Raw genomic sequence first — 57,671 nt, forward strand, 5'->3', positions numbered from 1 at the left:
TGATTATGTGCAACTGCTATCACATCAGTATTAGTGTTTGGAGTCACAAGAAATTGAGCGCCAGCTTTAATAGCCGCATTTGCTATTTTCACATTGACTACCGAACCTGCTCCAATAATAATATCAGTACCAGAGTACAATTTTCTGGCTATGGCTATTTCTTCTAAAACCCCTGGCGAATTCGATGTGATTTCTATAACCTTAATACCACCATCTACTAAATCCTTAATGAGTTTGGGTATTTTTAATTGTTCTTTTGTTCTAACAATTGCGATTACCCGCTCTTTTTTAATAATGGCTACTATATCTTCTCTTTTCATCTTAATACGTGTTCGCTAATATTACCATCAATAATTGAGAGAATTTCTTTTTTTACTAATTGTATGTTGATCTCCTTGAAACATATACTTTAATGCAATTTGTGCAGTATAAAAATCTATCACTTTTTTATTATTCCATTTTAGTTCAATGGCATGTAAACAATTAACTAAAATAGCATTACTCATGCTAAAACGTTCTTTAGTTGGTGCTTATAAAGCAACAATTGATTCCGAACTGTTTAAATTCCTTGAGGAATTTATTTTGTAAGTATGATTATTGGGAGTTAATCTCAATATAATTTCTCCAAAAGTTTCAAAGCTCATTGTTTTTGTAGTGATTTAATGTAATTGTTTTGAGTTTCAAGGATGTGTTCTCTCATTGCTTGGTGGGACTTTTCATTATCCTTATTAATAATGGCTTCGAGTATCTTTTCATGATGATCTAGCATTATATTTTTTTTATCTATCATTCTACTTTCAATTGGCTTCGCAAAAACGGCTGTCTTAAATTTTGGTATTAAATTAAATATTGGGCTTATGAGTAAATCCAATACTTTATTATTAACAATCGAAAGAAGTATTTTGTGAAAATCATTATCTAATTCAGCTTCTCTTTTTTTATTATCTAAATTACATTTCCTCATTTTAATCATGTTAGCCTTTAAAAGTGCTATATGATTATGATTTCTAAAAATCGCAGCTTGAGAAGCTATTGCGGGTTCTATAATTAGTCTTGTATTTATGGTCTGTAAAATTATATTTTCATCAGAAGAAAGCTCAAAAAATAGATTTAAGTTTTCAGAAGTGTTTTTTATGCTCATTTCAGAGACATAAACACCACTCCCTCTTTTAACATCTACGATACCACGAGCACTCATTTTTTTTACCGCCTCTCGAATGGAGGTTCTACTCACATTGAATATTTCACAGAGTTCGTTTTCAGATGGTATTTTATTTCCTGGAAGATATTTGCCAGCCCTTATTGCTTCAGTTAATTCATTCTCTACTTGTTGAGTAAGTGATTTGTTTGAACCTAAAGGAGTAAACATAATTTAATCATTTAATTTATAAGACATCATACAAATTAAATAATTATTTTTATATTAAACAAAAAAGATTGAATCTTTAAAAAAAGTAGAGTAGTAAAAGATTAAATTGAGCTATTTGTCTATTAAAAAAAAATGGACAATGTATATAGCTATAAAATTAAATTAGCATTGGGAAAAAGATATCATTATCATTTCTCCAAATAGAATTTGTTCAATTGTGACCGATTTTTTGACCTCAGATAAATAAATCCCTTAAAGTTTAATTGAAAAAAAATTGTCAGAAATAATTATAATTATTTCTGACAATTTTAATAATTGATACAATATAAATTTACTTCCAGAAAATAGCATAAAGAGCCACTAAAACAATCATAACGGCAAAAGCTCCAATATTAAATAATGGACTCGTTTTAAATAATTCTTTTGTAATTGGAATTCCTTTTTCATCATCTTTTCCTTTATGTTGTATTAAACTAGTTACTACAATTACAACCATAGTCAATATAGCGGTGTAGCCCATTTGATCCATCCATGGTGAGTCAGTCCCTTTAAAAGCTAGAGCAATTGGAATGGAAGCTAATGCACCTATAATGGCTGCTTTATTAGTTGTTTTCTTCCAGAATAAACCTAGCATAAATACTGCTAAAATGCCAGGGCTTACAATTCCTGTATATTCTTGAATAAATTGAAAAGCTTGATCAATTCCTCCAAGTAAAGGAGCAGTAATAGCAGCTATTATAAGTGCTACCGCAGCAGATAATCTACCAACATTAACTGTTGCCTTATCACTAGCATTTTTATTGATGTATTGTTTGTAAATATCCATAGTAAAAATGGTTGATGTTGAATTCAACATTGAGGCTAAGGATGATACAATTGCAGCAGTTAAGGCTGCAAACGCAAGTCCTTTCATACCTGTTGGAAGAAATTGCAACAACCAAGGATATGCTTTATCAGCTTGTCCTAATGATGGTGTATTTTGAAGAGCTACATCACCTAATCCGGCCATTATTTCAGGGTCATTTACCATTACATAGGCAGCAATTCCGGGAACAACAACAATAACAGGAATTACTAGTTTTAAAATGGCAGCTAATAAAATACCTTTTTGCGATTCTTTTAACGATTTTGCAGCTAATGTTCTTTGTATGATATATTGATTGAAACCCCAATAGTATAAGTTTGCAACCCAAAGACCTCCAACTAATACACCAATTCCAGGTAAGTTTTTAAATTCAGGATTTGATTTGTCTAAAATCATAGCAAACCTGTCTGGTGCTGCTTCATAAACTGTTTTAATTCCTGCCAAAACGCCTTCTCCACTTGAAACCGTATTCAACGCTAAATAGGTTGTAACTAATCCTCCTAAAACCAAGAACACAACTTGTATAACATCTGTCCATGCTACTGCTGACAATCCTCCATAGAGAGAGTATGCTGCTGCAAATAGAGCTAATCCTATTACACCATAAACCATAGGTATTCCCATAATGGTTTCTAATGCTAGTGAACCTAAATATAATACAGAAGCAAGATTTACAAATACATATAGTCCAATCCAAAATACAGCTAATATAGTTTTTAGATTGGTCGAAAATCTTTTCTCTACAAATTCTGGAATTGTATAAAGGCCTTTTTCTATAAATATTGGTAAGAAATATTTACCGACAATTATTAAAGTTATTGCGGCCATCCATTCATAAGATGCGATGGCTAGACCTAAAGCAAATCCAGAACCTGACATTCCAATGAACTGTTCTGCCGAAATGTTAGCAGCAATTAATGATGCCCCAATGGCCCACCAAGGCAACGATTTGCTTGCTAGAAAATAATCTTCTGCATTTTTTTGGTGTCCTTCCTTATCTCTTGAAACCCATAAGCCGACTCCAAGAATAAGTATGGCGTAACATACAAATATTAGGTAGTCTAAAAATTCGAAATTACCATTCATAATAGTTGTTTTTAGTTAGTTAGTTAGTTAGTTAGTTAGTTAGTTATTAGTTTTACTATAATGTGTTGTGCTTAATTGTTTTAGGTTATCTGCAGCTTGTTCTGCGGTTATATCTCTTTGCGGATTCGCAAACATTTCATATCCAACCATAAATTTCTTCACTTCTGCTGATCGCAACAATGGGGGATAGAAAGACATGTGAAAATGCCATTCTGGGTGTTCCCCATCTGTTGGACTCTGATGAATTCCTGAAGAATACGGGAAAGAAGTCTCAAATAAGTTGTCATATTTTGTTGTTAGATTCTTAATGATTTCTGCGAAAGCTAGTTGTTCTTGACTGTTTAATTGACCAATATGTTGATATTGCTTTATAGGAACAATCATGGTTTCATAAGGCCAGACAGCCCAATATGGAACTAATGCCACGAAATGATTGTTTTTTAATATAATTCGTTCGTTTAACTCAATTTCTTGTTGAATATAATCAAATAATAGGCTTTTATTATTTTTGTCCCAATATTTTTTTTGTTGCGTTTGTTTTTTTAATACTACCTCCGGAATTGATCGTTGTGCCCAAATTTGCCCGTGTGGATGAGGATTACTACAACCCATAATGTCACCTTTGTTTTCAAATATCTGAACATGGTTAATATTGGGATTAGCTCCTAATTCTTGATATTCTTTTTTCCATAAACTTATAACATTGTTAATCTCTGAAACAGACATTAAAGGTAATGTTAGTGAATGGTTTGGTGAAAAACAAATAACTTTACATAATCCCGATTCAGTTGAAGCTTTTAATAACCCCTTATTAAAAGAACTCTCTTCTGTATCTTGTAATAATGCAGCAAAATCATTATTAAAGCTATATGTGCCTTGATAATCAGGATTTACATCTCCACTCGCTCTTTTGTTTGTAGGACATAAATAGCAGTTTTTATCATATTTTTCTTTTTTAATAGCTACAGATTTATCTGTTTTACCTTGCCACGGCCGTTTGGTTCTGTGTGGAGAAACCAATACCCATTCATCTGTTAAAATGTTATATCTTCTATGCGGTTGTGTATTTATAATGGATTCCATATTATATTTTTTTTACACCATCACTAATGGTAGTTATTATTGATGATAATTTGATATTATATTTTTCTTCATAAGTAGCTGATAAATTTTCAATAAATTCATCAACTTTATCTTCATGTACCAGATTTATAGTACAGCCTCCAAAACCTCCACCCATCATTCTGGACCCTAAAACATAGTCTAGGTCTTTAGTTTGTTCAACTAAAAAATCTAACTCTTTGCAGCTTACTTCATACAAGTGCTGTAAACCATGATGAGATTTATACAAACATTTTCCAAAACTTTTTAAGTCTGTATTTTTTAAATGTTTAACGGCTTTTAATGTTCTTTTGTTTTCCTGAGTTACATAGAGCGCTCTGTTGTATATTTTCTCAGGTAAAACGTTTTTAAATTCTTTTACTACTTTGGCAGGTATTTCTGTTAAAAATTGATAGTTTGGGTGCTTTCTCTGTATAGCTTCTAAGGCTGTGTCACACTCATCTCTTCTAACGTTGTATTCACTAGTTGCTAAGCTATGCGATACATTTGAATTTAATAAAACAACTTTATAAGGACTGAATTTGGCTTCAATTAAATCATAATCTAATGTTTCGCAATTTAAAAGAATTAGATGGTCTTTCTTGCCTTTTACAACAGCAAACTGATCCATAATTCCACATTTAGTGCCGACAAATGTGTGTTCTGCATCTCTCGATAATTTAATAATTTCAATATCAGTTAATCCAATATTGAATAGCTCATTGACACCTTTGGCAATACCACATTCTAATGCGGCTGAAGAACTTATTCCTGATCCTAAAGGCAAATTGCTTTCGATTATGCAATCAAACCCTTGAATGGAATTTGGTTTAAGTACATTGATATGAAATAAAACCCCTAGAATAAAATTTTGCCATTCTATATCGCTTCTCTCTAATTTTTCTAAATTTATAGTAAAACTACTTTTAAAATTACTAGAAAGAATCTCACAAGAGTTCGTGTTATTTTTCCTGAAACTTAATGTGATTTTTTTATCCATTGCTGCGGGTAATACATGGCCCCCGTTATAATCAATATGTTCTCCAATTAGGTTAATTCTACCTGGAGATTCGATTATTATTTCGCTTTTAAATGTGCTTTTGTCTAACATTGCTATATTATTTTTTTATGGTTTTCTATTCAAAATAGGAGATGTTAATTTTTTATTCAACTTCCTTATCAATGATGTAGGTTCAAACTAATTCTAAAACTTGTGTTCCCATTTTGTTGTTAAATTATCAGGAACAGAGGTTGTGGGTTCAATAGTTGTTTTTATTTTTTTTTTTTTTGCATTAGTTTTGAGATTCAAAAAACTTGCTTTTATTTCCATTTTTCTATCTTGATCAGCATTTGTTTGAGGTGTGATTTCATAATGATTTATCACAATATTCTACTAAGTTTTATTTCTTAGGTTTTGTTCCCAAGCCCAAGAGGAGCTTATCATGTCATCTAGCTTTTTATTTGCACTCCAATCTAATTTGTTCTTGGCAAGATCTGTTGAAGCATAGAGTTGAGGAACATCGCCATCTCTTCTTTTGGTAATTTCATAGTTGAGTTTAGAATTAGTAACAGTTTCAAACGTGTTTATTACATCTAAAACAGAATAACCAACACCAGTACCTAGGTTAAAAAACTCTAAGGTTGTTTCTTGCTCTTTTTTTAGCAATCGTTTTACAGCAATAACATGTGCTTTGGCTAAATCTACAACATGGATATAATCTCGTATTGGCGTTCCGTCCTTTGTTGGGTAATCGTTACCATATACCATTAGTTTTTCACGTATACCTGCAGCTGTCTGTGTAATATAAGGCATTAAATTATTTGGAATACCGTTGGGCAATTCTCCAATTTTTCCTGACTCATGTGCACCGATAGGATTAAAATATCTTAATGAAATTGCAGAGAAAGCCTTATTGGATTTTGTAAAATCATCTAGAATTTCTTCAGCAACTTTTTTCGTGTTCCCATAAGGAGAGAATGGACGTTGCGTTTTGTTTTTTTCAGTTATAGGTAAAATATCAGGTGTTCCATATACAGTTGCAGAAGAGGAAAATATAAAGTTGTTTATGCCATTAACACTTTGTGCTTCTAATGTATTTAATAATGAATATAAGTTGTTTTTATAATACTTAAGTGGTTGTTCTACAGATTCCCCTACAGCTTTGTGAGCCGCAAAATGTATTACACCACTAGCGTACTTATGCTCATTGAAAACCTTATTTGTTTCCAAAGAGTTTTTTAAATCTAATTTTATAAATTCTGGAGTTACGCCTGTTATTTTATTAATGCGCTCTAACGTTTTTTCAGTTGAATTGGATAAGTCGTCCAATATCACAACTTCAAAATCATTTTCAATTAATTCTATGACTGTGTGCGATCCTATATATCCACATCCACCGGTTACTATAATTTTACTTCTCATTATAATAGTATTTAGGGTGCTAATATAAAATTATATATTAAAAAAACAAACCAGTACCTACCAGTTTGTTTATTTGATAATTTTATAATACATTTGTTCTATGGGAATTGTGAAAATTAGAAAATCATCAGGCACGCCCAAGTACAAACAAATTGTTGCTTCAATTGAAGAATCAATTATGAGTGGTGCTTTAAAAAAAGGAGATAAACTTCCTTCTTTAAATCGCATAAAGGACAAGCATTCTCTGTCGAGAGATACTGTGCTTACTGCTTTTAATGAGTTGAAGGCCCGAGGAATAATTCAATCAATAGTTGGCAAAGGTTATTATGTAATGAGTGAAGACATTGCTGTGAACAAGAAAGTGTTTTTGCTCTTTGACGAGTTAAACTCCTTTAAAGAAGATTTATACAATTCTTTTTTAACTGGTATGGGTGAAAATGTTCAAGTTGATATATTTTTTCATCATTTTAACTATGATGTTTTTAGTAAATTGATTCATGATAATGCAGGAGATTATAGCCATTATGTTATTATGCCTGCAAATATTAAAGGGACAGACAACGTAATCAGTAGATTGCCAAAAGATAAAGTTTACATCTTAGACCAAATGCACCCAGAATTAAAGGAATATCCTTCGGTGCATCAGAATTTTAAAAAAGATATTTACCAAGGACTTCAAGAAGGGCTGTCGTTAATAAACAACTATAATAAAATCATATTATTATTTTCTAAAAAACACCAGCCAAAAGGTATTTTAGATGGTTTTAAATTGTTTTGTACATCTAACAATATTCAAAATGAAGTTATAGATACTTTAGTGAATAGAGAATTAGTAAAAGGTGAGATATATATTATTCCAGATGATAAAAGTTTAATCAAAGTTATTAAAAAAATAAAAGAAAATGGTTTAATTATAGCCAAAGACATTGGTATTATATCATATAATGATACTTTACTAAAAGAAATTGTAGCAGATGGTATTACAACAATATCAACTGATTTTAATTTTATGGGTAAGCACTTAGCACAAATGATTTTAAACAATGATTTTGGGCAATGTGAAAATCCAACAAGTTTAATTATAAGAAAATCCTTATAATATTTTATGCAAACTAATAAACATACAAGAAGGTAATTTTAAATACTTGGAATTGGAAAGTGCTAATGGAATACTAGTGTTAAAATATACTTAGATTAGAGCTGGAGATTAGACCAATTAGTGTTTGCTTCTATACAAGTTACCTTAGTCGTAGTTATATTTAACAACGAGAAAAAAAAGTTTCTATTTACTTTAAGTTGGTCCCTCTATTACGAATTAAAAGAAAAAAAAAGTTATATCAATTTTAAAAGCAATATAGAATTTCAAGCTGATGAGTATCATCTACCTACTAACAAAGTTGCCTTTAATGAAACTATGCCAATTTAATTTAAAAACAAAATATTTACTAAAGGTTACAAACTTGAAGAAAATCAAGTTGAATATCTATTAAAAATGAAATCAACTTCAGCTGAAAATGTTTACAAGTTTATAAATCAAAAGTTACTATTAGTAAAATTATAGAATCTATGACCGCAATTGCAGATAGTTTTATTAATAAAAAGGTGCTTCCATCGTTAAATCTGGTACTTAACATAAAGCTCAATGGACTATTTTTTAATGGACTTTAATTAAAAAAAAATAATTATTAAATTTAATTTCAATTAATAAACTATCAAATATTATCGTTCAATAGATTTGTAGTTTTGGAAAACTGGCACATGAGTTTTTATGCACCATTTCTGAGTTTTACTAAAGTAAAAAAAATCATAGTTAATCTTTGAGATTGAGTTTATTGTTATAATTCAATAATTGAAATAACTATTTTAGAAATAGTGAATTTTAGTTGTATATTAGAATTTAAATGTGATATTTATGCTTAAGAAGACCATCTACATATTTACAATATTGCTATATTTTTGTGGCCTTGAGATGTTGTCTCAACCTAAAAATATTATTCCTAAACAAAACCTGACTATTTCAGATGGGCTAGCTCATAATGGAGTAACCACAATTTTAGAAGATTCTAGGGGGTTTTTATGGATAGGCACTTATGATGGGTTAAACAGATATGATGGTTATGATCTTAAAGTATATAAAAACACGCTAGATAAAGACCTTTTAGTTAGTAATAGGATTAGAGATTTAGTTGAGGATAAAAATAATAATATTTGGATAGGTACAGATGAAGGAATTTCTATTTACAACTATTCAAAAGAAGAATGGCGTAATGTTTATACAAATAAAAATAATAATAAAGGTGAACGTGGGCCCATTGTAAGAAATATTATTATAAATGATAATTCTGATTTTATTCTTTGTGGTACCGAAGGTGATGGGGTTTTAGTATTTAAAAATGATCAATCTTTTATAGGACAATATATACCTAACCAAGTTGTATTTGGAAAAAACGTTTTGTTTTATAAATCGGTACAATTAGATAATAACAATTACATTTATTCTACTTCAGTTGGGGTGCTAACTTTTAATCTTCGAACTGGGCAATTTCAAAAAGTTTTGGATGCGGATATATCGCAAAGCACATCTATTATAAAAATCGATAAAAGCACCTTGCTTTTATCAATTTCAAACGGAATAGCTATTTGCAGTATAAGTAAAATTAATGATGTTTATTCATTCGAGTTAATCAATAAAGCTCTAGAGGCTTATCAATTTAATTCTTCATTAATTGATGCTTTAGGTAATTTATGGTTAGGAACCTATAATGATGGATTAATACATGTTGAAAACATTGGGATTCAAGATTTTAAATTGCCTCTTGAAATTATGAGATTTAAGCCAAAAACAGGAATCTTAAGATCTAGCTGTTTTACTAGCGTTGCAAGTGGTAATTGTTGGTATGGTACTTTCAATGATGGTTTGTTTAAGTTTGATATTAAAGAAAATCCGTTTAATAAATATAGCGTTGAAATGAATCTTGATTTTGGACTTCAAACCAATCATATCGGATATATTTCTGCTATAGATAGCAATCGGGTATATTTGGCTAATCGTAATTTTAGTTCTAATAATGGAGGGATTGACTTGTTTAATACAAAAACTAAATCATTCGAGAAACTTCCTTTTAATATTTCAAATATAGATATAGAAAATGTTGGAGCTGTTTATGCAGATTCGAGGAAAAATGTTTGGATTAAAATAATAGATAAAGGCCTTTTTAGGGTAAAGAAAGGGACAAAAAACCTTGAGAAAATATCTGCCAGTAATTTGTCAGGTTTTGATAAAATTATCCCAAGGTCTTTCACAGAAGATAATAATGGGAATATTTGGATAGGCTGCTTAAATGATATCTATAAAATTTCAATAGGGGAGAATAATGAGGTTAATTATATAGAGGCTTTGAACAATAATCCTTTTTTTAGGGATAATAACCTGTCTCTAGTTAGATATGTTTATAAAGACCCTCTTTATGAATTTATTTGGTTAGGGGCAGACTCTGATGGGTTGTTTCGGGTAGATATAGGTACTAAGGGGGCAATTAATGATTATAAAGTCACTCAGTTTGTTAGCGATAAAAAAGATAAACTATCTATTTCGAGTAATTTTGTTACTTCTGTAATTAGATTGCCAAACGAGGAATTTTGGGTAGGTACAGAAGGAGGAGGTATTTGCAAAGTAATTAATAGTGATGCAGATCCTGAATTTATTTCATATTCAGAAAAACAGGGGTTATCCAATAATGTTGTAAAAAGTATTTTATATGACGACGAATATAATCTATGGATTTCAACAAACGTTGGGCTTAATAAATTTGATACCAAAGATTTAAGATTCAGAAGATTTGGTATTTCAGATGGTTTACCTTTTGAGGATTTTTGGTTTTCCTCAGAAAAACTAGATAATGGCTATTTTTTGTTCTCAGGATTAGATGGGTTTTGTTATTTTAATCCAAAAGATTTACAAAGCTCAGAGGATTTACCAAGGTTAGAGTTTGATGATTTAAAAGTTTTTAATAAATCTATTCTTCCCGGAGATGAATTAGGAAATCGTGTATTATTCGATAAACGATTAAAGGACCAAGATGAGTTGTCATTAAAATATAATGAGAATGTATTTTCAATTAAACTAACATCTTTACATTTTTCTAACCCAGATAATCACATATTAAAATATAGATTATTACCAGTAAATGAAAACTGGATTGAAATCCCTTCAAGCCAACAAACAATTTATTATAATGGTCTTCAGCCCGGAGAGTATAATTTAGAAGTAATGGCTTCTAACTCATTAGACAAATGGACAGAACCTAAGACCTTAAAAATAGCAATAGAACCACCATTTTGGAAAACTAGTATAGCTTATTTTTTATATTCTTTATTAGCTTTAATCTTAATTTATGTTGGAGTAAATATTGTAATAAGAATACAGAAACTAAATCATAATTTAGAAATTGAACAATTAGAAAAAGATAAGGTAAAGGAGATTAACCAAGCAAAATTGAGGTTCTTTTCTAATATATCACACGAACTAAAAACACCACTTACATTAATTAGTGGTCCAGTTAGGGCACTTTACAATCAGTTTAAAAACAATACTGAAATAACTGAAAAATTACAAATTATTGAGCGCCAATCAAATAAGATATCTCAATTGGTTAATCAGGTTCATGACTTTCAAAAGGCAGAGGCTAATGCTTTAAAAATGAACTACTCTAGGTTTTCTTTTAACTCTTTTATTCAAGAATTAATAACTGATTTTTCGTTTATGGCAGAGAATGACCAAAAAAACTTGGAGTTTGAAGGAAGTGTTGCAAATATTATTGTGTCTGCAGACAAAGATAAACTAGAAAAAGTTTTTTATAATATTCTTAGTAACTCCTTTAAATACACGAAGCTAAACGATACCATAAAAGTTGATTTTGAGAGTGAGGGTAAAGATTTAATAGTCTCTATAACCGATACAGGAAAAGGTATTGATAAAGCAGATTTATCACATATTTTTGAGCGTTTTTATCAATCTCACAATCATCAAGATATTCATTCAAGTGGGTCAGGTATCGGTTTGTCTTTTACAAAATTATTGGTAGAAATGCATTATGGGTATATTACTGCAGAGAGTGAACTTGGAGAAGGAACTACAATAAATATTCGTTTACCTATAGTGAAAAAAGAAACGGAAAAGGATCAAGAACAAATAGAAAAGGATATCTTATTTGCCGAGACTAAATTTAAATTCAGTAGTCAACTCACTCCTAAAAATAACCCCAAGGAAATCATAGCTGATGGGAGTTTTTCTGATGCTTTAATATTTTATGCAGAAGACAATTTAGACATGAGAATGTTTGTATCTAATTCGCTCTCTAAGTTTTTTAAGTTGAAGACTTTTAGTAATGGTCAAGAATGTCTAAACGCCATGGAAGATGAATGGCCAGATATAGTGATTAGCGACGTACAAATGCCAGAACTTAATGGATTAGACTTGTGCAGAACCATTAAGTCAGATATTAAAACAAGTCATATTCCAGTAATTTTACTTACAGCTCTTACTAATATTGAAGATAAAATTCAAGGTATTCGAGATGGTGCAGATGCTTATATTCAAAAACCGTTTAATGTTCAACACCTCATTACTAGAACCGAATCTTTATTAAGAAACAGGCAACAATTAAGAGAGCGTTTTCAAATTGGAATTCCTCTAACTAAAGAAAATAATTTAAATAATAGAAATGATAATGCATTTCTTGAGAAATTATATGATTTAATTGAAGAGAATTTAGATAATCAAAATTTAGATTTAAACAGTTTTACTAAAGAACTTTATTTAAATCGTACTCATTTTTATCAAAAGGTTAAAGCATTAACCAACTCAACACCCTTTGAGGTCCTAAAAGATTATCGACTTAAAAAAGCTGCTGATTTTTTAGTTCATAAAAATGTATCTGTAAATGAGGTTTATGCTATGACAGGATTTAAAAGTAGAACACATTTTAGTAAACTTTTTAAAGAACGCTATAATGTTACTCCTGGTAAGTATGCAGCTGAAACTAGAAGCAAATATGCTTCAGATTAGAATTATTCAGTTAAAAAAGGGGTATGTTGAAAAATGATTTTTTTATTAGTATCAGAAATTAATGTATCTATTCTAAAATAATATAGTATATAAAATTTTGTAACACCTCATAATTAAAAATAGTTATGTTTTCGTCAAGATTGTACATTTTTTTTAAATCAAAAAAATAAATAATAATAGTTTTTTAATTAATTGACTAATAAATACATTATGTAAACTGGTAGGGACAATTTTTTTTAAGTGTACAGCTACATTTGTAATAATCAATTAATTCAAAAATTTATATTATGAAAACACAATTACTTAAAAAATTAACTTTGTTTATTGCTATGGCGGTGTCCTTTTCAATTTCTGCCCAAGAAAATTTTGATTTCACAGCATTAGATTGTAGCTCAAACAAATATACGGCAAGTAAAGCAACGCTTACCTGTGATGCGAGTGGTTTTATTCTAGCGAATCCTGGTACTGATCCTTTTTTTGAACTTAGAATTAATGGTGTAAAAACTGATGGGCAAAACAGAGTTGTTATAAACTATACTAACTCTTCAAATGCTGATGGTATTTTTTTTAAAGCAAGTGGAACAGCATTACAAGATGCTACCGTAAAAGATTTAGGAGCCACTTCAGTAGAATATTCATTTGATGATTTAAATTTTACCGATCCTGATGGTGGAGGTGGTGCTACTGGAGGTACAATACAACTTAGATCAAGATTCGTAAATAAAGCAGGGGATCCAATAACTGGCAATGTTGTCATTACTTCTTTGGTCATAGACGATCAAGGAACGCTAAGTTTAGAAAATGTTTTTGCTAAATCAAATACAATAGTAAGTGTAAAAGATAAAAAAATTGTTGTAAAAAATGCACCTGAAGGGAGTTTATTAAAAATCTTTAATCTTTTAGGTCAACCTGTTGAGAATAATAGGCTAAGTACTGGGGCTTATATTGTTAGATTAAGTGTAAAGAATGCTGTTTTAACTAAAAAAATAATGGTTTTTTAATATTATTTATTAATTTAAGTTGATGTATAAATACTGAAACAACAATTTGAAAATTTCAAAAGAAATATTATTTAATTTGGAAACTGCCTAAAGTAAATTAGGCAGTTTTTTTTTTAATGGTTCAGTCATTTTACTTAAAAATACATTTTATAAATTCTTAACTACAACAAAAATGATTATTGTTTGTTTTTTTATGTTTTAATAATCAACAACTAAATGGTATTTAAAAATGAAGAACTCTCTTATTACTTTATTAATTATAACCTTAACGTTTTCATGTGTTGCTCAAAAAGTAAAAAAGTCAGAAAAAGGATTATATAGCATAGAAACAGGATATACAATTTCTAAGGTAAGAACTGCACAAAACAAAAATTCAACATACATTGCAGCAAGTAGTTATGAAGGAACCGTTTTGGGAGTGTCCTATGAAGGTAAAGTTTTATGGGAAAACAAGCTTTCTGGTTTTATGAACCATGATATCTGGGCAGGAGATATTAATTTCGATGGTATAGATGAAATTTTTGCTGCCAATGCAGATGGTAGTGTATATTGTTTAAATAACAAAGGTAATTTACTTTGGCAGTTTAAGCAGAATGATGCACCTATGTATTCAGTAACTGTAGTACAAAAAGACAACAAAGCTTATGTAGTTTGTGGTGGATACGACAATAGTTTTTACTATGTATCAAATAAGGGAGAATTGGTTACTGAGGTAGCTTCGAAAACATACTCAATAGAAAAACCATTTGGTAAAGCAGCACATAAAGTATTGCCTCCTAAAGGGCTGCACGTCACCAACTTTATAAGACCAGCTAAAAAAGAAGGAAAGGATATTCTTGTTGTGCATGGAGTACAAAACAGTATGAATGGAAATGGCTCTGTTTATTTTTTCAATCTCCTAGAAATGATGCCTTTTGAAACGATAAGTGTCAAAAGAAAGGGGCCTTATGGCGATCTTAGAGTCGTAGATGCAGACGCAGATGGAAGTAGTGAAGTGCTTCTTGGTCGTGTTGGAGCTAGAGCCAAAGGAAATGGGGTGATTGTTTTAGATACTAAAACTTCAGAACAACGTTATTTAGACATAAATAAAGTAAAGCATAAATCGCTTAACAGAGGCATGTATAGAGTGATACAGCCTGAAGTTATTAGCAATAATGGTAAACTAGCCTATATGGTATTGTTGGGCAGTAACATTATTATTTCAGATGTGGATTCTAATATGGCAGATGCAGATGTTGCGCCTACACGATTTTCTTTTAATGATATGTTTAAAGATCCAAATTCTAATAAGGTTATTCTAGCGAGTGCACAAAGTGGTGGTAGTGCAATCCATATTATAGATTTTAATAAAACCTCTTGGAAAAAGGAGTTTGAAAAATTAGATCCACCAGGAAAAATCCAGACTATTATATCAAATACAAAAGAGATTAGAGAAAATCTTAAAAATTTTAAAAAACCATCTGATCAATTTGAATCGGCTAAAGTTTATTTTATGACTGAGAGCCGAAAAGATGAAGCTGCTGCTATTGTAATAAACAAAATTGAATCTAAATATGAAAATCCAATTTTCTTAAATGGAGGTAATTTTGATAAAGAAGATTGGGATCGTTCTGCAATGGCTAGTGAAATCTATAAGAATAAGCGAGACAGACGCATGAAATACAGTCTTACGCAAGCTGAAGTTTTAGAAAAAATAACAAAAAAACATAACCAGTCTAACGGAAAAGGAATTTCGTATTGGGGAGGACATGGTAATGATCCATATATGTATCAAGTTTCAACCACAATGAAAGGTTTAGATATTGCTAATGGAAAAAAAACAGTACTGGTATATCCAGAAGTTGAGGATCATTCTGATGAATTCAATTTTGTGATGAATGATTTAATTTTGCCATTAGCAAATTATTCAAAAGATAAAAATGGTAACTTATTTATGCGAAATAAGCATTTATTTTGGCAAGCCGATGTTTATTCCGATAAATGGGAACCATTAGTTTCAGGTCGTTATGCAAGTGTTTTTGTACCAGCCATGGAAGAAACTACAGATAAATCTATGGAACTTAGTTTTACATCAAGATTAGGTCTTTGGGCAAGTGGCTCTGTAGATAGCTGGGGAGCACGTTGTGCAAGAGATAATACTAGTTTTGATCGTTTGCGTCAGCATTCTAATCAAACACTACCTAATCATTTCTTGAGAACAATGGTTTATAGTATTTCTAGTGGAGCTCAATACATTAATAATTTCTCAGTAGATCAAGACTATATGAGTCTTTTATGGGAGTTGATTGCCGAAGGTGTACTGTATGTGCCCAAACGATCAGATATTTTAAGTTTTTCACCCGTGCATTTAAGTGTTAACAACCCTGATAAGGATTATATACAAACTTCGAGTAATGTAAAATGGTTAACTTTTTTTAAGAAAGACGGAAACAACTTTGACGATCTTGCATTTAGCAGGTTAAATGGAACATGGCCAGGAGCACCTTTAACAGAATGGGATTTTTCAAGATATGCGGCAGGCGCAAAAGAAAGACGTTTAAACTTTATACCTAAATATAACAACGGAATGGTTTTGATAACACCACCTCAAAACGGAATTTTTGCAGATAAAAATGCAGTTAGAAAGCCATTAGTAGATAACATCCACCCTTGGTACAAAAACATTATGAAAGAATATCATACTGATGGGAAAAACTATATGTCAGCAGATGGTAAAGAGGTTTATAAACCAAGTGAATATTATAAAGTAATTGAAGAAGATATTAAAAAGAGCGCTGTTTTATTACCCATTACGGTTTCTGGTAATGTTGGTTGGGTAGTTGCTCAAACTTCTCCCACACATTTACGCTTAACTCTAGTCGAAAATGGCTATATAAATCCAAAAGAAGCTAAAGCTATAGTAAGATTCAATACTATTAAACCAATAAAAATTGTTGATTTATTAAATGGAGAAGAATTTAAAAAATCTAAGGATGCAACAACAGAAATAAAAATTCCTTTGGGAGGATTTAGGTTTATTGATATTGAGCTAGATAAAGAATTATAGCAATAGAATTATTCACAGATACATTTATTTATTTTAAAAGACAGAATCAATTAATAGTTAGAATAAATTTTTTATCAAATAGTAAATATAAACATGAAAGTATTATAAGGAATTGTTTAAATGCTATTTATTAAGTTTCAGTTCATATATAAATGCTGAGACAATAATATTAAAATTTCAAAAGAGAAGTATTATTTAATTTGGAAACTGACTAAAGTAATTTAGTCAGTTTTTTTAATTCTTCATTCATTTTACCTCAAAATACATTTTATAAATCCATAACTACAAAAAAAATGTTTAAAGTTTGTTATTTTATGTTTTAATAGTTTACAACTAAATGGTCTTTTAAAAATGAAGAACTCTCTTATTATTTTATTAATCATAACCTTAACGTTTTCATGTGTTGCTCAAAAAGTAAAAAACTCAGATAAAGGATTATTTAGCATAGAAACTGGATATACAATTTCTAAGGTTAGCATTGCCAAAAACAAAAGCTCAACATACATTGTGGCTAGTAGTTTCGAAGGAACGGTTTTAGGAATTTCTTATTCTGGGAATATGCTATGGAAAAACGAACTATCTGGTTTTATTAATCATGATGTTTGGTGTGACGATATTAATGCAGATGGAATTGACGAAATATTAATAGCCAATGCAGATGGAACTATTTACTGCATCGATTCAAAAGGAAACACATTATGGAGCTTTAAAAAGAACGACGCACCAATGTACGCGGTTTCAGTTATAAATAATGGAAAAGAAAGTTTTGTTGTAGCTGGAGGATTTGATAAACTTATCTACTATTTATCATCAGAAGGTAAGGAGATTAAAGCCATACATTCCAATACGTTTTCTATTGAAAAGCCATGGTCTTACAATGATAAATTAATGCCAAAGCCAAATGAATGTACAGCCAACTTCATAAGACCTTTAAAAAAAGCAGATGGTTCAGAAGTATTGGTTGTTTTGGGCTCTAATAACCATATGAATGTTCCAGGAACGTTATATTTTTTCAATCCTTTAGAAGACCAACCATATAATAAAGTAAAAATACATGCACCTAAAGAACTTAAAAAGAAAATTAGAATTAGACCATTAGGAGATTTTAAAACTGCAGATTTAAATAATGATGGAAATGAAGAAATAATTCTAGGCTCGTCCTCACATGTCAATGATATTTTGGTTTCCATTTATGATACAGCTACAGAAAAATTCAATTTCAACAGAATTACCAATGTAAAATTTGGTTACGATATTGCGCATAATGTTACTTTAAATTCTGATGATGAAACACTTTTGCTTACTAGAGTAGGTAGTCAAATGCGAATTTATAATCCAAACAATGAGAACGAAAAAGAAGAACGATTAATAAGTAAGTTTGCTTACAACGATATGTGTAAAGACGAGATTGCAAATAAAATCATTCTTGCTAGCGCTCAAAGTGGAGGAAGCCAAATACATGTTATTAATCCAGAAACTAATAATTGGAAAAAAGCATTTAAAGAACTTAATCCAAATGGTAAGATTAAAGTAATACTAAAAAACACTAAAGCTATAGAAGAAAGTTTGAGAGCCTATGAAAAACCCATAACTCAAAACAATTCTCAACCTGTTTATTTAATGACAGAGAAGATTCCAGCAAGTCGAGAAGCTCTAAAAAGTGAAATAGATAGAAAGTATAAAAATCCAATCTTCTTAAATTCTACACATATGAATAAAGTAGAAAAATGGGACAGATCTATTCTTACAAACGATAAATACAGAAAAGCTCGAGATAGAAGAAAGAAGTATGTCTTAAATCATCAAGAAGCGTTCGATCAAATAATGGCAAGCTATACAAATCAACCAGGAGTCGCTTATTGGGCAGGACACGGTAACGACCCATATATGTTTAGCAAATTTACAACTCAGAAAGTAATAGATAATGCACAAGGAAAGAAAACAGTTCTAATCTATCCAGAAGTAGAGGATCACAATCCTGAAAATCTTGATTTTTTAGTTAACGATTTAATATATCCATTAGCTAAATATGCTCAAGGTAAAAACACAAATATATTTTTGCGTTCCAAAAATGTGTTCTGGTTAGGTTCTAATTATTTAAGTTCATGGTCTCCACTCATGTCTGGTGAATTTGCAGATGTGTTTGTCCCTTCAATGGAAGAAACTACAGATAAATCTATGGAGTTAAGTTTGGCTGGTAGAATGGGAATTTGGGCAAGTGGTTCCGTAAATAGTTGGGGAACAAGAGCTGTTCCAGACAATGTTTCGATTGACAGAGCAAGACAAATTGGATACCAACGTTTACCAAATCACTTTTTACGAATGTTGGTGTTCCATACAGCAAATGGTGCGCAATTCATCAATAATTTTGCTGTTGATCAGGAATACTTGAGTATTTATTGGGAACTAATTGCAAAAGGGGCCTTATACGTACCAAAGCGAAATGAGATTTTAAGTATTTCTCCTGTACATATAAGCATGAAAGAACCAGATCATCATTTCCTTGATGATGGTGCAAATGTTAAGTGGACTACATTTTTTGATGAAGACTATGAAAAAAACAACCCATTTGTAATAAGTAGATTAAATGGTACATGGCCTGGAGCTCCAGTAAACAATTGGGACTTTTCAAAATATGCGGCAGGCGTTAAAGAAAGACGTTTAAACTTTTTAGCACCTTACCAAAATGGATTGGTTTTAATAACGCCAGTTCAAGAAGGTGTATTTGCACAGCAAAATGTTTCAAGAGATAAACTGGCTAACAACTTACATCCATTGTATAAAAGTATAATGAAAGAATACATCACTGATGGACGTAATTATTATTCGGCAGATGGAAAAGAGGTAAATAAGGCAGATGAGTATTATAAAACTATTGAAGCTGATATCATAAAAAGTTCAAAAAAACTACCATTAACTGTTTCTGGAGATGTTGCATGGGTTGTCGCTCAAATTTCACCTAAAACATTACGTTTAACGATTATCGATAACGAATATATAAACCCTCAAGAAAGTTCTGCTAAAGTTCATTTCAACACAATTAATCCAAAAAAGATTATTGATGTTTTAAATAAAGAAGAATTTAATGCAAAAGATTCTACAGTGAATATTGATATACCATTAGGATCATTCAGATTCCTCGATATTGAGTTAGATACCGAATTATAGGAATAGAATTATTCACAGATACATTTAATTTATTTTAAAAGACAGATTCAACTAATAGTTGGATTAAATTTATATCAAATAATAAATAAAAACATGAAAATATTTAAAGGAATAATGTTGATTGCTGTTTTAATGATAGCATCAAATGCAACAGGACAAGATAAGAACAAAGCTAAAAGATTTAGCCAAATAGATGCAGATGGCAATAGTGAAATTACTATGGAAGAAATGGTTGTTTTCCAAAAAGGGAAAACCAATAAGAAAGGAAAACCAATTGATTCCAAATTAATGTTCTTAGGATTGGATTCTGATGAAGATGGAAAATTGACATTAGAAGAATTTTCACAACCAATTGATTGGAAAGCTGCTAAAGAAAAAAGAAAAGCAAACAAGGAAAAGGTTAAATCAAAAAAGCAAAACGTTTCTAAAGACAAACAAACTCAAAAGTTTGGATGGATTGATACTGATAAAAATGATGCAATATCTTTAGAAGAATTAAAAGAATTCCATAAAGGGAAAAAGACAAAAAAAGGCGAACCAATCAAAACCGAATTAATGTTTTTAGGGTTAGATTCTAATGATGATGACAAAATTACTTTAGAAGAATTTAAACAACCTATTAATTGGAAAGCTGCAAATGAAAAATCTAAAAAATAAAGTTTATATGATTGTTTAGTTTGAATTAGTACTCAAGAACCGGAATAGATTTTGTTTCGGTTTTTGTGCTTTATTTAAATTATAGTGAGTAATAAAAAGTGATTTAATTCTGAGACAAATGATAGAAATTAGTCTAAAAACCTTATTGATTGGGTTAGCATTTACAATGGTTAGTTGCATTGAAAAACCAAAAGAAGAAGCACAAATAGAAAACGATAAACCAAACATCATTCTCTTTGTGTCTGACGATCATGGATTAGACGCTTTAGGTGCTTATGGGAATCCTATTATTAAAACGCCAAATCTTGATAAATTAGCTGCAGAAGGAACCATGTTTACAAACGCATATTGTACAAGTGCAAGTTGCGCAGCCAGTAGGTCTGTAATACTTTCAGGGCAATTTGGTCATGCAACAGGTTCTTACGGACATGTGCACGATTACCATCATTTTAGTACTTACGATGAGGTTAAAACTCTACCGGTATTATTAGAAAAAGCAGGTTATGAAACAGCAAGAATCGGTAAATATCATGTAGCTCCAGAAAAAGTATATCATTTTAATACCGTTTTAGAGGCAGATCCTAGAAATACGGTAGAAATGGCAGAGAAATGTAATGATGTACTTAAATCAGATAAACCATTCTTTTTATATTTCTGTACAGACGATCCGCATCGTGGACATCCGTTCGAGCCAGACCCTTGGGACACACCAAATAGTTTTGGAAACAAGAAAGAAGGTTACAAAGATGTTGAAACTATATCCTATAATCCAGAAGATGTTTTAGTTCCAGATTTTTTACCAGATACCAAGCAAAGTCGAGAAGAAATAGCTCAATACTATCAAAGTATTTCAAGAATAGATCAAGGTTTCGGTAAATTGATGAAGATGCTTCAGGAAACTGGTAAAGCAGATAACACAATTGTATTCTATATTTCTGATAACGGAATGGCTTTTCCTGGTGCAAAGACAACCGTTCACGAACCAGGGATTAAATTACCATGTATTATTAAAGATCCAACAAATAATTCGAAAGGAGTAACTAATAATGCGATGATTTCTTGGGTTGATTTAACACCAACCATTTTGGATATGGCAAAAGTTGATTATAAAGAAGATGAATTTCACGGTAAATCCTTTGAAGGTATTATCGATCGAGAAGACCCAGAAGGCTGGAACGAAATTTATGCATCTCATACCTTTCACGAAATCACCATGTATTATCCAATGCGTGTCGTAAGAAGTGATAATTATAAACTCATTTGGAACATCGCTTATCAATTAGAATATCCTTTTGCATCAGACCTTTGGGCTGCATCCACTTGGCAAGGAATTTATAGAGCGAAAGAAGAATATTTCGGACCTAAAAAAGTTCAGGATTATTTATTCAGACCAGAATTCGAATTGTATGATTTATTAAAGGACCCAAATGAATTAAACAATTTGGCTATTCAAGAAGATTTCAAAAATGTTTTAGAAAACATGAAATCTAAAATGAAAGATTTTCAAACCAAAACCAAAGATCCTTGGATGATTATGTGGAGTCATGATGCATCTTTACAAGGAACAGGAGTAAACTTATAACATAATGATTATGAACAATTTCAAAAGAAAAGTGTCCGGACTATTTTTAATACTAACTATATTTTTTTCCTGCAATACAAAAGCAACAGAAGTTATAGAAATTAAACATACAGAAGGCGATATGACTTCCGTAATACGAAATGCAATAGAATCGGCAAAAGAAAAAGACATTAAGTTGGTTTTCGAAAAAGGAGTTTACAATTTCGAGACTCATTACGCTACAGGTAAATACTTACATGTAACCAATCATGGTAACGGATTTAAAAAAATCATTTTCAATTTTGAAGGTTTCAATTCTGTAGAAATTGAAGGAAATGGTTCTGAGTTCATTTTTAATGGCCAAACAGCACCTTTTGTGTTTGAAGGATGTAATAAAATTGATGTACGAAATCTAACTTTAGATTGGGATATTCCATTTTCTTTTCAAGGAGATGTTATGGCTGTAAACGAAGTAGAGCAGTATTACGATTTAAAACCTTATACAAAGGGATTTTCTTGGAAATTAAGAAAAGGACAAATTGAATTCCCTGGAATCAATCATTTTAATTTTACATCTTTAGGAAGCTCTTTATCTCATAACAAAGAAACTAAGGCTGTAGATTATGGCGCTTGGGATCAAAATTTAATTCCCAATTATGTCGAAAAATTACCAAACGGAAATTTACGTTTTCATGATAATAACATGAAGAAATTCCCAAGAGTTGGAAGTGTCTTACAATCTAAAGGAGATAAAAAAAATAACCGTTATGCACCTGCATTCTTAGTTAGAAACTCAAAAAATATAATCTTTGACAAAGTGGTTATTCATCATGCTTTAGGAATGGGGTTCTTATTTGAACGATCTGAAGATATTAAAATTGTTAATAGCGGAATCTACATTCGCGAAGGGTCCGATAGGGTGATTTCTATTATAGCAGATGCTACCCATTTTGCCAACTGTAAAGGGGATGTTTTAATTGAAAATTGTCGTTTAGAAGGCATGTATGATGATGGAACTAATGTACATGGAACTTATGTTCAAGTTGATAAAATTATTGACAGTAAAACCGTTAGAGTTGCCTTGAGACATTTTCAGCAATTAGGATTTGAATTTGCCGAAGCAGGAGATGAAGTTTGGATTATTAAAAACCCAAATCCACAAAGAGCTGGAGAAAACAAAGTCGCTGGAGTTCATGTGATAAATGATGTTTTCACAGAGTTAACTTTAGAGAATGAATTACCATCAGATTTAAAAGAAGGAGATATACTGGAAAACAAGACTTGGAATCCAACCTTTACAATGCGAGGAAATACTATTCGAGACCACAGGGCAAGAAATATTATCATTAAAACACCAAAAAAGATAATTATTGAAGACAATGATTTATCATCTATGATGTCTTCAATTATGTTAAGAGGAGAAACGTTTTTCTGGTATGAATCTGGAAATGTAGAAGATGTTGTTATTCGTAATAATCGTTTTGTGCATTGTGCCTATGGAGGTTCAGAACATGCTGTTTTAAAGGTGTCACCAAGACTCGCTAAAACATTTGACAATACAATTACTTACGATAGAAACATTCAATTTATTAACAATACAATTGAGACGTTTGATAACAGAATTGTTTGGGCAGATAGAGTAGATGGATTGATTATAAAAGGCAATACTATAAAGCAGACTACAACAGAGAAGCCTCAATTTCCTGATGCTTTTATGTTCGATTTGATTAATTGTAATGGCGTAGAAATTAGCGATAATACTTATGATGGAAATTGTGACAAATCATTAAAAGCAGATGATAGCTCAAACAAAACATTAAAAGTTAAGAACAATAAAGGGTTTAAAAATTTATAAGGATGAGAAAGGTAAAATCTGTACTTATTCTTTTTTCTATATTGATGCTGTTTAGTTGCAATGGTAAAGCACAAAACCCTATTCAAGTTGTTTTTTTAGGAGGACAATCAAATATGGCTGGAGCTGGAAATTTTGATGAATTATCAATTTCAGAAATCAAAAGAATTGAAAAAGTTTCAGAACGAGTTTCCTTGAGTTTTAATGGAAAACCAGCAAAACCACTTTCATACTTCGATAATAAACCAACAGAAAAATACAACTTTTTAAAACGCTTTGGGCCAGAAGTTTTTATTGGTTTAACATTAGCTGAAGCCAATCCAACCAATCACTATTTGCTTATTAAAAGGTCACAAGGAGGAACTGCTCTTTATGGTGCATGGAATCCAGATTGGACAGCAGAAAAAGCTAAAGCTGTTGAAAAACCTATAAAGCAAAATATAAAGCTTTATGACATGCATATTGCCGATATAAAAGAAAATTTAGAGCAATTAAAAAACCAAGGGAAAAATTTCGAAATAATTGGAATGACTTGGATGCAAGGTGAAAATGATGCTGCTCGAGAAGTGAGTGCGAGATCCTATGAAGTGCTCTTAAAAAAACTAATCTTCAGTTATAGAACTGAATTTAAAGTGGAAGAAATGCCTTTTGTAGTTGGACAAATTAATTCAAGATATGGGAATTTTGATGGTGGGCCTGATATGGTTAGGGCATCTATGGTAAATGTTGCTAATTCAGATAAAAATGTAGCAGTTATTAAAACGGCTACTGATACTTCATGGAGTGATTATCCTAAACATACAGACAATGTGCATTACAACACAGAAGGGCAAAAACGTTTAGGCATAGCATTTGCAAAGGCGTTAATGAAACTACAAAAGGATTAAAATGAAAAAACTATATTTTACAATAGCATTTTTATCCCTTCAATTTGTTTCTGCCCAAGTTACACCAAATAGCCTATTTCAAGACCATATGGTATTGCAAAGGAATCAACCAATAGCAGTATTTGGAAAAGCAACTTCTGAAAAAACAGTAGACGTAACATTTAGGGACAAAACATATTCAACAAATGTTAAAAATGGTTTTTGGAAATTATTTTTAGATGAATCTGACGCTGGAGGACCTTATAACCTAATTATAAAAGGGAAGAATGAAATTGTTTTGTCCGATATTTTAGTTGGAGAAGTTTGGCTTTGTTCAGGGCAATCGAACATGGAGATGCCAGTAAAAGGGAATAAGGGACAGCCAATTAACGGAAGTAATTTAGCAATTCTTAATAGTGAGAATTCTCAAATCCGTTTATTTAAAGTTGGAAGAAATATGTCTCAAAAGCCTATAGATTCTTGTGAAGGCCAATGGGAACTCGCAGAACCTGCTACGGTCAAAGAATTTAGTGCAACTGCCTATTTTTATGGAAAAATGCTTCAAGAGCAATTAAATGTTCCTATTGGACTTATTACCAGTAGTTGGGGTGGAACACCAGCAGAAGCTTGGACTCCAAATGAAATAATAGCATCTGAATTCAAGAACTTTAAGGGTTGGAATAAAGATAATACAAAACCTCAAAAGAATCCTTCAGTATTATATAATGGAATGATTCATCCATTAAAGCCGTTTACATTTAAAGGTGTAATCTGGTATCAAGGAGAAGCTAATAAAACCTATCATGAAAATTACACAGAATTGTTTTCATCAATGATTAAAAGCTGGAGAGCAACTTGGGGACAAGGAGATTTCCCTTTTTATTATGTTCAAATCGCACCATTAGGTTGGGGAGGAGATAATCAGGCTTTTTTAAGAGAGAAACAACTAAAAACAATGTTTGCGGTTCCAAATACAGGAATGGCAGTAACTTTGGATATTGGAGAAAAAGAATGTATCCACCCCGCAGAAAAACAAAAAGTTGGAGAACGCTTAGCGCTTTGGGCATTAGCAAAAAATTATGGTTTTGATGCTGTTGAGTATAGTGGTCCAATATATAAATCGATGAATGTAAATGGAAATAAAATATCGCTTGAATTTGATTTCGCCCCAAATGGATTGACTAGTATGGGAAAAGAATTAACTGATTTTGAAGTATCTGGTGGAGATAAAATATTTCATAAAGCAGAAGCAGATATTTTAAAAAATGGGAAATTAGTTGTTTGGAGTACAAAGGTTCAAAATCCTATTGCAGTAAGATATGGATGGAACGCGTGGGTAAATGGCTCATTATTTAACACAGCTGGTTTACCTGCGTCATCTTTTAGAACAGATAACTGGGAAGAATAAAAATTGTAAAAATGAAGCAAATAAATCATGTAATTTCGATTCTTTTAATATCCTTTTTTTGCCTGGTAAGCTGCGCCCAAAAAAGATCTGAGGCTAAAACTCAAACGAAAATAGAGGCAAAACCAAATATTATTTACATTCTAGCAGATGATATGGGGTATGGAGATGTTGGTGTTTATGGACAAAAAAAAATAAAAACCCCCAATATTGATAAAATGGCTAGTGAAGGTATAAAATTCACTAATCACTATTCAGGACAAACAGTTTGTTCCCCATCAAGGTGTTCCCTAATGACAGGAATGCATATGGGTAATGCATCAGTTACAAGAAATGGTCAATTAATGAACCCAGACGATGTTACTGTAGCAGAATTGATTAAACCAGCCGGTTATAGAACAGGAATAATTGGGAAATGGGGATTATCTGAAGGAGCTACAGCTGCTAATAGTCCCAACCAACAAGGATTTGATCATTATTTTGGATTTGAAAATCAAGGGTTTGCTCATTTCTACTATCCCGAATATTTATTTAGAAATCATTTAAAGGTTGAGTATCCTGAAAATATTAATATTCGCGATGATAAAGGAAATTATATAGAAGGAAAAGGAACCTATAGTCATGATGAATTTGCAAAAGAAGCATTACAGTTTATAAATGATAACAAATATGAACCATTTTTCTTGTATTTACCTTTTGCTATTCCTCATGCAGAATTGACAATACAAGAAGAGGCTAAAAAACAGTATAGAGGTTTAAACTGGCCAGAAACACCCAAAGCCGAAGGTGGAGGTGGAAAAAAAGATGATGCGGGTTACGGCAGCCAGTATGTTGGGGGCTATTGCGCTCAAAAAGAGCCAAATGTCACTTATGCTGCCATGATTTCAAAAATGGATGAAAACATTGGAAAAATTCTAGATTTATTAGAAGAATTGGGAATAGCCGAAAATACAATTATAATGTTTTCAAGTGATAACGGTCCTTCAGACGAAGGTGGTCAAGACATACCTTTTTTTGATAGTTCAGGTGGTTTAAGGGGTAAAAAGAGAGATATTTATGAGGGCGGTATTCGTATTCCGTTTGTTGTTAAGTGGAAAGGAACGGTTCAAGCAGGAATCGAATCTGATTTACCAAGTGCCTTTTGGGACTTTTTGCCAACGGTTTGTGATTTAGCAGGTGTTAGTACTCCCAAAAATGTAAACGGCATCAGCTTATTACCAACAATTTTAGGTAATAAATCTCAGCAAATCAGGCATGATTATTTATTCTGGGAATGGCAAAGAGGTAAAAACCCTTATTATGAAGCTTTACGAGTAGACAATTGGAAAGCTTTCAGAATAACTCCTAATAATGAAGAACCATATTACGAGCTTTATGATTTAGATAAAGATGTTGGAGAAACTAACAATATTGCAAGTCAGCACCCTGAGTTAATTGAAAAGTTTATACCTTATTTTGAGGAAGCTAATGGTAAGCCATAAAGGTCTTTAATAAAAATTTAAAATTAAATAAGTGAATCAGCATCTAATTTAGGTAAATATGAAACGTAGAAATTTTTTTAAAACAGGAGCTAAAGGGGCTTTAGCAGCAAGTTTGTTGCCTTTAACGGGAAGTATTGCTGCCCAAAATTTAGAAACAGGCGAAAGCAAGTTAATTCATTTTAACCAACCTGATGGTGATAGAAAAACAGACCCTAAGAGAAGAAAGACTTTAAATGTTGATGTAGTTGTTATAGGTGCAGGTATGGCAGGTATTTCGGCTGCTGTTTCGGCAGCTAGAAATGGTTCTAAAGTAATTTTAGTTCAAGATCGGCCTGTTTTAGGAGGAAATGCCTCTAGCGAAATGCGAGTTACTGTAAATGGTGTTCAAGGATTGAAGAACAAACATAAAATTGAAAGAGAAACCGGAATTATTGAAGAAACACTTATAGAAAACTGGTATTACAATCCACAGGCATCTTATCATGTTTGGGATCATGTTTTATATAATTTTGTGGTAAGAGAAAAGAATTTAACGCTGTTATTAAATACGTCGGCAATGGACGTTGCAATGGATGGTAATACTATTAAGAATGTTGTTTGTTGGCAAACCACCACAGAAACTTTGTTTACTTTAAATGCAGATATGTTTGTTGATTGTTCTGGTGATGGATTGATTGCAGCTAGTGCAGGAGCAGAGTTTAGAATGGGGCGTGAGGGTAAAGCAGAATTTAATGAGTCATTTGCACCAGACGAACCAGATGGTTGGGTAATGGGTGACTGCATTATGATGATAACCAAAGACATGGGTAAACCCGTACCTTTTTATCCACCAGAATACGCTATTCCGTTTGACGGAGAAAAAGCTGAGACTACGGGGCATAGAAAAATTAAGCAAGTTAAAGAAGGCTTTTGGTGGGTAGAAGTTGGAAGTGATGTTGATATAATTGGTGAACGAGATGAAATAAGACATAAATTAATGGCTTACTTTTATGGTGTATGGGATTATATTAAAAACTCAGGAAAACACCCTGAAGCAGATAATGTTGTTTTAGATTGGATTGGATCAATTCCTGGAAGAAGAGAGTCTCGTCGTTTTATGGGAGATTTTATATTAACTCAAAATGATATGCTCGGACTTCGTCATTTTGAAGATGCTATAGCCTTTGGTGGTTGGAGTTTAGATGAACATAACCCAGGTGGTATTGAAGATTTAAACCAACCAGCTAGTTTTTTTCATTCTAGATTTGATAATATATATGAAGTTCCGTTTCGTTGTCTATATTCAAAAAATATTTCCAATTTATTATTCGCAGGAAGAAATGTGAGTGTATCACATATGGCATTGTCTTCAACAAGAATTATAGGAACTTGTTCAATGATGGGACAAGCAGCAGGAACTGCTGCCGCTATGTGTTCACAAAAAGGTGTAAACCCAAGAGACTTATATCAAAATCATATTAATGAATTGCAAGAACAATTATTAAGAGACGATTCTTATTTTCCTAATCGTCCAGCAAACGATGCTAATGACAAAGCCAAAAAAGCAAGTTTAATATTTGCCTCATCAACTTTATCGGGGGATGTGAAAAACCTATTGGATGGTGTATCTCGTGATGAAGTAGACAAAATACACCATTGGAAATCTGATGGCTTGAATGCAGAACTACAGTTAGAGTGGGAGAAAACTCAAAATTTAACAAGTGTTGAAATGAAGTTTGATACGAATCTACAACGTAAAATAAACATGCATAAACAACCTAAAAAGCATGAAACACAGCCTATGGAAATTCCTAAGGAGTTGGTTAAAAACTTAATTGTAGAAGCTAGATTAAAAGGGAGTTGGGTACAAGTAGGTAAAGTTGATAATAACCTTGCACGATTAGTTAAAGTTAAATTTGATGAAATAAATACAACAGCAATTCGAGTTAAATTTAAAAACACTTATGGAGAACCAAATATAAAAATGTTTGAAATACGTTGTTATTGATAATTTGGCTGTTAATAACCGTTATAAATTAAAAATTAAAAAACCATATTTATTCGACCAATAATAGACCCGAACGAATTGATTAATTTCTGTTACAAAAGACAATATATGGACATTACTAAAATGATGTGAACAAAATAATTTAAGCAGTTAAAAATAATAAAAGGCTGGGGTTAGCTAAGAAAACCTTATGCTTTACAATAAACTTACATTTTAAAGACTAACTCATGAAAAACACCTTAATTCTTATTTGCGTTGTATTATTTTCGACGTTAATTAGTGCTCAAAATCAAGAAGATAAGGCTAAGGCTAAAATAGCTTTGCTTAGCAAATTAATTAAAAATGCTGAAAAAGAAGGTATTGATGTTTTAAAAGAAAGGACAACAATCCGTACGGCTGAAATATTTTTGAAATTTGCTAAATGGGATGAGAAAAATGTAGAAGAAAACACAAAAGCGTTTAAACTAGTTCCTTCATTTAAGAACGAAGCCTTAAAACTAGCTGAGGAATTGGCAGATTTCGAAAGAAAAGATGTCAATTTGATGTTAGATAAATCAATTAATGATTTGGAGTTAGTATTAGCTGGAAAAAAAATCAGAAAACCTAGTCCAAAAGTAGATTGGACAAAAGTTACTGTTGATAATGACCAGTTAACATATAACAATCGTCCTGTATTTTTAGCTGATTATACATGGAAACCAAATACTAAAGAGCTTAACGAATATCATGGAAATCAAGATGGGTTTTTCATTACACCTACTTATGTAATAAAAGAAGATGGTTCAATAAATCCTAATAGAATAAATGCATTAAGAACTAAGTCAGACGGTTCGTTGGGTTTCATTTTTATGAATCATAAAGGGGTTCCTAATTGGTCGAAAGATAAATTCGGACCAAACTTTAGTATGAGGGAAGATACTTATACAGCTTACGATATAGACAATCCTGGGGCAAGATACATTCAAGAAAAATTATTAGAAGGAGTAATTCCAGAAATGGCTGGTAAGAAGTATACGCAGTTAGGATATATGTTATGTAACGAACCACATTTTTATACTTACAAAGATTCTAAAAGAAAAAAATTGCCTTGGGCTTCTGGAGGCGTTTCACAATTTACAATTGATAAATTCAAAGTTTGGCTTAAAAACAAGCATACATCAATTGAAAGTTTAAACAGTACTTGGGAAACTAATTTTACAAGTTTTGATAACGTGCAAATTGAAATTCCAATAGACATTAGTTTAAAAGGAAAACCAATCTGGTTCGATTGGACTTCATTTAATATGGATAGAGTTACAGATTGGTATACCTTTTTAAAAAATGAGGTAGTAAAACACGACCCAGCAGCTAATGTGCATATAAAAATTATGCCAAATCTCTGGACAGAAAACAAACGCGTGCATGGTATTGATTTAGAAGCTTTAACTGATTTAAGTGGCATAATTGGAAACGATTCTGGCGCAGACCATACTTTAATTTGGGGGAAACCTCATGAGTGGGAAAAACATTATGCTTTCGAGTGGAGAGAATTGTGTATGGGTTTTGATTTTATGAAATCTGTAAGCCCAAATAAAATCAATTTTAATTCAGAATTGCATTATTTGTCAACCGTTCGTTCAAGAAATTTATATTTAGACCCAATGTATGCAAGAGCGTCGTTTTGGTTGGCACATTCATTTGGTATGACAGCAAGTCAAATTTGGTATTGGCCGAGAGAAGCAGATGGTTCAATTTCGAAAAAGGCTAAAAATGATAAAGGATATGCAGGGTCAAATAATCAGCAACCAAGAGTTACTAACGAAGTGGCAACAACCTTAATCGATTTAAATTCCAATGCTGAAGAAATAATGTCGATGCAGAGACAAAGAAAACCTATAAGATTGTTCTATTCTAAAACATCTGCTATCAATAAAAATGAGCATATGGATGACCTTTTTGAGTTGTACGAAGCACTTACTTTTGAAGGAACACCTTTAGGTTTTGTAACAGAAAATATCATAAAAAAGCAAGACGATAATAATTGGGATGTTGTGCTTGTTTACAAAACACCTTTTGTTACAAATGATGAAGTTAATGCGTTACAAGTTTATTTAGATAATGGTGGAACCGTAATTGTTGATGATAAAAGTTTACTGAATAATGAATACGGAAAATCAGTTTCAAGTTTAAAAGAATCAAAAGGAACCATTATAAAGTTGAATGCTATTTCTAAAATTAAAGAGAAAGCATTATCTATTTTAAAAGAAAAGAATTTATTATCTGAAGTATCAATTTCTGAAACAAATGCAATAGGAACCAAAGGTTGCATATGGAAAGTGGTTAAAAACGAAGCTGGAAACAATGTGCTTTCAGCGGTAAATGTTGGTAAATCCGATGCAACTTTAAAAATTGAATTAAAGGGAGAATCAAACATTATTTGTAAAGATTTAATAGATGGAATAGAAGTAAGTTCAAGTCCAACATTAAAGCCACACGAAGTATATTTTATTGAAATAATTGAAAAATAAAAAAGAAGAATTAATAAATATGAAAGTAAAATTTGTAATAACATTTGCATTAATTAGCATACTGTTTAATGTAAGTTGTAAAGCTCAAAAAGAATCGAATTTAGAAACAAATAAAGTTGTTAATAAAGGAGATAAACCAAATCTTATCGTCATTCACACAGATGAGCATAACTTTAGGACATTAAGTTGTTATCAAAAATTAATGCCTGAAGAGCAGGCTTTTGTTTGGGGAAAAGGAAACAATGTGCATACGCCAAACATTGATGCCATTGCAAATCAAGGAGCAATAGCTACAAGTTATTATAATTCATCTCCAGTGTGTACACCTTCGCGAGCGTCTTTGGTAACAGGATTGTATCCTCAAGCAACTGGAGCGCCAAAAAATGGGTTACACTTGGATGAAGATGTTCCAACTTTTGCAAAAATTTTAAAAGCAAATGGTTATGCAACATCCTATGTTGGAAAGTGGCATTTAGCTGGTCACGAAAAATATGCATTCAACGTAAAAGATAAAGCTGGTTTTGATGATAACCGTTTTATGATGAAAGGTGGACATGCGCCATATTTTCATATTAAAGATGACAAAGTAATTGCTGGTCTTGGAGATAAAGCTGCCGAAAAATTACCAAAAGATGAAATCATTCATGTTACCGATTATTTTACGGATAAAACCCTCGAAATTTTAGAGCGTGACAAGAATAAACCTTTTGCTTTAATGCTATCAATTCCAGACCCTCACACGCCTGATTATGCAAAACCACCTTATAGAACTATGTATAAGGATATGGATATTCAAGCACCAAAAACAATGGCTCCAGAATATGTGGCAATTAAACCATCTTGGGCAACAGATAAAGGTAAGAATGAAGCAATGGGTAAAAAATCTTTTGAAAACGAAAAAAATGCCTTGAAACAGTATTTCGGAATGGTAAAACACATAGATGATAGTGTTGGAAGAATCCTGTCGTTTTTAGAAGAAAATAATCTTACCGATAATACCATTGTTGTCTTCACATCAGACCATGGAGATATGTTTTTTGAACATAATAGAAGAAACAAAGGCGTGCCTTATGAAGCCTCATCAAAAATACCTTTTGTGATTAAATATCCTAGAACCATACCAGCAGGAAAGGTGATTAATACGGCTTATACAAATGTAGATTTTACACCTACAATTTTAGGTTTAATGGATGTGAAAACAAATGTTGAATTTCATGGTTTAGATACGTCTACAGATTTTACAAACAATCAAAAAGAAGTAAATAGTGATAGAATTACGTATTTCGCCAAATCTGGCGGATGGTGGGTTTCCTCTGTAAACGATCGTTATAAATTAGTAATAGATAAAAAGGAGAAACCATATTTATTCGACCTTGAAAAAGACCCAGACGAATTAATTAATTTCTACTACAATAAAGAATACAAAGATATTGCTAAAATGATGCAAGAAGAATTGTTTAAGCAATTAGAAAAATATGATGAACCAGGTTTAAAACTCAATCAACCTTATATAACAGAATAATTAAAAATACATGAAAAAGCCTTTTAAAGTTATCTTCTTAATTTTCTGCATCGGATTTATAATTCCTAATGTTTTTTCACAGTGGAGATACCCAAACTATAAAAACATAAATGATGATGTAATTATTACATATGAAGTTAAATATGATCGAGATTTATCAGAAAAGGAAAAACAATCTATCAGATTTAAGAGAGAAATAGTTGTTATTTTTAATAAAGATAAACTGCTTCAAAAAACCTTCACAAATAAAACTGATTATGAAACATCTTTATTGTTCGATTATGAAAATGAGATGGCATATGATCGCAGGCAACATGGAAATAAAAAAGAGGCTGTTAAGTCTAAATTTAAAAAGCCCCAAAAAGAAACCATTCTTCAAGAAGGAAGAGTAGAAACTATTATTGGTTTTCCATGCCTGGTCTCAACAGCCAAAATTAAAGGTCAAATGAGAGAATTGTACTCAACAAAAAAGATTGGGTTAAAATTTGTGAAGCATTTTAATACAGAAGGCTTTCTTTTAAAATATTCTGCTAACGATAAATATTTAGGGACCTATACGGTAACGGCAAAAAATATACACTATACCAAGCTTCCTGAATCTACATATAGTCAAAATGGATTTATTATAAGAACTCCAGATGAACAAAAACAATATGTTGAGGAATCAAAAGAATTAAGAAATGAAAACAAGCAAGAAGCAATTGATAAAATTGATGAAGAGGCACCAAAATATTCACTGAGAAGCATTAAAGGGAATAAGTTTAAAAGCAAAGATATTATAGGTAAAATAGTAGTTTTTAATTTTTGGTTTACAACATGTTCGCCATGTAAAAGAGAAATACCTCAATTAAATAAACTTAAAAGTAAGTATAGTGAAGATGATGTAGTTTTTATTGCAGTAGCTTTAGATCAAGAATATAAGATAGAAAAGTTTTTAAGGAAACACCCTTTTAAATATGACATTGTTGAAGATGGAAGATGGTTAGCTTCAAAGTTTGGAGTTAGTCTATATCCAACTAATGTTATTATTGATAAAAACGGGAATTTTAAATTTTTTAAGTCTGGTTTTAGATCGGATATAACAGAAGCAATGTCCTATAAGATTGATAAGTTGTTGAATCAATAATTATAAATTAAAAAAATTGCATTTAATCAATCTCTTTTTAATAAAGCATTTACACTTCCTCTAAACTTAAGACTCTTTACGTACAAGTACAAGTGTTTTACTATTAACTACAAAATTTAAAGAATTCAAATTAATTTTGCTCTATATGTATAATTTAATAAATCTTCAATGATGAAATCTAATTTGTATAAATGTTTTGCTATAATATTGTTTGGAGTTATTCTAGTTGCCTGTGATACTGATGCCCAAACCAAAAAACCAAATATCCTTTGGATAGTAGCTGAAGACCTTTCACCATTCATGGGATGTTATGGAGATTCTATAAATAAAGGACACACGCCAGTAATAGATAAATTAGCATCAGATGGTGTGCTTTTTACTAGAGCTTATGCAACAGCTCCAGTGTGTTCTGCAAGCCGTTCTGCACTTATATCAGGCATCATGCAAACAACTACTGGAACTCATAATCACAGATCTAGTAGGTTTACAAATGATGAAATTGTACCAGAAGAATTACAAATTTCATTTCCAGAAGGTGTTAAAACAATTCCGGAATTAATGAAAGAAGCTGGTTATTTCACTTTCAATAGTGGTAAGGATGATTACAATTTTCATTACGATAGAAAAGCTCTTTACGATGTTGGAACCAAAGAAAATTATAAAGCAGGGATGAACGGTTGGCAAGGTAATTTTGCTATTGATTATATGACCGTCTCAGACCATGTATGGAGTTCACGTCCAAATAAAAATCAACCTTGGTTTGGTCAAGTTCAAATAATGGGAGGAAAGAAAGATTCAAAATATGTACGTGAAGGCGAAAAATTGGCTGTAAATGATGTACCATTACCACCTTATTTTCCAAATATACCATCTCAGCGTCAGGCTTGGACAGATCATTATAATGCAAATAGAGGTTCTGATGTTACTGTAGAAAAAGTATTAAAACAATTAGAAGCAGATGGAGAATTAGAAAACACCATTATATTTTTCTTTTCAGACCATGGAAGTAATACCTCATTACGTCACAAACAATTTTGTTATGAAGGCGGTATGTTAGTGCCTTTAATGGTAAAAGGAAATCATCCAGCTTTAAAATCAGGAACAGTTAGAAATGATTTAGTGTCATTATTAGATGTATCTGCTTCAACATTAGCATTTGGAGGTGTGAAATTACCTGAGTATTTAGATGGACAAGATTTGTTTTCTAGGGCCTATAAAGAACCAAAATATGTTGTAGGTGCCAGAGATCGTTGTGATTACACTATAGATAGAATTAGAACCGTTGTTTCTGAAGATTACAGATATATAAGAAATTATTTTCCAGAAAGACCAATGCTTCAAGCTGGTTACAGAGATAACAAACCAATTGTAAAAGGAATGAAAAAAGCTCTTGAAGAAGGAAACTTAACACCTTATCAAGAAGAGCATTGGTTTGGAGTGCGTCCTATTGAAGAGTTATATAATTTAAAAGCAGATCCTCATCAAATGAAAAATTTGGCACAAGATTCTAATTATGCAGATGTTTTAAAAGGACATAGAGAATATTTAGAAAATTGGATTAAAGAAACAGATGATAAAGGGCAATATCCAGAAGATGCAAAACAACTAAAAGCAACTTATGATTTTTGGATAGAACGCCCAATTTTTAGAGATGCTAAAAAGAACCCAGAATACGATCAATTTAAAACCAATTAGTTTTTTGGAATACTCTTTGAAAGTAATAATAGCAAACCCATTTCAATGAATAAATATTTTAGTTTTTTAATAGTATTCCTAATAACCTTCGCTACTTCTGCACAAAATTTTACAACAGAAGGTAATGCTATCAGGCATACTGTAACAGCATCAGTAAAAGGTAAAAGCGTTCTTTATATTGGCGAACTTGATGGAAGCGTGTCGAGCTATAACCTAAAAGGAAATAAGCTTTGGAGTCATCAAAATGAAAATCCAGCAGTATTATTCGAAATTGAAGCATCAGACATAAATAATGATGGTAATGACGATTTAATAACAGCCAATGCCAACGGAACAATTAATTGTTACGATAGTTCAGGAAAACTATTATGGACATTCACATCAAACCATAAAGTGCGATTTTCGGAAGTTGCTGTTGTAAAAAACAACAATAAAATTCAAATCTTCGCTGGTGGAAATGATTATATACTTTACGAATTAGATAGTAAAGGTCAGTTAGTTTCAGAAACAAAAATTGATGGGGTAGTTAGAAAAATTGAAGCTGGTAATTTTCTAGAAGCAAACAAGCAGTCATTGTTTTTAATGACTTATTCACATGATAAATTCCGTTGGGAATTTTTAGGGTTTTTAGATGCAGAAACCAAAGAGGTTATTAAAAGTGTTGGCTTTAGGGAAAAACGATTTAAAAATATAAGTAAAGCAATGGTAACTGATATTCAAGTGTCAGATATCAATAAAGATAATAAAGATGATGTTTTGTTTTTTGCCGATTTAAAATTTGGGGCATTATTCACAGCTTTAGATAGTGATTTTAATGTACTTGCAGAGTTTCAAGCATCGCGAAAAGATTTGCAACGTTATGCGCATTCACAAGGAGCTTTTTTACCAAGTAGAAACGAAATTATGTTTCAACATGGAGGTATTTTATTTGTGTTAGATACAAAAGGGAATTTAATTGAAAAATCAGGTAAACGATACGGAAGTATGGTTTATTGTGATTTCGCTTTCGAACCAAAAACAAATAAGTTAATCGCTGGAGGAGAAGTAGATGGTGGGAATGCAATTTATTTTTATGATTTAAATGATAAAAACTGGTTTAAAACTGTACATATAAGGCAAGGTAGAATGTCAGATGTCCAAGAAAACATCAACACACTTTACAATCAAATTTTAGATTTTGAAATGCCAGATTATCAGAAAAAACCTGATAAAGAATGGATAATGATTACTTCAAAAGTTGTCAACTCTAAAGTAGAAAATTTAAAAGGTCAAGATGTTAAATTTGTCATTCAACGCTCACCAAAAGAAGGTACAGATCGTTCACATTTAGTAGCTAAAATTGGAAAGATTGCTCTCAAAAAAGACAAGCGAGGAAAGTATAAAGATACAAGAGAAGATATTGTTAATATGGCTCGAAAATTTGAAGCTGAAGGTCAACCATTTACATTTTGGGCTGGACATGGAAATGATCCTTTTTACATTCAAATTGAAACTTTGGAACAAATTCTCGAAGTCGCTCCAAACACATGCTATGGTTTTGTGTATGCAGAAATGGCAAACGACAAAGATCCAAGAGTTATTCATTTTATTAGAGAATACATGCCACGATTAGCTAAGGCGATGCGGGTAAACGGAAAAGCTAAATTGTATTTCAGATACAAAAATATGTTTTGGGCTGCAACCTCTCATTTACCAGTTTGGAAAGAACTGTTTTTCTCAGGAAAATATACTGACATTTTGGTTCCGGCATCAGAAGACACAAGTAATAGAACCCAAGATCTGAATTTGGTTGGTAGAGTTGGAATGTTAAAAGCAGGTTATGTAGATGATTTTGCGATGCGATTAATAGACGACAACCCAACAAGTTGGAGACCCTTAAGTCCAGGTGGACAAAATTCTATTTCACCTTATTTAAGACAAGGCGTAATAATGGCTGCTTATGGAGCTCGTTATGGTGTTGTTGCTAATAATAGTTTTACAGAAGACCCAGGACTTAATGTTTTATTTGGTTTAATGAAATCTGGAGTACTTCCTATTGTAGAAAAAGAAAATATGCAGTCTATTGGCTCATGGCATCTAATCAAAAATGTAAGTGAAGAATTGATTCATTCTGTTGATAGTCACCATAATTTAAAAATGTATAATGAGAACGATGACGATGCAGTCTTTTCATATAGTCAGATGCATTGGGCAGGAACTAACATCCCAGAGTATGATTTCTCAAAAGCAGCTCTTGGTGTAAAATACCGTTGGTTAAACTATATGCCAGAAATGCCACATGGAATGGTTCCTATTGCACCTTTTGAATCCCAATCTGAATTGAAAAATCAAAATATTCCGTTTAGTGTATCGAATGCAAAAGTTGGATTTGATGGAGAAAAAAGTGTTTCTGCAATTGAATTTGGAGAAACAATTAAATCAACTGTCAAGAAAGGAGAAAAAGCATTGCCAATAGTAGTAAAAGGTGCATCGTGGAGTTTAATTAAAATTGATGATAACCATTCAAGATTAATTTTGGTAGATTCAGGTTACATCGATCCACAAGAAAGAGAAGCAAAAGTGATATTTCAAAATATACAACCAAAATCGGTTATAGATATTTTAAGTAAAGAAAATTTGATACTTAAAGATGAAATCTTAGAGTTAACAGTTCCTGCAGGCTCCATTCGAGTTATAGATGTAGCATATTAAACTTTCATTTTTATTTACAACTACATTTATAAAACTATCAAATACAAACTTTGAATTGGAATTAACTTTCTTTGATTTAATAATAAATTAAAATATACATGAAAAAGCTTTTTCTTTCCATTGTACTATCATTAAATGTGTTAATAGGCTTTACGCAAGAACAGCCAAATGTATTATTAATCATGGTTGATGATTTGAACGATTGGGTTGGTGCCTTTGGAGGCAACCAACAAGCTATTACACCAAATATTGATAAAATAGCGGAAAAAAGTGTCATTTTTAAAAATGCCTATTGTTCAGCTGCATTATGCAATCCTTCACGAACAAGTATGTTAACAGGTTATAACCCTTCAAAAACAGGCGTGTACGGAAATAAAGAGATTTTTAGGGAGATGAAAGGGTATGAAAACACCATTACCTTACCTCAATATTTTGAAAAGAATGGTTATAGTACAGTGGCCGCTGGTAAAATATTTCATAATGCAAGAGGTGGAAGTGAAGAACCTAAACATGGAAGTGATCCCGGTTCTTTTCAACAAGAACGAATTGGAAACGCTGGAACCGTTTTTCCTGATGATAAAGATAGACATCAGCATGGTTTAGATTTAAAAGGTCGAGGAATTAAAGGGTCTTTTTTAAGATCGTTTGATTGGTATGGAACAGATACTGAAGATCATCAAAACAATGACTGGAAATCTTCGCAGTACATTGCAGATTTTATCAATCAAGAGCATGATAAACCTTTTTTTGCAGCATGTGGAATTTTTAAACCACATTTACCTTGGTATGTGCCACAAAAATACTTCGATATGTATGATTTAAAAGATATTAATTTACCCGTAGTAAAAGAAAATGATTTGGAAGATGTTGGAAGAATGGGAAACAATATGGTTAAGAAAAAAGTTCACGAATCATTAATTGATACAAATCAATGGAAAGAGTCTGTAAGAGCCTATTTAGCAAACATTACGTTTGCTGACGCTTGTATTGGTAACTTATTAAATACACTTGAAAACAGTACTTATGCTGATAATACCATAGTTGTTTTAATGGGAGATCATGGATGGCACCTAGGAGAAAAACAACATTGGTCTAAAAATGTACTTTGGGAACGTGCTGCTAAAACACCTTTGCTAATTTTTGATCCACGAAATAAAGAGGCAGGTGCAAGTACAAGAATTGTGTCTTTATTAGACGTTTATCCAACTTTAGTAGATTTGTGTAATCTACCTAAAAAAGAAGATTTAGACGGTGTTAGCATCAAAACATTGGTTGAAAACCCTATAGCTGAATGGAATGAAGTTGCTTTAACTTCTAAAGCAAAAGGTATGCATTCATTAAGAAATGAACAGTATAGATATATTGTTTATACCGATGGATTTGAGGAATTGTATGATCATAATTCTGATCCAAATGAATGGTATAATATAGCAGCAAAAAAACCTAACACCAAGATTCTACAGAAATTTAGAAATCAATTAAAAAGTATGCTTAAGAACTAATATTATGAGAAGGTTGTCAACTTCAATATTGTTTTTTATAATTATATGCTCTTCAGCTTGTGCTCAACAAAAACAAGTTATAAAGCAAATTGACAAGCAATTAGAGAAACCAAATGTACTTTTCATTGCAATTGATGACATTAATGATTGGATAGAACCATTAGGTGGTAATCCACAAGCCATTACTCCAACCATGGATAAGTTTAGCAACCAAGCTATGGTTTTTAATAACGCAGTTTGTGCAGCACCAATTTGTGGACCATCACGTTCGGCACTATTATCTGGATTTCTACCAAGTACATCCGGAGTTTATGGTAATGCACATAACATGATTTATTCAGAAATAGTAAAGAAAAATGCAACGTTACCTGAATACTTTTCTAAAAACGGATATTACTCGCTTTCCAATGGAAAAATATTTCATAAACATGGAGCCGAATTCGGAACCGATTTTGGTCATTGGGCTTTTGACGAACACGCTCGTGCACGTAGATATGAAAAAGATCCAGTGGATAGAAAATATTACACATCGTCTAAAGCTGGAATAATTAAAGGAGTTAAAAATCCAGATTTTTTAGATAAGAAGAGCAAGTTAAGTTGGGGTCCGACCAAAGATGATTTTGAAGAAACGGTTGATTATAAAGTAGCAGATTGGGCTAGAAACCAGTTACAAAAAAATTTCGATAAACCATTCTTTATGGCAGTTGGTTTTATAAAACCACACTTACCATGGATTGTTCCAAAGGAGTTTTTCGATATGTATGATGTCGATAAAATAGTTCCTCCAGTTGTAAAAGAAGATGATTTGGATGATATTTTGATGCCTAATGGCAAACCAGAGCATGTGCCATCAGGGGAATACAAATGGATAAAAAAACACGGATTAGAAAAAGAAGCGACAAGAGCCTATTTAGCAAACATTTCTTATGTAGATGCATGTTTAGGAATTGTTATGGATGCTCTTGAAAAAAGTGGTCATGCCGATAATACGATAGTTGTTATTTTAGGCGATCATGGATGGCATTTAGGGGAAAAACAACGCTACCTTAAAAACACCACTTGGTTAGAAGCTGTAAAAACACCATTATTGGTTAAAATACCAGGAATGGATAAGCCGCTTCGCTCTAATAAGAACGTTAGTTTAATTGATGTGTATCCAACATTAGTGTCGTTATGTGGACTTCCAGAAAAAGCAAATATCGACGGCCATGATTTTTCTCAACTATTAATGAATCCTAATGCAGAATGGGAGTTTCCAGGAATAACAGTTTCAAATTCAGGAACATCTGTATTGAAAGATGAATGGCATTATATACTAAGTTTAAAAGGAACAGAAGAATTGTATAATGTTGAAAAAGACCCGATGGAATGGAATAACTTAATTTCAGATTCGAAATATAAAGACATTGTTAAAGCACTTAAAAAATGGGTTCCACAAGAGCGTGCAAAAAGTAGCAAAACACGTTTTAAAAAGCAGAAAAACTACGTAGATGCGGATGCAGATCCTTCAATTAAACCCACACGAATTTTAAATAAATTGAAGTAGAGTAGTAATAAAATGCTAATATTTACGCTTGAATACATTTTCTAAACTAATAAGAACAAATAATTCATAGTATCAATCGATATTTACATTGATTAAATTAAATATCTTATGATAAATAAATTTAAGAATACTTTTTTAGTTTTAACTGTCTTACTGTTTGTAGTTGCATGTTCTTCAGAATCAAATAATGATGATATTAAAGAAGTAGATCCAAAAGAAGAAGAGGAGATAAATAATTTGTTTTTTGAAGGCGAATCTTCAACAGATAGATTACGAGACAACGAAGATAGATTTTACATAGACAAAATACCTTCTACCGAAGTAGTTGCAAACCTTAATGGAGATTGTAGTTCACTAGATAGTCAGCTTTTAAATCAACAAATAACAACCCTCTCGAATACTGGCGGTGGTGTTATTAGAATTACAAAAGGGACTTATTGTTTAAAGGAAGTTGAACTAAGATCTAATATTCATATAAAAATAGATTCAGATGTGGTCATTCAACCTGACTTGAGTGGCAGTATTGCTGGTAGAAATATAAATATGTTTTTAGTTGGAGAGAATTTCTATGTTGAAAATGTTGCTATTACCAATTCAGATGAAAATAATACAGATGCTTCAACATGGTTTAAAGGTGTTATTCCGATTGGTGATGATATTGGAGTGAGATTTGTTGAATTTGGCAATGTAAAAAATTTTAAGTTTTCTGGTTTAAGTTTAATGGATAATTACTCAAGATTTTCAAATATCGTTCTTAATTTGCCTGCTACTCAAAATGTTGATGAAGCATCTTCTAATGGTGTAATAAAAGATATTGTTATGACTGGTATGCACGTAGGTTATGGTGTGGTACAAATGCAAACTGGTAAAAGTGTGTTGTATAAAAATCTTGACGGACAAGGAGGCGTCACTTTAAGAGTTGAAACTGGTGCGGCAGCTACAAATCAAGTAAATAAAGTTACTGTTGATGATGTTGTAGGAAGAAATATTACTTCTAGAAGTGGAGATGCAGCGTTTAATATGTCGCCTCATCGAGTAGATCAAGGGCGTGTAGATATAGAAGGGGTAGTTGCAATTAATTCTACTCATGCTGTGCAAATAGCAGCTGGTTTTATAGGTACTAAACCAGGACTTATTGAAAGAAAAGGGACGTTTGATAGTAGATCTTATATTGGAGACATAACTGTAACAGGTGGAGCAGGAGCGCAAATTAAAGGAAAGGATTTTAAATATTTTGATTGTGATGATAGGCGAGAGCTTATTTTAAAATGTCAGAATCCAGATAATGAAAGCACCCCAGGTCATTCAATTGGTACGGTTAGAGATAATGCAGCAGCTGAAGGAGGTTGTACAGGTCCAGATAATGGTTGTTATGAAGTAATTGTTGGAAATATAACAAAGACAAATACAGATTTTGAACAAGAAGATTTTTTTATATACCCTACAAATGCAATTGACGGTTGTCCGAATGTAACAAAACCTACTGATGGAAGTTGCAACTAAATAAAGATATTTAAGGTTTTAACTATTATTAATTCATTAAATGAATTTTAAACTAATCAACATAGTATCAATCTTTTTTATTTGTATTATTTCTTTTTCATGTAAAAACAAGGACATTGCACAGACTAAAAATACTATTCAAAATCAAGAACAAAGTAATAAACCAAATATTGTATTTTTACTTGTAGATGATTTGGGTTGGGGAGATTTCGGTTGTTATGGCGCTAAATTTAATGAGACACCCAATATAGATAAATTGGCTAGTCAAGGTATGTTATTTAATAATGCCTATGCTGCATGTACCGTTTGCTCGCCTTCAAGGGCAGCTATTTTAACAGGAAGATATCCGGCTAGAACCCACCTAACAGATTGGATAGATGGACACGATTTTCCAAATGCGAAGCTTTCTGTTCCAAAATGGAATATGAGAATTAACCATAAAAGAGTGACACTTCCTGAATCATTAAAGCAAGGTGGTTATAACACATCCTTCTTTGGAAAGTGGCACTTAATGCCCATAAATCAACCTGATTTTAATCAACATTATCCTACTAATCATGGTTTCGATATTAACATCGGAGGGAATGAATGGGGAATGCCGAAAGGAAAGGGTAAGTATTTTTCTCCATTTGAAATGCCTAATCTTGATGATGGCAATCCCGGAGATTATCTTACAGATAAACTTACAGATGCTGCCATAAAATACTTAGATACTATCAATAAAAAAGCACCATTTTTATTATACTTTTCTTATTACACGCTGCATGGGCCTATTATGTGTCCAAAAGAATTGGAAGAAAAGTATAAAACAAAAGCCAAGGATTTTAAAAACTTAAAGCACGAGTATATTAACCCAAAAAGAGCCGGTATGGTTGAAGCTTTAGATAATAGTGTCGGACGGATTATCAATAAGTTAGATGGTCTAGGAATTTCTGATAATACTATAATTATATTAACAGGCGATAATGGAGGGAATTTTGATGAAACAACAGGTGGTCTAAAAGGGTATAAAGGTTTTTCTCATGAAGGTGGCGTAAAAGAACCTTTTATTATAAACTGGCCAGGAAAAACTAAACCGGGAAGTAAAAATGATGCAGTTGTTATTGGGACGGATTTCTATCCAACAATTCTAGAAATGGCAAACTTGCCTTTAAAACCAGATGAACATTTAGATGGGGTTAGTATAGTACCATTACTGAATGGAAATTCTGAAAATTTAGATCGCAATGAGATCTACTGGCATTACCCACATTATCATAGAACAAAACCTTATGGAGCTATTCGAAAAGGTGATTTTAAACTGATTGAATTTTTTGAAGATGGTGCATTAGAATTATACGATTTGTCTATAGATCCAAATGAAACACAAAATATAATTAAAACCAATCCTATTTTAGGTGAAGAATTACTTTCAAAGTTGAAGAATTGGAGAGCCAATGTTGGAGCTCAAATGATGAATGAGAATCATAATTACAATTCTAATAAAACAGAAATAAAAAGAAAAAAGAAAGGGATGTAAGTTTTAATAAAATGAAAGAAGGACTACTTATAAAATTCATACAAATGAGAAGTTTCAATTATAGCATTAAAAAATTAGCTAAAAATGTAAATTACATTCAATCTAACTTAAGTTTTTACGCTTACATACATATTCTAAACCTATAAGCACAAATTCTTAATAGTGTCATTCGATATTTACATTCAGTAAATTCCAGATTGGATGAATATTAAGTTATACAACAATTTCTTAGTTTTAATGCTTAGCTTACTTGTTAAAAATAGAATTTAGATATACAATTTTTTATAAAATGAAATTAAATAAAATAGGATTAATAGCCATGTGTGCTGCAATGAGCTTTACCTCATGTAAAGGCCAAGAGTCAAAAAAAGAATCGAAATCAGCAAAGCCAAACATCGTTTTATTGTTTGTAGATGATTATGGATGGTCTGATGTTGGTTATAGAAATAACACATTCAACACGCCTAATATCGATCAACTTAAAAAAGAAGGTTTAGATTTTAATAGAGCTTATATTCCAACACCTACTTGTAGCCCAAGTAGGTTGTCTCTTTTAACTGGAAAAGAGTCAGTTAGATTAGAAATGTCGAGGCATATTCCACAAGAAAAAGATTTTATCAGTCCAGAATATAATGTTTGGCCAAAAGACCCAGTACAAAGACCTTCGAGAAACTATTTGCCTTTAGAAGAAGTTACTTATGCTGAAAAACTTAAAGAATTTGGGTATTACAACTATTTCATTGGAAAATGGCATTTAGGACATTCAAAACATTATCCAATCAATCAGGGATTTGATGGAGAATTCGGAACAACCGACCATGGACATCCTAAAAGTTATTATTTTCCATTCTTTAAAAATGGTGACCCAAAAGAATATTTTAAAAACAATAAGGAAGGCGATTATCTAACAGATGTATTAACCGATAATGCTGTCAATTTTATAAAAGAGTATGATAAAGAACAACCTTTTATGTTATCATTCTGGTATTATTCCGTTCATGGACCTTCAATTGGTAGAAAAGATTTATTAAAGAAATACCAAGATGCTGGATTACAAGGCAAATATGCACATCATGCAGCAATGGTTGAAGCAATGGACGAATCTGTTGGTCGTGTTAGAAACGCAATAGAAGAAAAAGGCATTGCAGATAATACCGTAATTATTGTGTTATCAGACCAAGGAGGAGCGTATACAAATGCGCCATTAAGTGGTGGTAAAAAAGGTGGTAATACTTTAGGAGAAGGTGGAGCAAGAGTGCCATTCATGATTTATTATCCTAATGTGACATCTCCAAATACAGTTTCTGATGTTCCAGTACAATCAATTGACCTCTATCCAACATTAGTAGAAATTGCTTCAGGAAAAAAATGTGAAGACAAACAAATTAATGGAGTAAGTTTAATGCCATTGTTAAAAGGAAAAGAGATAGCCAAACGTAATTTGTATTTCTTCAGAAGTTATGAAGACCAATATGCTGCGGTTATTTCAGGCGATTGGAAATTAGTTAAATACCATAGCGGAAAGTTTCAATTGTTTAATGTAGTTGAAGATGTTAGCGAGCAAAATGATTTAATTGGGACCGATTTAGAAATCGAAGCCCAATTAAAAAATGATATTGCAAATTGGGAAAAAGAGGCAGTCCCAACATATTAAATTTAAAAATAGTTATGAGAATAAATAGTCAATTTTTAACCATATTAATTGTTATAGTTGGATTTTTGAGGGTGTTTGCACAAGATCCTCCTGCAGACACCACTTTTTTTAACCCAACTTTTGGGTCTGCTTCACAAACAATTAATCCTTCGACTGGAACAGGAGACGATTCACCGACATTAATAAATGCTATTAATGCGGTAAATTCATTAGGTGGTGGAAAAGTAATTGTAAATGCAGGTACATACAGAATTTTGGAGGTCCCTTTAAAGTCGAATGTACATATTGAAGTCGATTCAAATGTAACCTTTTTACCTTATAACTATACTGCCAACAATAAATCTTTGTTTGATGCAGATTCTAATTCAGGCATTAGCAATTTCAGTATTGTAGGTGTTGGCGGAAATTTTAATGTAGATTTTACAAGTTTACAGCCAGATGCAAGAATTAGAGTAATCAATTTCAATTTCTGTAGTAATTTTAGAGTTGCAAATTTTAATATTGACGATAATAATACTGTATTTGCAGGATTAATATTTGGAAGCAATCATACTACAATCAGCACTCCAAATGGCAATAGAATTGATTCAATTAGAGGTGTTCCTAATGGTGGTATTATAGAAAATATAAGCATAACTAATGCACATTATGGATATGGGCTAATACAAACTCAATCCGGAAAGAATTTATTGTTCCGGGATTTAAGCGGTGTGGGAGGTGCTACTTTAAGATTGGAAACAGGTTATTCCTTAATACAATATGTAGAGCTTATTGATTTTGAAGATTTAAAATTAGATAATATTTGGGGAAGAAATATTGAGTGTACTAATGGACAAAGTGCATTACAATTATCTCCACATACCTTAGATCAAGGCTATTTTAATGTTAGTGGTGTGGTCGGAAATAGTTGTGAAGCAACGGTTGTTTGGTCGTCTGGTTTTACAACTGATGAAGAGGAAGCTAATGGTTTAACTCCTGGTTCATATGACAGTACATCAAAGATTAGAGATGTAACTTCAACTTTTGGGCAAAACGCTCAACTGCACAAATCGAAACGATTAAGATATATACCGTGTGCATTGAGAGTTGAGCGTTCTGGTGGAATTGGAATTGCGACCACTTTAAATGTTGACGGTGAAAGTAGATTGGGCCCTGCAATTGGAGCTGTTATAAGGCAGGCAGATAAACTTGGAGATTACAACTTAGATTTTCCCGAAACCGAAGTAACCGCAAATGGTTATAATATTGAAGCCTATTATTTGCCACCAAGAGCTTTTTTTACTGATAGTTATGATGATTATGAAATATGTAATGAATCGGTTGATGGTGTTAGCTTCTGGATTCCAGTAGAAGAAAGAGATACCCCTAATCCAAGAAACCCTTTAGAGAACGGGGCTTTAGGTATAAATGATTATTCTGATTCAGAATTGACAATATATCCTAACCCAACATCTGGATTATTAAATTTTAGTATTCCTCACAATGGAATTGCAAAAACGGTTCAAATTAGAGATATGTTAGGAAAGGAGATTGCTAACGATACAATTGAAAACAAAAAGACAATTGATTTAAGTATTCTTTCTAAAGGTGTTTACTTACTGTATATAGATAATAATTTTAAGCAAAAGATAATATTGTATTAATGCTTAATATATAGCTCTAAAAAATATGAATATTAGAAAATCTATGTTGTTTTTACTTTCTATGATGCTAGTTGTAGCATGTGGAGATGCAAAAAAAGAATCAAGAACAGAAAATTTATCAAACTCTTCTAACCAAGCAAAAAAAACAAACATTGTATTGTTATTAGCAGATGATATGGGTTATGGAGAATTAGGTGTTTATGGCCAAGAAGTAATGAAAACACCTTTTTTAGATGATTTAGCATCCAAAGGAATGCGTTTTACCGACTTCTACGCAGGAACTGCAGTTTGTTCACCTTCAAGAGCTGTATTGATGACTGGATTACACACAGGACATGTAACTATTAGAGGAAACAAAGGAAGTATAAATGGAAAATGGGATAGAGTACCATTAAAAAAATCTGAAATTATAATTCCTGAAATGCTTAAAAAGGCAGGTTACCAATCGGCAATGATTGGTAAATGGCATTTGGGAGTTCCAGAAGATAAATCAACTTGGGCAAAAGGAAGAGGTTTTGACTATGCTGTTCAAGAACAATGGGGGGAAGATATTCATGGGAATGAAATAGATGAACGTATCCATTGGGTGAATAATGACCAAGATTCTATTCTTTATGAGTATGATAAATACAAATGTTTAGATGAATTTAGAACCAATTTTGCTTTAGAATTCTTAGAAAATAAGGATAAAGAAAAGCCATTCTTTCTATATATGTCTTATAGAACGCCTCATGCGAATGAATATGAAGTTCGGAAAAATGATTTATACAAAAATGAAGGATTTCCCGAATATGATAGGCTATATGCATCACGAGTTACTATGCTTGATGAACAAATAGAACGTTTATTTAAAACCCTCGACAAACGTGGGGAATTAGATAATACAATTGTAATTTTCACAAGCGATAATGGTCCATGGAGCGGTTCTCACCGTTTTAAAAAACACTTAAAACATAGCCATGAATTCTTTAAATCTTCTGGCGGACTAAAGGGTTATAAACGCGATTTATATGAAGGTGGCATTCGTGAACCAATGATAGTGTATTGGAAGGGTAAAATAGAAGGGGGCTCTACAAGTAATCACCCAAGTACTTTTTACGATGTAATGCCAACACTTGCTGAAATTGCAGGTATTGAAGCTCCTAAACAAACGGATGGGATTTCATTCTTACCAGAATTACTTAAAAAAGAACAGAAAAAGCACAAACATTTATATTGGGAAATCCAAGAAGGGAAATCTGTAAATGGATTTAAACAAGGTGCTCGAATGGGGAAATGGAAAGCTGTAAGAATTGCTGATTCATATAAAACGGAATTATACGATTTGGAGAAAGATTTATATGAAACTTCAGATTTATCATCTCAATATCCGGGTATAGTAGAGAAGATGAATGGTATTTTAAAAAATGAAAGTGTAAAAAATGAACATTATCCCTTTTCAGGAGGTGTATTTAAAGAATAAAATCATGAATAAATTATTAATAAGATCATTTTTAATTCTAGTTGTTGGTTTAACTAGTTGTAAGTCCCAAGAAAAGCAAAAACTAGTTGAGAAACCAAACATCATTTGGTTAATGGCAGAAGACATGAGTCTCGATTTAGCTTGTTATGGTATGCCTGCAGTAAAAACACCAAATCTTGATAAAATGGCTAGTAAAGGTATTCGATTTGATAATGCCTTTGTAACTAATTCCATTTGTTCTCCAAGTCGTTCAGCAATGATGATTGGTACACATCAAGTTATAACTAATACACATAACCACAGAAGTAATCGAGATGTTCCTTTAGATAAAAAATTTACTCCTTTCACGCAAAAATTAAGAGAAGTTGGATATACTACAATTCTTGGAAATCATGCTGTAATGAAAAAGGGACGAAAAATTGATGTTAATTTTAAACATGAACCTATTGGGCCTTGGGATGGAGAAACACAATTCGGATTATTTGATAAGCACGATACTTTTGAAAAAGAAGACCAACCATTTTTTGCTCAAATTCAGTTAGCTGTAACTCATAGAGGAGATTGGTGGGACGAAATCAGGGAGAAATCTAAACATCCAGTAAATCCAGAACATGTTGTGTTCCCTGAATATTTTGCAGACCATCCAGCAATTCGTTTGGATTGGGCTAAATATTTAGATCAAGTAGAATACATGGATTATGAAGTTGGACTAATTTTTAAAGAATTGGAAGAAAAAGGAGTGGCAGATAATACTATTGTCATATTTATTGGTGATAATGGTAGATGTAATATTAAAGGTAAAGGTTACTTACACGACCCTGGTTTAAAAATTCCTTATATAATCTATTATCCAAAAAAATTTAAAGGAGGAGAAGTTAGAAAAGATGTGGTTAGTGCTACAGATATTACAGCAACTATTTTAGATTTTGCAGGAATTGATACTCCAGATTACATGACGGGAAAACCAATGTTTGCAAATGATTTTAAGCGTGAGTATGTTTATGCTGCAAGAGATTTATGGGATGAAATTGATGAAAAGTCAAGAGCAATTTCATCTGATGAATGGAAATATATTAGAAATGATAAACCAGAAATTCCCTTTGACGCGCATCAAGCTTATTTAGAATTTTATCGTCCTGCAGTTCATATTATGAGAGGACTGAAGAAAGAAGGAAAACTGAATGAGGCTCAAAGTTTCTTTTTTGAAGAATCTAAACCTATAGAAGAGCTTTACAACTTAAAAAACGACCCTCATGAATTGATTAATCTAGCAAACAATCCTGTCTATGCATCAACTTTAGATAAACTTAGAAACACAACTAAAGATTTTGATAAAGCATACGTGCCAGTAAGTAATATTTATGAACCTAAATCTGTACAATCCACAGTGGATTTAGTTCAGTGGATAAAAGATAAACATCCCGAGATTCGAAAACAAATGGAAAACGGCATTGAGGTTGGATTTAAATCTTGGGGAGATAATTTTAAAAAGTATAAAAGCGAGCAACTGAAAAAAACTAAAAACTAAACGTTATAGAAAATGAAAAACATAAAACTATTTGGGTTATTAATTGTTATAATATTTGCATTCCAATCCTGTAAAGAAGGAACATTAAGTACACTAAAAATAAATTCAGATTGGAAATTTAAAAAGATAGACGAGTCAAAAGATTCTGAAGCAGATTTCCATAGTCTGAATTTTGATGATTCCAATTGGAAAGTTGTGAGTTTACCACACACTGCAAATATCGAGCCTTTAGTAGTAAACAATCAATGGCAAGGTATCTGTTGGTATCGTAAAGTGTTTAATGTACCAAAAGCCAATTCCGAGAAAAAACTGTTTTTAGAATTGGAAGCCGCCATGAATTATTCAAAAATTTGGATAAATGGTATTGAAGTTTCAGAACGTCATGGAGGTTTTCTTCCTGTGGTTGTGGATGTAACAAAGTATGTAAAAACAGGTATCGATAATGTAATTGCAATCCGATTAGATAATAAAGACAATATGGTTACAGGCCCGAAACCATTAAAACGATTAGATTTTAATATGTATGGAGGTCTGTACAGAAATGCTTGGTTAAAAGTAAAAGAGAAAATTTATATTTCACATCCTGTTTTGGCTAATAAAGTTGCTGGAGGAGGAGTTTTTATCACCTATCCAAAAGTTTCAGAAGAAGAATCTTTCGTGAAAACTAAGATACATTTAATAAACGAAAATAAGGAATCAAAAAATGTTGATGTTGTTCAATCTATTTTTTACGAAGGTAAATTGGTTGAAGAACATGTCACTTCAAAGGTACTTATTGAAGCTGAAAAAGATATAGAGGTTACAAAACAATTTTCAATTTTAGATGCAAAATTATGGTCTCCAAAGTATCCAAATTTATATAGTTTAGAGACTAAAGTGGTTCATAATGGTGAAGTTATAGATAAGGAAACAACCCGATTTGGAATAAGGGAATTTACTTTTGATGAAAATCATCAACTCTACATTAATGGTAAAAAAACATTTTTGAGAGGTGTAAACCGTCATCAAGAATATCCATTTATTGGTTACGCGTTATCTGATAACGCACAGTATAGAGATGCTAAAAAAATAAAAGATGCCGGTTTTAATTATATCCGATTATCACATTATCCGCAATCGCCGGCATTTATGGATGCTTGTGATGAATTAGGTTTAGTTGTAATTGATGCCATAATGGGATGGCAATTTTATAATGATACGGATTCGTTTAGGGAATATTGTTATCGTTCGGCAACCGAGTTAATCCGACGCGATAGAAATCGTCCAAGCGTATTGGCATGGGAAGTGTCGTTAAATGAAACTAAAATGCCGATCTTTTTCATGGAAGAACTAGATAGAATTGTGCACGCAGAATATCCTGGAGATAATGTCTATTCGTGTGGTTGGATGAACGATGTTTATGATATTTATTTACAAGCACGTCAACACAGAATTTTACATCCAGACGATAATGATGGAACAAAACCATATTCGGTATCTGAGTATGGAGATTGGGAGTATCATTCTAAAAATGCTGGACTAAATCAAGATAAATTACCAAACGATTTACGTGCAGAATTAAGCAGTCGTCAAGCAAGAGGTTTTGGTGAGGAACGATTATTAAATCAAGCTTCTAATTTACAAGAATCTCATAACGACAACTTGAATATAGTTGCTTATTCAGACAGCTATTGGGTTATGTATGATTATAACCGTGGTTACCATGACGATATTGAGTATTCTGGAATTATGGATATTTTTAGACTTCCAAAATTTGGTTACTATTTTTATCAAAGTCAAAGAGATATTAGTGATGGTCCTGTTGTTGAGTTAGCAACGTATTGGAACGAAAAATCTCCAACAGATGTAAAAGTATTTTCGAATGCAGATGAGGTTAAATTATATTTGAATGATGAGCTGATTGCGTCTCAAAAGCCAGATACAGGTGAGAATACAAATAAATTAAACCATCCACCTTTTACTTTTAAAATGAATGAATTTAAGGCAGGAACTTTAAAAGCGGTTGGTTATGTTAACGGCAAAGAAGTAGCAGAAGATGTTGTTAAAACACCACTTGAACCTGTAGAGTTAAAAATTTGGTTAGATGAAAGCGGAAAAGCGCCTGAAGCTGGTCAAAATGATGTGTTATTCTTATACGTTTCAGCTATTGATGAAAATGGAACTGTAATTCCTGATTTTTCCGATGAAGTAAAGTTGGATATCGAAGGTGATGTTGAAATAATGAATCCAGATAAAATTGAAGCAGAAGCAGGAATTGCCACAGCATTAATTAGAATCAATTCTACCAAAGAGACTGTTAATGTAAATGCGAAATCAGGAGAATTAAACGGAGAATTTGAGTTTCAAATAAAGTAGTTTTATTTAATGCAATTTTTTTTAAATTAAAATAACGATTTAAGATAAGAAAAGACAAAAAAATAAGCCTGTAAATTTAGTATAAATACTTTGTTTGTAGGCTTTTATCGTTTTTGTGGTTTTGATATTATCTTGAGGCATTAATTTACTGATGAGTACATATAATTTACTTATATGTACAAATAAAACCTAAAATAACAAGAATTTTATAATGTAAATAACAAATAAATTTCAATGGTTATATTTCAAAATTACAATAACAAGTTAATAGGACTTTTTACTGCTTTACTAACAATTACAACATTGTCTGTCTCAAGTTGCAATAATACAAGTAAAGAAGGGGAGAAAGTTTTGTTTACAATTGAAATTGCCGAAGATGCAACTTCTGCTGTGGTGGCAAGAATTCTTCAAGCTGAAAACAACCCAATTTCAGAAATAAAATTTGAAAAAGGTACTTATCATTTTTACCCAGATAAGGGATTTGAAAAGTTTGTTTACATTTCTAACCATTGCGACTTGATGGTTAATTCGGCATTTCCTATCGAAAACTTAAATAATTTAACTATAGATGGGCAAGGTTCTACTTTTATTTTTCATGGAGTGATGATACCTTTTTTAATTAATGAAAGTGAAAGTATAACAGTAAAGAATCTATCGATAGATTGGGCCGAGTCTTTTCATAGTGAAGGCTTAATTGTTGCAAGAGATGAGAATAATAAAACGTTTGATATGCAAATTTCAAACGAGTACCCTTATGAAATACGTAATGAGCAATTATATTTTATAAAACCATACTATGAACATGGAATTGGGCAATCCATTTTATATGACCCTCAAAGGAAGGCAATCGCTTACCATACTGAAGCTTATACTGGAATTTCTACAAAAACAAAAAATAAAACTCAAAATAATATTGATAAGATCGAATATAAGTACAGTTATGATAAGCGAGCACCAGAATATAAAGATATAGGAACTGAAAACAGACTTAGAGTAGAGGAATTAAAACCTGGGTTATTGCGGGTTTATAATCATAAAAAGCAAATGCCGCCAATTGGTATGATTTTAACAATGAAGGGCGAGCAAGGTTTTAATAGAGTTGCCCCAGCCTTCAGAGTAACTCATACTAAAGGATTTAATGGCACTAATGTTAATATTCATCATGCCGGCGGAATGGGGATTATAGCTGAAAACTCATCTGATTTAATTTTAGATAGTTTTAATATTACACCTTCAAATGGGCGAATGGTTTCTACAACAGCCGATGCAACACATTTTGTTGGTTGTAGTGGTAAGGTGGTTTTGAAAAATTGTACGTTTAATAATCAATTAGATGATGCAACTAATGTACATGGCACTTACCAAAAAATAGTTGACATTCTAGGAGATGATAAGATAGGTGTAAGAATGATGCATCATCAACAAAAAGGATTTGTGATTGGTCAACCAAATGAAACTTTAGGGTTTGTAAGGTTGGAAAACTCTTTCTTTCCCTTCAAGAAAACAACAATTAAAGAAGTAAAGTATATTAATAGCAGATATCAAATAATTACTCTTAATAATAAACTTCCAGAAAATTTAAAAGAAGGAGATTTGATTGAAAACCTAGATGGTTATCCAGATTTATTGGTAAAAAACTGTAAAATAAGTAATAACCGTGCTAGAGGTTTACTTATATCAAACCCCGTAAATACTGTAATTGAAGATAATTTTTTTAGTACAGAAATGGAGGCCATTTTAATACCTGTTGAAAGCGGACATTGGTTCGAGTCTGGGAATGCTGCAAATGTTATTATTAGAAACAACGTTTTTCAGGATTCACAACATGGTGGTCACAATAGGGGAGTTATTCGTTTTGTAACAGATGATGATAACGAAAATATAGCATTTAAAAACATTGAAATTTCAAATAATACATTCAATCAATTTGATAATTTAATATTAGAAGTTTCAAATACCGATGGATTGAAGTTTGTGGGAAACACCATTACTTGTTCTGGTACATTCCCGAAAATTCATCCTAATAATCCTGCTATTGAAATTGCGTCTTCTAAAAATATCATTTTTAAAGACAATAATTACAAAGGAGATGTATCATCAGAAAATATAATTCATGCCGATAATTCATTGCCTAATTTAAATTTTAAATAATCAACAATTAACACATAACTAAAATGCGAACTTAAATCAATTTGATTTTTTAAATGGGTTCAATTAACTAAACTAAATTTTATGAAACTAAAAAAGAAATTAAAAATTAAGAAAAGGTGGAGCAAGGTTTTTCTCTATTCTTTAATCATTTCGGTGAGTTTTTGTTTTAATGCAAACGCACAACAAATAACTGTAAATGGAACTGTAAAAAGTTCCGAAGATAACTTTCCTATTCCAGGTGTAGCAATAATAATTCAAGGCACATCTAATGGGGCTGTAACAGATTTTGATGGGAATTATTCCATTAATGCTAAAATTGGCGATGTGCTTATATTTAGTTACTTAGGTATGGTTGATGAAAAAGTAAAAGTAGTAGGACGTATTTTAAATGTAACCATGGATTCAGATCTTGAAGACCTTGATGAAGTTGTTGTTGTCGGTTACGGTACTGTGAAGAAAAAAGAACTTACTGGTGCAGTTGCTCAAGTGAAATCTGAAGATTTAGAACAATTTGTAACATCAGATGTAGCTTCCGCTTTACAAGGTCAAGTTGCTGGTGTTTCTGTCGTTTCAAATTCTGGAGAACCAGGAGAGCAATCCAGTATTCAAATTAGAGGTATTACCTCTTTAACTTCAGGAGCAAATTCACCACTTTGGGTTGTAGATGGTATACCTCAGGTAGGAAATCCAGGTTTAAATATGAACGAAATTGATACATTCGACATTTTAAAAGATGCAGCATCAACAGCCGTTTATGGTTCTAGAGGAGCAGCAGGTGTTATTTTAGTTACCACTAAAAAAGGTAAAGAAGGTGTTATGAAGGTTGATTTTACGCATACCTATGGTATTCAGAGTCTTAGCGAAACAGCACCATTAATGAACGCTAGCGAGCAAATAACTTTTGAAAGACTTAAAGAATCATTAGGTATTACAAACCATATTGAAATTCTGGATAATAATCCTGAATGGTATAACAATGATAATGATTTTAGCCAATATGTATTAAGTGATAATCCTACAACAACTAACTATAATCTGAATGTTTCTGGTGGGTCAAAAGGTTTTACTTATAATTTTGCAGGTGGGCATTTAAATACAGGGGGAACATTGGTAAACTCATATCTAAAAAGGTATAATGCAAGGACATCAACCACTTTTGTCTCCGATAATTGGAAGATAAACACAAGTATAGCTTTAACCATTGACAAAAATGCTCGTGCTAATAATGGATTATTAGCAACAGCTAGCCGTTATGCACCTTACTTCCCATTAATAGACCCAAATGCAGATGCAATCTTTACTTCAGATGATGGGCCTGTTACAACACCTTTAA

35 protein-coding genes (2 of these 35 only partly in view) are annotated in these 57,671 nt (G+C 31.8%); 28 read left to right on the forward strand and 7 right to left on the reverse strand.

What is annotated here, in order from left to right; translation table 11 throughout:
* The 7 genes from Q0842_RS02360 to galE form a co-directional block, all read right to left on the reverse strand.
* A protein-coding gene (locus tag Q0842_RS02360) for a bifunctional 4-hydroxy-2-oxoglutarate aldolase/2-dehydro-3-deoxy-phosphogluconate aldolase (protein WP_298493921.1) crosses the window boundary here: on the reverse strand, positions 1 to 320 show its 5' portion. The gene continues 331 nt to the left of window position 1, outside the view; 320 of the gene's 651 nt are visible here — the first part of the coding sequence; it begins with the start codon at positions 318 to 320; its stop codon lies off the left edge, out of view.
* 320 nt (positions 321 to 640) lie between these two features.
* Complete coding sequence (locus tag Q0842_RS02365; RefSeq protein ID WP_298493923.1) at positions 641 to 1,369, reverse strand: FadR/GntR family transcriptional regulator; 729 nt, start codon at positions 1,367 to 1,369, stop codon at positions 641 to 643.
* Positions 1,370 to 1,700: 331 nt separating this feature from the next.
* Positions 1,701 to 3,320 carry a sodium/sugar symporter gene (locus tag Q0842_RS02370; RefSeq protein WP_298493925.1) on the reverse strand — a complete coding sequence of 540 codons (1,620 nt, stop codon included), beginning with the start codon at positions 3,318 to 3,320 and terminating at the stop codon, positions 1,701 to 1,703.
* Between the two features lie 39 nt (positions 3,321 to 3,359).
* The gene (locus tag Q0842_RS02375) at positions 3,360 to 4,403 is read right to left on the reverse strand and encodes a UDP-glucose--hexose-1-phosphate uridylyltransferase (RefSeq protein WP_298493927.1); all 1,044 of its coding nucleotides are present in this window, start codon (positions 4,401 to 4,403) and stop codon (positions 3,360 to 3,362) included.
* Position 4,404: 1 nt separating this feature from the next.
* Positions 4,405 to 5,532 (reverse strand): galactokinase, encoded by a 1,128-nt coding sequence (gene galK, locus Q0842_RS02380; protein ID WP_298493929.1) that lies wholly within the window; start codon positions 5,530 to 5,532, stop codon positions 4,405 to 4,407.
* Between the two features lie 93 nt (positions 5,533 to 5,625).
* A complete protein-coding gene (locus Q0842_RS02385) occupies positions 5,626 to 5,805 on the reverse strand; it encodes a hypothetical protein (RefSeq protein ID WP_298493931.1) in 180 nt (59 codons plus the stop codon).
* 9 nt (positions 5,806 to 5,814) lie between these two features.
* Positions 5,815 to 6,843, reverse strand: coding sequence for a UDP-glucose 4-epimerase GalE (galE, locus tag Q0842_RS02390; RefSeq protein ID WP_298493933.1), 1,029 nt, complete (start codon positions 6,841 to 6,843; stop codon positions 5,815 to 5,817).
* Positions 6,844 to 6,943: 100 nt separating this feature from the next.
* Here galE and Q0842_RS02395 point away from each other — a divergent pair, with 100 nt between their 5' ends.
* The 28 genes from Q0842_RS02395 to Q0842_RS02530 all read left to right on the forward strand — a co-directional run.
* The gene (locus Q0842_RS02395) at positions 6,944 to 7,942 is read left to right on the forward strand and encodes a GntR family transcriptional regulator (protein ID WP_298493934.1); all 999 of its coding nucleotides are present in this window, start codon (positions 6,944 to 6,946) and stop codon (positions 7,940 to 7,942) included.
* A gap of 813 nt (positions 7,943 to 8,755) precedes the next feature.
* Complete coding sequence (locus Q0842_RS02400) at positions 8,756 to 12,910, forward strand: hybrid sensor histidine kinase/response regulator transcription factor (protein WP_298493937.1); 4,155 nt, start codon at positions 8,756 to 8,758, stop codon at positions 12,908 to 12,910.
* Between the two features lie 287 nt (positions 12,911 to 13,197).
* Positions 13,198 to 13,911 carry a T9SS type A sorting domain-containing protein gene (locus Q0842_RS02405; protein ID WP_298493939.1) on the forward strand — a complete coding sequence of 238 codons (714 nt, stop codon included), beginning with the start codon at positions 13,198 to 13,200 and terminating at the stop codon, positions 13,909 to 13,911.
* A 229-nt stretch (positions 13,912 to 14,140) separates the two neighbouring features.
* Positions 14,141 to 16,957, forward strand: a complete 2,817-nt coding sequence (locus Q0842_RS02410) for a PQQ-binding-like beta-propeller repeat protein (RefSeq protein ID WP_298493941.1) — start codon at positions 14,141 to 14,143, stop codon at positions 16,955 to 16,957.
* A gap of 351 nt (positions 16,958 to 17,308) precedes the next feature.
* The gene (locus Q0842_RS02415; RefSeq protein WP_298493943.1) at positions 17,309 to 20,125 is read left to right on the forward strand and encodes a WD40 repeat domain-containing protein; all 2,817 of its coding nucleotides are present in this window, start codon (positions 17,309 to 17,311) and stop codon (positions 20,123 to 20,125) included.
* A 93-nt stretch (positions 20,126 to 20,218) separates the two neighbouring features.
* Complete coding sequence (locus tag Q0842_RS02420; protein ID WP_298493944.1) at positions 20,219 to 20,782, forward strand: hypothetical protein; 564 nt, start codon at positions 20,219 to 20,221, stop codon at positions 20,780 to 20,782.
* Positions 20,783 to 20,900: 118 nt separating this feature from the next.
* The gene (locus Q0842_RS02425; protein WP_298493947.1) at positions 20,901 to 22,364 is read left to right on the forward strand and encodes a sulfatase; all 1,464 of its coding nucleotides are present in this window, start codon (positions 20,901 to 20,903) and stop codon (positions 22,362 to 22,364) included.
* A gap of 10 nt (positions 22,365 to 22,374) precedes the next feature.
* The gene (locus Q0842_RS02430; RefSeq protein WP_298493949.1) at positions 22,375 to 24,198 is read left to right on the forward strand and encodes a right-handed parallel beta-helix repeat-containing protein; all 1,824 of its coding nucleotides are present in this window, start codon (positions 22,375 to 22,377) and stop codon (positions 24,196 to 24,198) included.
* A 2-nt stretch (positions 24,199 to 24,200) separates the two neighbouring features.
* Positions 24,201 to 25,082 carry a sialate O-acetylesterase gene (locus Q0842_RS02435; RefSeq protein WP_298493951.1) on the forward strand — a complete coding sequence of 294 codons (882 nt, stop codon included), beginning with the start codon at positions 24,201 to 24,203 and terminating at the stop codon, positions 25,080 to 25,082.
* 1 nt (position 25,083) lies between these two features.
* Positions 25,084 to 26,469 carry a sialate O-acetylesterase gene (locus Q0842_RS02440; RefSeq protein WP_298493953.1) on the forward strand — a complete coding sequence of 462 codons (1,386 nt, stop codon included), beginning with the start codon at positions 25,084 to 25,086 and terminating at the stop codon, positions 26,467 to 26,469.
* A gap of 11 nt (positions 26,470 to 26,480) precedes the next feature.
* Complete coding sequence (locus tag Q0842_RS02445) at positions 26,481 to 27,947, forward strand: arylsulfatase (RefSeq protein WP_298493955.1); 1,467 nt, start codon at positions 26,481 to 26,483, stop codon at positions 27,945 to 27,947.
* Between the two features lie 58 nt (positions 27,948 to 28,005).
* The gene (locus tag Q0842_RS02450; RefSeq protein ID WP_298493957.1) at positions 28,006 to 29,934 is read left to right on the forward strand and encodes an FAD-dependent oxidoreductase; all 1,929 of its coding nucleotides are present in this window, start codon (positions 28,006 to 28,008) and stop codon (positions 29,932 to 29,934) included.
* A gap of 227 nt (positions 29,935 to 30,161) precedes the next feature.
* The gene (locus Q0842_RS02455) at positions 30,162 to 32,441 is read left to right on the forward strand and encodes an alpha-amylase family protein (RefSeq protein WP_298493959.1); all 2,280 of its coding nucleotides are present in this window, start codon (positions 30,162 to 30,164) and stop codon (positions 32,439 to 32,441) included.
* A gap of 19 nt (positions 32,442 to 32,460) precedes the next feature.
* Positions 32,461 to 33,963, forward strand: a complete 1,503-nt coding sequence (locus Q0842_RS02460) for a sulfatase (protein ID WP_298493961.1) — start codon at positions 32,461 to 32,463, stop codon at positions 33,961 to 33,963.
* Positions 33,964 to 33,973: 10 nt separating this feature from the next.
* Positions 33,974 to 35,089, forward strand: coding sequence for a TlpA disulfide reductase family protein (locus Q0842_RS02465; RefSeq protein ID WP_298493963.1), 1,116 nt, complete (start codon positions 33,974 to 33,976; stop codon positions 35,087 to 35,089).
* Positions 35,090 to 35,257: 168 nt separating this feature from the next.
* On the forward strand, positions 35,258 to 36,784 hold the full coding sequence (locus Q0842_RS02470; RefSeq protein ID WP_298493965.1) for a sulfatase: 1,527 nt from the start codon (positions 35,258 to 35,260) through the stop codon (positions 36,782 to 36,784).
* Between the two features lie 45 nt (positions 36,785 to 36,829).
* Positions 36,830 to 39,475: a hypothetical protein gene (locus Q0842_RS02475; protein ID WP_298493967.1), complete on the forward strand. Its 2,646-nt coding sequence runs from the start codon at positions 36,830 to 36,832 to the stop codon at positions 39,473 to 39,475.
* A 98-nt stretch (positions 39,476 to 39,573) separates the two neighbouring features.
* Positions 39,574 to 40,977: a sulfatase gene (locus tag Q0842_RS02480; RefSeq protein ID WP_298493970.1), complete on the forward strand. Its 1,404-nt coding sequence runs from the start codon at positions 39,574 to 39,576 to the stop codon at positions 40,975 to 40,977.
* Between the two features lie 4 nt (positions 40,978 to 40,981).
* On the forward strand, positions 40,982 to 42,523 hold the full coding sequence (locus Q0842_RS02485) for a sulfatase-like hydrolase/transferase (protein WP_298493972.1): 1,542 nt from the start codon (positions 40,982 to 40,984) through the stop codon (positions 42,521 to 42,523).
* A gap of 108 nt (positions 42,524 to 42,631) precedes the next feature.
* Complete coding sequence (locus Q0842_RS02490) at positions 42,632 to 44,026, forward strand: hypothetical protein (RefSeq protein ID WP_298493974.1); 1,395 nt, start codon at positions 42,632 to 42,634, stop codon at positions 44,024 to 44,026.
* Positions 44,027 to 44,066: 40 nt separating this feature from the next.
* Positions 44,067 to 45,545, forward strand: coding sequence for a sulfatase (locus Q0842_RS02495; RefSeq protein ID WP_298493976.1), 1,479 nt, complete (start codon positions 44,067 to 44,069; stop codon positions 45,543 to 45,545).
* A 289-nt stretch (positions 45,546 to 45,834) separates the two neighbouring features.
* Entirely contained in the window at positions 45,835 to 47,199 is a 1,365-nt protein-coding gene (locus Q0842_RS02500; RefSeq protein WP_298493978.1) for a sulfatase, read from the forward strand.
* Between the two features lie 14 nt (positions 47,200 to 47,213).
* Complete coding sequence (locus tag Q0842_RS02505; RefSeq protein ID WP_298493980.1) at positions 47,214 to 48,842, forward strand: T9SS type A sorting domain-containing protein; 1,629 nt, start codon at positions 47,214 to 47,216, stop codon at positions 48,840 to 48,842.
* A 25-nt stretch (positions 48,843 to 48,867) separates the two neighbouring features.
* Positions 48,868 to 50,304 carry a sulfatase-like hydrolase/transferase gene (locus Q0842_RS02510; RefSeq protein WP_298493983.1) on the forward strand — a complete coding sequence of 479 codons (1,437 nt, stop codon included), beginning with the start codon at positions 48,868 to 48,870 and terminating at the stop codon, positions 50,302 to 50,304.
* Between the two features lie 4 nt (positions 50,305 to 50,308).
* The gene (locus tag Q0842_RS02515) at positions 50,309 to 51,832 is read left to right on the forward strand and encodes a sulfatase (protein ID WP_298493985.1); all 1,524 of its coding nucleotides are present in this window, start codon (positions 50,309 to 50,311) and stop codon (positions 51,830 to 51,832) included.
* 12 nt (positions 51,833 to 51,844) lie between these two features.
* Positions 51,845 to 54,187 (forward strand): glycoside hydrolase family 2 TIM barrel-domain containing protein, encoded by a 2,343-nt coding sequence (locus tag Q0842_RS02520; protein ID WP_298493987.1) that lies wholly within the window; start codon positions 51,845 to 51,847, stop codon positions 54,185 to 54,187.
* A gap of 234 nt (positions 54,188 to 54,421) precedes the next feature.
* Complete coding sequence (locus Q0842_RS02525) at positions 54,422 to 56,338, forward strand: right-handed parallel beta-helix repeat-containing protein (RefSeq protein ID WP_298493989.1); 1,917 nt, start codon at positions 54,422 to 54,424, stop codon at positions 56,336 to 56,338.
* A gap of 81 nt (positions 56,339 to 56,419) precedes the next feature.
* On the forward strand, positions 56,420 to 57,671 hold the beginning of the coding sequence (locus Q0842_RS02530) for a TonB-dependent receptor (protein WP_298493990.1). The gene runs 1,874 nt beyond the window's last position; only the first 1,252 of its 3,126 coding nucleotides appear in the window; the start codon lies at positions 56,420 to 56,422; the stop codon falls past the right edge of the window.

This window comes from uncultured Algibacter sp. (assembly GCF_947495675.1).
GTDB lineage: Bacteria > Bacteroidota > Bacteroidia > Flavobacteriales > Flavobacteriaceae > Algibacter_B.

Coding starts and splice junctions, on each gene's coding strand:
- Q0842_RS02365 (WP_298493923.1), bottom strand. CDS start 1,369: ATGTTTACTCCTTTAGGTTCAAACAAATCACTTACTCAACAAGTAGAG.
- Q0842_RS02370 (WP_298493925.1), bottom strand. CDS start 3,320: ATGAATGGTAATTTCGAATTTTTAGACTACCTAATATTTGTATGTTAC.
- Q0842_RS02375 (WP_298493927.1), bottom strand. CDS start 4,403: ATGGAATCCATTATAAATACACAACCGCATAGAAGATATAACATTTTA.
- galK (WP_298493929.1), bottom strand. CDS start 5,532: ATGTTAGACAAAAGCACATTTAAAAGCGAAATAATAATCGAATCTCCA.
- galE (WP_298493933.1), bottom strand. CDS start 6,843: ATGAGAAGTAAAATTATAGTAACCGGTGGATGTGGATATATAGGATCG.
- Q0842_RS02395 (WP_298493934.1), top strand. CDS start 6,944: ATGGGAATTGTGAAAATTAGAAAATCATCAGGCACGCCCAAGTACAAA.
- Q0842_RS02400 (WP_298493937.1), top strand. CDS start 8,756: ATGCTTAAGAAGACCATCTACATATTTACAATATTGCTATATTTTTGT.
- Q0842_RS02405 (WP_298493939.1), top strand. CDS start 13,198: ATGAAAACACAATTACTTAAAAAATTAACTTTGTTTATTGCTATGGCG.
- Q0842_RS02410 (WP_298493941.1), top strand. CDS start 14,141: ATGAAGAACTCTCTTATTACTTTATTAATTATAACCTTAACGTTTTCA.
- Q0842_RS02415 (WP_298493943.1), top strand. CDS start 17,309: ATGAAGAACTCTCTTATTATTTTATTAATCATAACCTTAACGTTTTCA.
- Q0842_RS02420 (WP_298493944.1), top strand. CDS start 20,219: ATGAAAATATTTAAAGGAATAATGTTGATTGCTGTTTTAATGATAGCA.
- Q0842_RS02425 (WP_298493947.1), top strand. CDS start 20,901: ATGATAGAAATTAGTCTAAAAACCTTATTGATTGGGTTAGCATTTACA.
- Q0842_RS02430 (WP_298493949.1), top strand. CDS start 22,375: ATGAACAATTTCAAAAGAAAAGTGTCCGGACTATTTTTAATACTAACT.
- Q0842_RS02435 (WP_298493951.1), top strand. CDS start 24,201: ATGAGAAAGGTAAAATCTGTACTTATTCTTTTTTCTATATTGATGCTG.
- Q0842_RS02440 (WP_298493953.1), top strand. CDS start 25,084: ATGAAAAAACTATATTTTACAATAGCATTTTTATCCCTTCAATTTGTT.
- Q0842_RS02445 (WP_298493955.1), top strand. CDS start 26,481: ATGAAGCAAATAAATCATGTAATTTCGATTCTTTTAATATCCTTTTTT.
- Q0842_RS02450 (WP_298493957.1), top strand. CDS start 28,006: ATGAAACGTAGAAATTTTTTTAAAACAGGAGCTAAAGGGGCTTTAGCA.
- Q0842_RS02455 (WP_298493959.1), top strand. CDS start 30,162: ATGAAAAACACCTTAATTCTTATTTGCGTTGTATTATTTTCGACGTTA.
- Q0842_RS02460 (WP_298493961.1), top strand. CDS start 32,461: ATGAAAGTAAAATTTGTAATAACATTTGCATTAATTAGCATACTGTTT.
- Q0842_RS02465 (WP_298493963.1), top strand. CDS start 33,974: ATGAAAAAGCCTTTTAAAGTTATCTTCTTAATTTTCTGCATCGGATTT.
- Q0842_RS02470 (WP_298493965.1), top strand. CDS start 35,258: ATGATGAAATCTAATTTGTATAAATGTTTTGCTATAATATTGTTTGGA.
- Q0842_RS02475 (WP_298493967.1), top strand. CDS start 36,830: ATGAATAAATATTTTAGTTTTTTAATAGTATTCCTAATAACCTTCGCT.
- Q0842_RS02480 (WP_298493970.1), top strand. CDS start 39,574: ATGAAAAAGCTTTTTCTTTCCATTGTACTATCATTAAATGTGTTAATA.
- Q0842_RS02485 (WP_298493972.1), top strand. CDS start 40,982: ATGAGAAGGTTGTCAACTTCAATATTGTTTTTTATAATTATATGCTCT.
- Q0842_RS02490 (WP_298493974.1), top strand. CDS start 42,632: ATGATAAATAAATTTAAGAATACTTTTTTAGTTTTAACTGTCTTACTG.
- Q0842_RS02495 (WP_298493976.1), top strand. CDS start 44,067: ATGAATTTTAAACTAATCAACATAGTATCAATCTTTTTTATTTGTATT.
- Q0842_RS02500 (WP_298493978.1), top strand. CDS start 45,835: ATGAAATTAAATAAAATAGGATTAATAGCCATGTGTGCTGCAATGAGC.
- Q0842_RS02505 (WP_298493980.1), top strand. CDS start 47,214: ATGAGAATAAATAGTCAATTTTTAACCATATTAATTGTTATAGTTGGA.
- Q0842_RS02510 (WP_298493983.1), top strand. CDS start 48,868: ATGAATATTAGAAAATCTATGTTGTTTTTACTTTCTATGATGCTAGTT.
- Q0842_RS02515 (WP_298493985.1), top strand. CDS start 50,309: ATGAATAAATTATTAATAAGATCATTTTTAATTCTAGTTGTTGGTTTA.
- Q0842_RS02520 (WP_298493987.1), top strand. CDS start 51,845: ATGAAAAACATAAAACTATTTGGGTTATTAATTGTTATAATATTTGCA.
- Q0842_RS02525 (WP_298493989.1), top strand. CDS start 54,422: ATGGTTATATTTCAAAATTACAATAACAAGTTAATAGGACTTTTTACT.